Consider the following 56,898-nt stretch of genomic DNA (forward strand, 5'->3'; position numbering starts at 1 on the left):
AAGATGAGATTTCCCATTCCGCAAGGAAGTAAGATCCCTGAAAGATGATCAGGTTGATAGGTCTGAGGTGGAAGTGTGGCGACACATGGAGCTGACAGATACTAATCGATCGAGGACTTAACCAATTTGAATGTATGCTTTCTGTTATCTAGTTTTGAGAGAATTTTTTAAAAAAACTCTTGCTTTTTCTGAAATACATAGTATAATAATACATGTCACTAAAACGTCTGGTGATGATGGCGAAGAGGTCACACCCGTTCCCATGCCGAACACGGAAGTTAAGCTCTTCAGCGCCGATGGTAGTCGGGGGTTTCCCCCTGTGAGAGTAGGACATCGCCAGGCAAACTTCATTCCGCAGTAGCTCAGTGGTAGAGCTATCGGCTGTTAACCGATCGGTCGTAGGTTCGAATCCTACCTGCGGAGCCATTTATGGAGAGCTGTCCGAGTGGCCGAAGGAGCACGATTGGAAATCGTGTAGGCGGTAACCCCGTCTCAAGGGTTCGAATCCCTTGCTCTCCGCCACTAATTATCAATACATAACAAACGAAAAAATACCAGGGCCCGTTGGTCAAGCGGTTAAGACACCGCCCTTTCACGGCGGTAACACGGGTTCGAATCCCGTACGGGTCACTTATATGATGGAGGATTAGCTCAGCTGGGAGAGCATCTGCCTTACAAGCAGAGGGTCGGCGGTTCGAGCCCGTCATCCTCCACCATTATCATCGCGGGGTGGAGCAGTTCGGTAGCTCGTCGGGCTCATAACCCGAAGGTCGCAGGTTCAAATCCTGCCCCCGCAACCAAAAAAAATGGTCCGGTAGTTCAGTTGGTTAGAATGCCTGCCTGTCACGCAGGAGGTCGCGGGTTCGAGTCCCGTCCGGACCGCCATTTATAAAAAGGCTCGGTAGCTCAGTTGGTAGAGCAACGGACTGAAAATCCGTGTGTCGGCGGTTCGATTCCGTCCCGAGCCACCATTTGCCGGTCTAGCTCAATTGGTAGAGCAACTGACTTGTAATCAGTAGGTTGGGGGTTCAAGTCCTCTGGCCGGCACTCTAAATGATGGAGGGGTAGCGAAGTGGCTAAACGCGGCGGACTGTAAATCCGCTCCCTCAGGGTTCGGCAGTTCGAATCTGCCCCCCTCCACCATTTTATAAATAGGGGCATAGTTTAACGGTAGAACAGAGGTCTCCAAAACCTCCGGTGTGGGTTCGATTCCTACTGCCCCTGCCACTATATTATTTATTCATCTTCAGATTATGGCGGTTGTGGCGAAGTGGTTAACGCACCAGATTGTGGCTCTGGCACTCGTGGGTTCGATTCCCATCAATCGCCCCATATTATCATTGGGCTATAGCCAAGCGGTAAGGCAACGGACTTTGACTCCGTCATGCGTTGGTTCGAATCCAGCTAGCCCAGTTGCATTTTTTTAAAAACAACAGCATAAGATGTAATAAGTTCTTTTTACATGTTGCGGAAGTAGTTCAGTGGTAGAACATCACCTTGCCAAGGTGGGGGTCGCGGGTTCGAATCCCGTCTTCCGCTCCAAATTACGGCGGCATAGCCAAGTGGTAAGGCAGAGGTCTGCAAAACCTTTATCCCCGGTTCGAATCCGGGTGTCGCCTTTCTATTGCCGGGGTGGTGGAATTGGCAGACACACAGGACTTAAAATCCTGCGGTAGGTGACTACCGTGCCGGTTCAAGTCCGGCCCTCGGCACCAATTTAACTTTGAGCGAATTATGTTAAATTGGTCATCAATTTTATTATTATAAAACATATATGAGAGTGATTTGCATATTGCAGGTCGCTTTTTTTTATATAATAAAAGCGTGAAGACTATCAATATAAGTTTCTTGCTTGTATCGTATATACTGCATTACCATTTGAAAAAACTTTACTAAAACCATTGACGCTTTATAAAATGCATGTTATATTTATATACGTCGGTTGAACACGACGCATTATATGCCGGTGTGGCGGAATTGGCAGACGCGCACGACTCAAAATCGTGTTCCTTCTGGAGTGCCGGTTCGACCCCGGCCACCGGTATACAAAGGCTTCTACATATTGTAGAAGCCTTTTTTGTTGTATGAAAATATCCTCCAAGGCTTGTGAAAACATGTTACCTGCAGCAGGAGGAGCTGGATTCGGCGCACCGTGCTTATATTAAGGAAACACCGATTCGGCCGTGGAGTTAAATCTTTCCGATCGGGCTGTTTTTGCTATTAACACTGTTTCTCAGCTGGTGGGGCGGCCATTCAAAAGCGCGCATTATTGGCAGCGGTTATTGCAGCATTTGCTCTTTTTATGTTTCAGCGCTTTCCAGCAGGCGAGCTTGTTACCCATTTTATTAAGGACGGAAACGAATTGGTCAACGTTATTATTATGTTATCGCTGATTTGAGCCGTAACAGCAGTAGCTGAAAATCTGGGATTCTCGAAATATGTTACTTCTCATTTAACATCATGGATCCCTCATATGTTTATTGCGCCGTCTCTTTTTATACTGGGGGCTGTTATATCCTATTTTATCGGGTCATCCTGGGGGACTTGGGACGCTGGCGGTTCAGTTACATACCAGCTTATTATTAGCGATCGGGGCCGTGTTTGCGAGCGGAACATTTGGTTTGCTTCTCCCCTCAGTGATAATACGGTGTTGGGGATCAATGTTGTGAAGTATGCCCGTTCGAAGCTTGTTCCGGCGATTATCGCCGCGGGGATCTCCGTTATGTTATACGGTGCGTATTTCAGATAATAAATACTTTTTGAAGGCGTTATCCGAAATTGGGATAACGCCTTTTTAATGAGCTGTTATACTTGAGAAAAAAGAGGTGATGACATTGAAGCAGATTATTACAATGGGCGGCGGGGGGTTTTCAATGGAGCCGGATCATCTTGTGCTGGATCAGTATATTTTAGAGCAGTCGGCGCGGTCAAAGCCGAAAGTTTGTTTTTTGCCGACGGCAAGCGGAGATTCGGAGAATTATATCAGCAGGTTTTATCAGGCCTTTCAAAAGCTGCGGTGTGAGCCGGATCACTTGTCGCTGTTTAAACCGCCGGGTTCTGATCTCAGATCCTTTCTCATGAAGAAAGATATTATATATGTCGGCGGCGGAAATACGCGCAATATGCTTGTCTTATGGAAAGAGTGGGGGCTTGACCTTATTCTTCGTGAAGCTTGGGAAAACAGCATCATCTTGGCGGGTCTCAGCGCCGGCCGGTGTATCACCGCCTGATTTCCGAAAAGAAACTCAGGGCGGGCTATGCCGCTGATGACGGCGCTGCGCTTCATTATAAAGACGGTCAGCTGTTCCGGGCTGTCTCTTCCCGGGAAACCGCAAAGGGTTATCGGGTTTTTAATACCGAAGAAGGCGTTCGGGAAACAGAGCTTATGACCGTCCCGTTATCTGAATTTTGATAATATGCTTTTTTTTGTACACAACTTATGTTACGATGAGAGCGAAATCAATAGTTACTGGGGGTGCCCGTCTGAGCGGGCTGAGAGAGAAGCGGCGGCTTCTTAACCCTTTGGACCTGATCTGGTTCGTACCAGCGTGGGGAAGTAAAGGTTTTATTATTGTTGATGAATGAAAACAATAATAGTTTCTTTCTGACTGCAAAACCGGGTTCTTCTTTGAACCCGGTTTTTTTGTGCTGGTGCTGAGCTTGGTTCTGTTATTCAAATGATAAAGGAGAGATTTGTATGCAAAATCAATCAGTACAGCAAGCGAACATTTCCATTATGTCGAGTTTTTCCGGCAGTAAAAAGGTTTATGCAGAAGGTTCTTCGCCCGACATACGAGTGCCGATGCGGGAAATCAGCCTGAGTGCGACTACGGGGGCATTCGGGGAAGAGGAGAATGCGCCGGTCCGTGTTTATGATACGAGCGGACCGTATACAGACCCGGATGTACAGATTGATATTCATGAAGGTCTGGGGGCGCTCCGCACAAAGTGGATTACCGGGCGCGGAGATGTAGAAGAATATAACGGCCGGACCGTGAGACCTGAAGACAACGGCTATAAAAAAGAGGGCCGTGCCGCCGAATACCCCGGCCTGCAGCGGAAACCGCTTCGGGCCAAGCCGGGGAAAAATGTAACACAATTGCATTATGCGAGAAAAGGCATCATTACGCCGGAAATGGAGTTTATCGCAATTCGCGAGCATGTGTCTCCCGAATTTGTCAGAGACGAGGTAGCCAGCGGCCGGGCGATTATTCCTTCTAACGTCAACCACCCGGAAAGCGAGCCGATGATTATCGGCCGGAATTTTCATGTGAAAATTAATGCCAATATCGGCAACTCGGCTGTTACATCTTCTATCGAAGAAGAAGTCGAAAAAATGACGTGGGCGATTCGCTGGGGCGCCGATACGATGATGGATTTATCCACGGGAAAAGACATTCATACGACGCGTGAATGGATTATCCGCAACTGCCCCGTGCCTGTGGGGACGGTGCCGATTTATCAGGCGCTTGAAAAAGTTAATGGCATTGCCGAGGATTTAACGTGGGACATTTATCGTGACACATTGATTGAGCAGGCGGAGCAGGGCGTGGATTATTTCACCATCCATGCCGGCGTATTGCTTCGTTACGTCCCGTTAACGGCTAAACGCACGACGGGAATCGTATCCCGCGGCGGGGCAATTATGGCGCAATGGTGCCTGGCTCATCATCAGGAAAGCTTTCTGTACACGCATTTTGAAGAAATTTGTGAAATCATGAAGACCTATGATATCGCTTTTTCACTTGGTGACGGGCTTCGTCCCGGTTCGATTGCGGATGCCAATGATGAAGCGCAGTTTGCGGAGTTGGAGACTCTCGGAGAATTGACGGAGATTGCGTGGAAGCACGATGTGCAAGTGATGATCGAAGGGCCGGGTCATGTGCCGATGCATAAAATTAAGGAAAACATGGACAAACAGCTGGAAATTTGTAAAGAGGCGCCTTTTTACACGCTCGGCCCATTAACGACGGATATCGCTCCGGGCTATGACCACATTACTTCAGCGATCGGCGCGGCGATGATCGGCTGGTACGGGACGGCGATGCTTTGCTATGTCACACCGAAGGAGCATTTGGGCCTGCCGAATCGTGATGATGTAAGAGAAGGCGTCATTACGTACAAAATCGCGGCACATGCCGCAGACCTTGCTAAAGGGCATCCGGGTGCACAGATCCGTGACGATGCTCTGTCTAAGGCGCGGTTTGAATTCCGGTGGCGTGATCAATTTCATTTGTCGCTTGATCCTGAAAGAGCAATGGAATATCATGATGAAACACTGCCGGCTGAAGGCGCAAAAACGGCTCACTTCTGTTCGATGTGCGGCCCGAAGTTCTGCAGCATGAGAATTTCTCAGGATATTCGTGATTATGCGAAGGAAAACGGACTTACTGAAGACGAGGCCTTCAATGAAGGGCTGAAAGAAAAAGCAAAAGAGTTTGCAGAGAAGGGAAGCCGCTTATATCAATAAAAGAAAAGATGAAGATGGAGTGTGTCCATCTTCATCTTTTTTAGAAAAACGGTGAACGGCGAAGCGGCGGAATGCTCTGCTCGAAGCGGAATATATTTTCCGGATCATATTTCGTTTTGACTTGACGGAGGCGGTGAACATTTTCTCCGTAATACGTTTGCAGCCAGTTTCTGATTTCTCTATCAGGCCAATTCACATAATCTCCCATCGTTTCTCTTGATAGGGACGTTCTCAGTCCTTCGATCCAGCGGACATTTTGTCTTTCTTCTTCAGCAGATGTCCAAGTTGTAATATATTCTTGGGCAATGATTGCGTTGCGATAGTAGAATGCCGTTTGGTCCGGAGCGATCCGTCCGGCCGCCCCGCCGAGAGATTGCTGCCAGACACTGGCGTTTTCGTTCGGAGCGTGCTCTAAATAGCGCTTTAAAGTGGATATTGCGCGTGTTGATAATGGTTTTTCAATAAAGGATCCTGACCGCTTCATCTTTTGCGGCTGATTGCCTCCCGGGCTGTTAAAAAAGGCTGCCGCTTTAATAAATGGCACTGTCTTGACCATGCCGCTTGTCGGTTTTCCCGCTTTCATTAACGGAGCCAGCAGTTCTTTCAGCTCCTCTTTTGTCCCGGTAAATTGACCGAGCGCTTCTATGCGGTTGACTTCCTTAGGCCAAAACTGAATTGATGAGGTAAGCCGGTTGTCTGTAAATGGAGCCCAGCGCTGCCACGTGTTAAATACTTCCTCGAAATCATCCCAGCCCCAAGTGACAGAAAAAACAGACACGCACGAGATCGGCACGGCTTTAAACATCATGGATGTGACAATGCCGAAGTTGCCTCCCCCTCCGCCCTGAGATGCCCAAAATAGATCAGAGTGCTTTGAGCGGTTGACCGTGATCAAGTCAGCACCCGCTTTTTCGTCCGCTATGATCATTTCGAGCTGGAGGAGACGATCGCAAGTCAGTCCGGCAGTCCTTGTTAAATATCCGATTCCTCCCCCGAGCGTCAGCCCCGTGATTCCCACATTCGCAATGGTTCCCGCAGGAAGGGTCAAGCCGTACCGCCAGAGTGTCCGGTAGACTTCCCCCAATTCGGCTCCCGCTTCAATCGAGACCAGCCGCTTATCCTCATTTACTCTTATTTTCTTCATTTCACTGAGATCAATGACTAGTCCGTCATTTAGCAGAGAAAAATTTTCGTAGCTGTGTCTTCCGCCTCTGATACGGAAAGGCACATTGTTCTCACGCGCCCATCTCACCGCATTGAGGGCGTCATGTTTGTTTTGACAAAACACAATGATGTCTGGATATCTTTGCAGGCTTAAATTGATATTGGTTCTTGCAGCATTATAGTCCGGGTCATCTTTTTTGACGATGCGACCGGTCAATGTTGTCTTTTCCACATTCTCACTCACTTTCACTTGTAATCTGCTATGTTTTCTAGCATATGCGGAAAAATGAGAGAGTGTATGAGGAAAACCCCCGGAAGGACACGATATTTTAAATTATAGTTGACAGGTAGGGATTGTATGAATTAACATAATCATTACATATTTCCAAACGATGGCTGATCGGATCACCGAAGGCTCTTATCTATTAAACAGATAAGGGCCTTTTTTGCGTGAAAGTCATTAAATGAAAAGCGGAGGGATGAAAAGTGGCGTTAAAAAAGGTATCACATGTGCGCAAAAAGAGCAAAAAACGGAAAAAGTACAGAAAACACACATTGAATTTCGAACTGCTTGTAGAGAAAAACAAACGGGAGATTATGAGAAATGAGGAACAGATGGAGCAGATTTATATAAAGATAGATGAAAAGCATGCGGGGGTTCGATAAAGATGAAGGAGAGAAAATGGAGGATAAAAACAACGGTACTCGCGCTGTCGGTATCCATCGTGTTATCAGGGTGCGCGTTAGGGAGTGCCGGGGAAGAACCGTCATCTGCGGCTGATAAAAAGGAAGAAACACGTATCGCCCATGTCAAGACAAAGGAATTTAAAGCTTCTCATCCGGCGGCGATTCCCGCTAAATCGAAAGCCAGAACTGACACTTTTGTTGCTGGGATTTCCGCGCCGGGCGGCGTGTTTCTGCCGTACTTCTACGAAAACGGCTGGGATGGAAATGCGACAGATCCTATTTTTGAACCGTTAGTCAAACTGGATAAAACGGGGAAGCCTGCTCCGGCTCTTGCGGAAAGCTGGAAAATTTCCAAAGATCAGCTTACATACACGTTCCGTTTAAGAAAAAATCTCGTTTTCAGCGACGGTTCACCGCTGACCGCAAAGGATGCCGCATTCACTTTAACACTGCTGCATGATCCTGCATACGCAGGCTATGAAGATATCACCACGGCTTATATTAAAGGCGGTAAGGCTTACAAAGAAGGAAAGGCAAAGACAATAAAGGGCATTCGCGTCCTTGATGACAGAACCATTCAAATCACGACTGAGAAAGTCAGTGCGAAGTCGCTGCTTCTTTTGGGCGGGCAGGTGCTGTCAGAAGCCTACTACGGGAAGAAATATCAATTCGGCAAACTGGATTATTTAAAAGAGCTTTATGCCAAACCTCTCGGAGCGGGACCTTATCAATTTACAGAATACCTTCCGGGACAGGAAATACGCTATCAGGCTAATGAACACTATTATGCCGGAAAACCGAAAACGGAAAAGCTGATTTATAAAATTATCGATCCGTCAACTTCCCTTCAGCTGTTTGAAACGGGTGACCTTGATTACGCTTCTTTCTCACCTGATGATGATACGGTTCAGCATTTAAAAAGTCTCGGTTTTGCCAATATAAGCGTATCTGTCGTGAATGATTACGGGCTTGTATACGTCAATCACAAGCGTCCGCCTTTTCAAGATAAGAAAGTGTCCCAGGCGCTTATTTACGGACTTGACCGTCAAAAAATCGTCGATGTCCGCTTTAAACGCTACGGAGAGGTCGCGAATGTTCCGGTGTCTCCGGTTTCGTGGGCTTATGATGACAAGGGTGTCAATCGGTACGCGTTTAACCCTGAAAAAGCCAAAAAGCTTCTTGATGAAGCAGGCTGGAAAACGGGCAAAGACGGTGTACGTGAAAAAAACGGCAAAAAGCTTGAAATCAGCTATTACACATCTAAAGCGGATGATGATTTCATCCCGATAGCTAAAGAAAATTATGCGGACATCGGAATCTCATTAAAACCGGAAGTGATGGATTTTAATACAGAAGTAGCGAAAATCAATGACAAACAATATGACCTTGCCGCCGTTTCCACCTCGCAGATCCTTGATCCGAATGACACGGTGGAAAAGCTGGCTTCCGGCCATCCCAATAATGTGACGGGGTATTCCAATCCGAAAGCGGACCGGCTGATAGAGAAAGGAGCCGGCACGCTTGATATCAGCGAAAGAAAAGAGATTTATCACCAGCTGTACCGGGAGCTCGGGGAAAACCCGCCTTACATTCTGATTCATTACCGTCAGAGCGCAAGGGCGGTCAGCGGAAAAATAAAAGGGCTTGAACCTGACAATTATTCTGGAATCAGTTCAAGTCTCTCAAATGTCTCAGTTCAATAGATCGGTTGGGCAAAATACCCGATGCATCCTGGGGATTTTGCCCTTTCAGCGGAAAGGAGGGGCTTTTTATGAAACGGTATGCCGCAGAACGATTCATTCAAATGCTTGTGATCTTATTCGGTACGTCCTTTATTATTTATTTCTTATTTGCCATGCTGCCGGGCGACTATATTGATTCCAATGTAAATCTGACTCCGGAAAGAGCGAAGGAGTTAAAAGCGCTTTACGGGCTGGATCAGCCGATTTGGAAGCGTTATGTGACGTGGCTCGGAAATGTGCTCAGCGGAGATTTTGGGTTTTCTTTGAAATATCAGGAGAACGTCCTGTCATTGCTTCGGAAATATGTCTGGAATTCGTTTTTTGTCGCGTTTTTGGCGTTGCTTGTCACATGGTCAGCCGCGATGATAACGGGTGTCATATCCGCTGTCAGGAAATACTCATGGTTTGACGGGATCGTGACGTTTCTTGTTTTTGCTTCCATGGCGTTTCCGTCTTTTTTTATCAGCCTTCTGTTTATTAAGTGGTTTGGGGTGGATTTGAAAATATTTCCTGTCGGCGGAATGATTGATACCGGAAGCACGAGTACAGGTTTTTCGTACGTGCTTGAAGCCGCCAGACATATGATTCTTCCGGTCGTGATTTTATCTATGCTCGGCATCGGCTCGCTGACAAGGTATTTCCGCTCCGGCATGCTGGACGTGATCAGACAGGATTATATCAGAACGGCGAGAGCGAAGGGATTGAAAGAGCGCACCGTCATCTGGAAACATGCGTTGAAAAACGCGCTCATTCCGGCCATCACCCTGCTTGCTTTTGAACTGCCAGGACTGTTTTCCGGAGCCATCATTATTGAACAGATTTTCGGGTGGCCGGGTGTCGGCCGTATTCAGCTTGAATCTGTGCATTATCGTGATTATCCGGTTTTGATGGTGTTTACCTTGTTTTTGTCTTGTTTAACGATTGTAGGGAACTTCTTGGCGGATATCGCTTATGCCGCGGTTGATCCGCGGGTCAGGCTGAAATAGGGGGTGTTCGGAATGAAAAAACAAAAAGGGGTGCCGCCTTCTCTTTGGAAGCAGACGTACCGCCGCCTGCTGCAGCATAAGCTGACGGTCATCAGTCTTCTTTTCTTATGTTTTATGTTTTTATTGTGCTTTATCGGGCCGTCTTTTTCTCCGTACATAACAGATCGGACGGATATTTCAAATGCCAATCAGCAGCCGGGGGTTCATCATTGGCTTGGAACCGACCAGTACGGGAGAGATGTGCTGACGAGGCTGATGCTGGCAGGGCAGATTTCTCTGACCGTGGGGCTTGCTTCAATGGTGCTGTCGCTTGTCATCGGCTCTTTACTCGGGGCTGCGGCCGGGTTTTATCGGGGAGCCGCTGATATGATCATTATGCGCATTGCTGATATGCTCATGTCCATCCCGGGCCTGCCGCTGCTTTTGATTTTGGCTGCGGTGATGTCGGAGTGGAAAGTGCCTTCTGAATACAGAATGTACCTGATTATGATGATGTTAAGTCTGATCGGATGGCCCGGTTTGGCGCGGCTTGTACGCGGACAGATTTTGTCGCTGAAGGAGCAGCCGTTTATGATGGCCGCGGAAGTTTTGGGGCTTAGTGATAAACGGAAAATCCTCTATCATTTGCTTCCCAACACATTGCCGTTATTACTGGTAGCGGCGACTTTGCATGTGGCGGGAGCGATGCTGAGTGAATCTGCGCTGAGTTTTCTCGGGCTTGGCGTTGCTCCGCCGACACCTTCTTGGGGAAACATGATGGAAGCGGCGAATCATTTTATGGATTTTACACTCCGCCCGTGGCTGTGGATTCCGCCGGGAACGGCCATTTTTTTGACCGTTGTGGCGATTCATCTGCTTGGAGACGGTTTAAGAGACGCTTTTGATCCTAAGGTAAAACGGCAGGTGAAAATGAAATGAAAAAACCGCTTTTAGAAGTGAGGCATTTGGAAACGGCTTTTTATACAGAGGAGGGTGCGGTAAAGGCCGTGGACGGTGTCAGCTTTACGATACATGAGGAGGAAACGGTTTGTATTGTAGGAGAGTCCGGCTGCGGGAAAAGCATGGCGTCATTGTCCATTATGCAGCTTATTCCCGAGACGGGGAGAATCGAACGGGGAGCAGTGCATTTTTCCGGACAGAATCTGTTGGAATTGAAATCAAAAGACATGCAGAAAATCCGCGGCAGCGAAATCGGGATGATTTTTCAGGAACCGATGACATCTTTGAATCCGGTATTTACAATCGGTGAGCAGCTGACCGAACCGATTCGCGAACATTTGTTGCTGAGTAAGAAAGAGGCATGGCGGAGGGCCGTTGAACTGATCACGTTAGTGGAGATCCCGAATGCCGAGCAGGTTATGCACCGATATCCTCATGAGCTGAGCGGCGGCATGCTGCAGCGCATCATGACGGCTGTCGCGCTAAGCTGCGATCCGAAACTGATCATTGCCGACGAGCCGACGACAGCGCTTGACGTAACCATTCAGGCGCAGATATTGGATTTATTGCGGGATATGAAAAAGCAATTTCGCACGTCTATTTTATTCATTACTCATGACCTTGGCGTGGTTGCTGAAATGGCTGATTATGTGATTGTCATGTATGCGGGAAAAATTGTGGAGGAAGGACCGGTTGCAGAGCTGTTTTCTGATCCGAAGCATCCGTATACGAAAGGGCTGCTCGCGGCCAAGCCGGTTATCGGTCAAAAAAGGGAGACGCTTTACACCATTCCGGGGCAGGTCCCCGAGCTTGCGGACCTGTCCGGATCGTCTTGTTATTTTGCGGAGCGATGTGAACACAGCACGGAGATATGCCGGAGATCGAGCCCGCATTTTACTGAATTCGGGAAGGGGCATCAGGCGGCGTGCTGGCTTTACAGAGAGGAGAAAGCAGATGAGTGATGTGTTGCTGGAGGTCAAGGGGCTGAAAAAATATTACGAGGAGCATGGGGGGATGAGAAAGACTCATAAAAAACCCGTAAAAGCGGTCGATGGCGTCAGTTTTACGATAGGAAAGGGAGAAGTGTTCGGCTTAGCGGGAGAATCGGGCAGCGGAAAGTCATCAATCGGCAAGACCATTTTGAGGCTTCATGAGAAAACAGGGGGAGAGGTGTTTTTTCAGGGGCGTGATGTGTTTCGGATGAGCCGGCGCGAGCTCAAAACTTTCAGATCGGAAGCGCAGCTCATCTTTCAAGATCCGTTCAGTTCTTTAAACCCCCGGCGCCGGATCGGAGAAGCCATCGGTGAAGCGATGATCGAGCATCAATTGGCGGTGAAGCGGAATGCGCGTGATAAAGCGGCGGAGGTTCTTGAAGCCTGCGGACTTTCCGCAACCTTTATCGACCGATATCCGCATGAATTTTCCGGAGGGCAGCGGCAGCGGATCGTGATTGCAAGAGCGATGGCGCTCAAGCCGCAATTTATCATTATGGATGAACCCGTGGCGGCGTTAGATGTCTCCATCCAGGCGCAGATGATCAATTTGTTCAGCAGCCTTCAAAAACAGCACGGGCTGTCATATTTGTTCATTTCTCATGATTTAAGCGTGGTGGAGCACTTATGTACGAAGGTCGCCATTATGTATTTAGGGACGATTGTGGAATACGCGTCAAAGGAGGAGCTCTTTTCACGGCCGCTTCACCCTTATACGAAAGCGCTGTTATCAGCCGTGCCTGTTCCTGATCCCGGAGCGAAAAGGGAGCGGATAATTTTAAAGGGTGATATACCGAGCCCCTCTGATCCGCCTTCAGGCTGTAAATTCCGAACGAGATGTCCGGAAGCCAAGAAGATATGTGCTGAGAAAAGTCCGGCGCTGTCAGAAAAAGGGCTTCATCATTTTGCGGCATGTCACTTCGTGTAATTGAGAAAAAAACGGTTTTATTGATAATAAACAGGAAAAACCTGCCGGGCAGACCGGCAGGTTTTTTTGATGTTATTTTGGTGACGGCAGTCCGAGTCCTTCGGCAACGCGTCTGCCGTATTCAGGATCAGCCTTGTAGAAGTGGCCGATCTGGCGCAGCTTAATTTCTTCTTTTTCCACAGGTTTCATCGCACTGACGATATTGGCGACAAGGCGCGCGCGTTCTTCCTCGCTCATCAGGCGGTACAGGTCGCCGGCTTGTGTGTAATGATCATGATGATTATAGCTTACACTGTCAGCGAAACCTGATACAGGATATGTTGCCTGTTTATCTTCAGGTGACTCTTTCGGGCCGCCGAAGCTGTTAGGCTCGTAATAGACGGAGCGGCCGCCGTTATCATCAAAACGCATTTGTCCGTCACGCTGATAGTTTTTCACTTCATTGCGGGAACGGTTGATCGGCAGCGCCTGATGGTTCGCGCCGACACGGTAGCGATGCGCGTCATGGTATGCGAACAACCGGCCTTGAAGCATTTTGTCAGGTGAGACGTCGACGCCGGGGACTAATGTGCCGGGAGAGAACGTAGCCTGTTCTACTTCCGCAAAGTAATTTTCCGGATTGCGGTTCAGAACCATGCGGCCGACTTCGATCAGCGGATAGTCTTTTTGAGACCACACTTTTGTGACGTCAAACGGATCAAAGCGATATGTGTTTGCATCTTCTAACGGCATGATTTGAACATATAATTTCCATGCGGGGAAATCGCCGTTTTCAATCGCATTGAACAAATCTTCCGTATGGTAATCGGGATTTTCGCCCGCGATTTTTGCGGCTGTATTAACATCAAGATTTTTCACGCCTTGCTCTGTTTTAAAGTGATATTTAATCCAGACGCCTTCGCCTTTATCATTTGTCCATTTAAATGTATGGCTTCCGAATCCGTGCATATGGCGAAGAGTCGCCGGAATGCCCCGGTCTGACATCAGAATGGTTACCTGGTGCAGGGATTCGGGTGACAAAGACCAGAAATCCCAAACGGCCGTCGGATTTTTCAGATGTGTTCTCGGATCTCTTTTTTGTGTATGGATAAAGTCAGGGAACTTGATGGCATCGCGGATGAAGAACACGGGTGTATTATTTCCGACGATATCGTAGTTTCCTTCTTCTGTATAAAATTTAACGGCAAATCCGCGCGGGTCGCGCACTGTGTCACTAGAGCCCAGTTCGCCCGCAACGGTTGAGAAACGGATGAAAAGCGGCGTGCGTTTACCGACTTCTGACAGAAAAGCGGCTTTCGTATATTTTGTAACGTCATTTGTGACTTCAAAATAACCGTGTGCGCCTGCGCCTTTTGCGTGAACGACACGCTCCGGAACGCGTTCTCTGTTAAAGTGCGCCAATTTCTCAAGCAGATGGACGTCTTGTATTAAAGCAGGACCGCGATCGCCGGCCGTCATTGAGTTTTGGTTATCTCCGACAGGAGCGCCCCAGCTGGTTGTCAATTTATTTGAACTCATGTGATCACCTCTTTAGATTTATAAGAACATAATATCACCTATCAGTAAAAAGTCAATATTATTTTATAATGATTATAAAATAATTATTTTTATTATCGGAAAGAAAGTTTGGGTTTAAAAGACCACTTGACTGACAGGAATAATGGGTTTAATATGAGAAAAAATAGAAACCGCTGACTTGGACACAAGAGGCTCTTATTCTTCACTGGATAAGGGTCTTTTTTTATTGTCAGGCGGTAAGGGAGGCGGCGATTGTATGCTTTTCCGGCAGCATTTTAAACCTGTCGATATTCACGGTCATCTGCCGTACAGCCTTAATTTCGGCAAAAACGATAAGACATTTTCCGATTATAACCGGGAGCGGTCGGAAAGAATGAATCTCACTTGGGATTTTCCTGATCCGCATGAGGCTGATGACGGGGAAATCCCTTTGATGACAAGATGGGAGAAAGAATTAGATAAGTACGGCATTGACGTGCTGAATTTTTTAACAGCAGAGAGCAATGACCGGATGGCGGCGTTTATTCAAGCCAATCCCGCGAGGTTTACCGGATTTGCATATCATCCTTTGGAACAAAAGGATGCGTATGAGGAGCTGAAAAGAGCGGTTGAAGAGCTCGGTCTGAAAGGATATAAACTGTTCGGGCCGCTGACAGACATCGAGTTTCATGATCCGTCGCTGAAAAAGCTGTGGACGTATTTGGCTGACAAAAGACTGCCTGTATTAATTCACTTCGGACTTTTAGGGAGAGCGGGGGGCATTGTCAGCCATCGCAACATCAACCCGCTCTCCATCTATCGCGTCGCGAGAGAGTATGCTGATATACCGTTCATCATTCCGCATTTCGGCGCCGGATATTATCAGGAACTGCTGCAGCTGTGCTGGAGCTGCCCGAATGTGTATATTGACACGTCCGGCTCAAATCAGTGGATGAGGTGGATGCCGTACCCGCTTGATTTGGAAATTCTGTTTCGAAAGACATCTGAATTAATCGGTGCTGATCGGATCATCTTCGGGACGGATTCGAACGGATTTCCGAGAGGATATGTATACAGATATCTTCAGGAGCAGGTGAGGACCTGCCGGGAAATCAATATGCGGGAAGAAGATATAGAAAACATTTTCGGCAACAACGCGCGGACATTATTAAAAATCGCCCGGCAAGAAAAGGAAGTAAATACGTGATACAGCTGATGCGCTCTCTGGCAGGGTTATGCCGGAAGGCGCATTTTTAATTCATACAAAAAAACAGTTGACAAGTCGGAATAATTTGAATTAACATGATATTCAAATTTAAAAACAAACGGGTTGCCGATCGGACCGCCGAAGGCTCCCATCTCTGCAAGCAATCGGAGATGGGGGCCTTTTTGTTTTTCGATCGCATGCGGCAGAAAGAGAGGGGAAGACAGATGGCTGTAACCATCAGCATACAAGAAAAAGCTTTTGAGCATGAAGGCCGGAAAACGCCGGTGCTGAATGATATTGAGCTGTCAATTGCATCGGGAGAATTTTTGACTGTCATCGGACCGAGCGGATGCGGCAAAAGCACGCTTTTAAAATTGATTGCCGGTCTTGATACCGATTATAAAGGCTCTGTCGCAATAAACGGCCGCAATGTGTCGGGACCGGGCATCCGGCAGGGATTTATCTTTCAGGAGCACCGGCTGTTTCCCTGGCTGACGGTAAAACAAAACATCGCTGCCGATCTCAATATGAACGACCCGGCCGTTCGGAAAAAAGTGGATGATCTGATTGAGGTTGTCAGGCTGCAGGGAGCAGAGGACGCTTATCCGCGCGAATTATCCGGCGGCATGTCGCAGCGGGTCGCCATCGCCAGAGCCCTGTTGCGTGAGCCCGAGGTGCTGCTTTTGGATGAACCGTTCGGAGCGCTTGACGCTTTTACGAGAAAACACTTGCAGGATGTGCTGCTTGATATATGGCGCGAGAAAAAAACGACGATGATTCTGGTCACGCATGATATTGACGAATCTGTCTATTTAGGCGATAAGCTGGCAATTCTCAGGGCAAAGCCCGGCCGGCTGCACAGTCTGGTGCCGATTCAGCTTCCGCATCCGCGCAATCGGACGTCAGCTGATTTTCAGGCCGTCCGGCAGAAGGTGCTTGCTGAATTTGAGAAAACGGAAGATCTCCGGTTTGCGGATGGATCAGGGATATAGAAAGGACGAAGCAAAGTGAAAAAAACGATCATTCTTTTAGCCGCAGCAGTCATGATGTTAGCCGGATGCAGTGCCGACGGAGCAGGCGGGAGCGGGAAAACGGTGAAAGAAATCCGGATCGGCATCCAGCAGAGTTTAAGCCCGCTTCTCATTGCCAAGGAAAAAGGCTGGTTTGAAGAGGCCTTCAAAAAAGACGGAATAAAAGTAAAATGGGTCGAATTCCAAAGCGGTCCTCCGCAATTTGAAGGTCTTGCCGCCGATAAGCTTGATTTTTCCCAGGTCGGCAATTCACCGGTCATTTCCGGTCAGGCGGCAGGAATTGATTTTAAAGAGATCGGGCTGTCTCAGGACGGATTAAAGGCAAACGGTATTCTCGTAAACAAGGGCAGCGGGATTCAGAGCCTGAAAGAATTGAAAGGTAAAAAAATCGCCGTAGCCAAAGGCAGCAGCGGCTTTGATTTTCTCTATAAAGCTTTAGATAAAGCGGGGCTTTCCGCCGATGACGTCACCCTCATCCAGCTTCAGCCTGATGAGGCGGTTTCCGCTTTTGAAAACAAATCAGTTGATGCATGGTCGATTTGGGAGCCGTATTTGTCGATTGAAACGCTGCAGCACGGGGCGGAAATATTAGCGAACGGAGAGAGCACGGATTTATATTCTCCCGGTTTCACGTTAGTCAGAACGGGATTTTCCAAAGAACACCCGGATGAGGTTGTCCGTTTTCTGAAAGTGTTCAATAAAGCAGTTACATGGCAAAAGGAACACAAAGATGAAGCCGTCTCCTTATATGCGAAAATCAAACATCTTGATCCGAAAGTCGTCAGAAACGTGCTTAACAATACTGAGCCTCTCAATGAACCGATCAATGATGATATTGTCAAAGCCCAGCAGGAAACCGCTGGTTTTCAATATCGAACAAAAGCGATTCGTAAGAAAATTCATGTAAAAGACGTTGTCGACAATTCATTTATTAAAAAAGCGCGTGAAACGGGGGATGGCAAGTAATGAAAGCAGAAGCACCAACGGCTGCCGGCGCAATAAGCCAATCAGAAAAGAAAGCTCTGGCAAGATCCCGGAAGTATTCATACCAATGGATGAAAGGGATTGTACTCCCGGCTGCGGTCATCGCAGTATGGCAGTTTATCGCAAGTCTGGGCATCGTCTCTGCAACGGTGCTCCCGTCACCTGTCGTCATCTTGCAGACGTTTCAGGAACTTCTTCTTTCAGGTGAGCTGTGGGGTCATTTAGAGATCAGTTTATACCGGGCGGCTGCCGGATTTCTGCTTGGCGCGGGCCTCGGACTTGTTTTCGGGCTGCTGGTCGGTTTCTCAAAGCGGACGGAAGCGTATCTCGATCCGTCTCTGCAAATGCTCAGGACGGTTCCGCACTTGGCGGTGACCCCGCTGTTTATTTTGTGGTTCGGATTTGATGAGACATCAAAAATTCTGCTGATCGCATTGGGGGCTTTTTTCCCTGTATACATTAATACGTTTCTCGGAATCCGCAGCGTGGACGCAAAGCTGTTTGATGTCGCCCGGGTGCTGGAGTTTAACTGGTATCAGCAGATGGCGAAATTGATTCTTCCGGCGTCTCTGCCGAATATCCTGCTCGGCATCCGGCTCTCTCTCGGTATTGCGTGGCTCGGCCTTGTGGTGGCGGAACTGATGGGATCGAGCGCGGGCGTCGGCTATATGATTATGGATGCGAGACAATTTTCACAGACAAATAAGGTGTTTGTCGGCATTATCATTTTTGCGGCTGTCGGCAAGCTGACAGATGCATTGGTCAGAATGCTCGAGCGGAAACTATTAAAATGGCGGAACAGTTATGAAGGGTAACCTATTAAAAAAGGAGAGATTCATATGGAGATTCTTTGGTTTATTCCGACGCATGGTGACGGCCGGTATTTAGGGACGCAAACGGGAGGGAGAACGGCGGATCATCTTTATTTTAAGCAAGTGGCACAGGCGGCGGACAGACTCGGGTATACGGGGGTTCTGCTGCCGACGGGGAGATCATGTGAAGACCCGTGGCTGACGGCTGCCGCTTTAGCGGGGGAAACGAGTGACTTGAAATTTTTAGTGGCGGTCCGGCCGGGACTGATGCAGCCGTCTGTCGCCGCGAGAATGGCGTCGACAATGGACCGGCTGTCAGACGGCCGTTTGCTCGTAAATGTCGTAGCGGGCGGAGATCCTTATGAACTGGCGGGAGACGGCATGTTTATCAGCCACGATGAACGTTATAAGGCGACTGAAGAATTTTTAACCGTCTGGCGCGGACTCATGCGGGGCGAAACGGTGACATATGAAGGGGACCATATCAAGGTGGAAAACAGCAACCTCCTGTTCCCGCCAAAACAGTCTCCGCATCCGCCATTATATTTCGGCGGTTCATCACAGGCGGGAATTGAGGCTGCGGCGAAACATACAGATGTCTATTTAACATGGGGAGAGCCGCCGGAGCAGGTAAAAGAAAAGATTGAAACTGTTAAAAAACAGGCTGCCAAGGAAGGAAGGACGATGCGTTTTGGCATCAGACTTCACGTGATTGTCCGGGAGACTGAGGAAGAGGCATGGGAAGCGGCTGAACGATTAATCAGCCATTTAGACGAAGAGACAATTGCGAAAGCGCAGGCTGCGCTCCGGCGCGCTGATTCATCGGGACAAAAACGGATGGCCGATCTTCATAACGGTGACCGCTCGAAGCTTGAGATCAGCCCGAATCTCTGGGCCGGCATCGGACTGGTCAGAGGCGGAGCGGGCACGGCGCTTGTCGGTGATCCGCAGACTGTCGCTGATCGAATTTTAGAGTATCAAGCACTCGGCATTGAGTCGTTTATCTTTTCAGGCTATCCGCATCTTGAAGAAGCTTATTATCTGGCTGAACTCGTGTTTCCGCTTCTGCCGTTTCAGAATGAGCGGACTAAAAAGCTTGAGCGCAGATTGGGTGAAGCAATGGGAAACGACCATTTTGCAAGAGGAAATAAAGCGACAGTCTGATGACGTCGCAAGGCGGATCATTGACGGCGGGTGCTTTCTGCGGATTCATTTCCGGGGAAATGCCGGCAGTGACGGCGGGTATTCACCCGCCTTTTTAAGCGCTTAGCTTGCACGATGCTCATCTGGATGATATGATACAAAGCGTAATTATTACGATTTGTAAGGGGTGCTGAAATGGCAAAAAAATCAAAAGTGATCAAAGAGCTCAAGCGGCAGAAGCTTGTTGAACAATATGCGGACATCCGAAGAGAATTAAAGGCGAAAGGCGACTGGGAAGCGCTGAGCAAACTGCCGCGTGATTCTGCTCCGGCCAGGCTTCATAACCGCTGTACGGTGACGGGGCGGCCCCGCGGATATATGAGAAAATTTAAACTGTCCAGAATCGCATTCAGGGAGCTGGCCCATAAAGGCCGGGTTCCCGGGGTGAAAAAAGCGAGCTGGTAACATAAAAAACTCCGGATCTGTCATGAACCGGAGTTTTTGCCGTGCTTATGAAAAGTGAAAACATAAGCCAAATGCTGAATCATCATCAGAATGAAAATCAAAAGAATCGGAAAAAAAGGAAGATGCGGCTGAATCAGCGGATAAAACAAAAGCAGAACGGCTGCGGCCGGCAATGAGAAGTAAACGGCGATATAAGAGGAACGGCAAGCTTTAGCCGTCATCATTCGTTCTCTTTCATCCTGTTCCTCAAATTCATCGGGCACAAGCCTGTGCTTTTTGCCGTTTCGTTTTTTCTTTTCGGCATAGATATACAATGCGGCACAAATGATAAACAGCAGAAACGGAGTGATATTCAGCTCAAATGAACTGCTCCCCTCCGTTTGGAAAAACTGAGCGATCCGCGGTGCCGCTTCCATAAAGGAAATAAGCGTCCAGCAGGCCAATCCGTAGAGTGCAAGGTGAAAACACGCTTTTCTTTTCAAACTCATTTTTTCTCCTCCTCCAGCCAGAAAACTTCCTCCATCGGCAGTGAGAAAGCCCGGCAGATGTTAAGAGCCAATAAGAGTGAAGGCACATAATCTCCTTTTTCAATCGCTGCAATCGTCTGTCTGGTGGCTCCGGCTTCTTTTCCGAGCGTTTCCTGAGAATAGCCGAATCTGGCTCTCAGCTCTTTTACTTTATTTTTCATCATCAGGGCGTACCTCAAGTTTTCTTCTTTTTTATATTGTATGAGATTCTTAACAAAATGTAAACCTAACTTAACATGTGGACAAAAAAAGAATTTTTTTCGACAAATTTTTTAACATTCCCTTGACGAAAAAAAAATATACATGTAATATTAGAAACATCAAATCGGTACTGACAAAAAAACTTTGATGCGGGTGTAGTTTAGTGGTAAAACCTCAGCCTTCCAAGCTGATGTCGTGAGTTCGATTCTCATCACCCGCTCCATACATACGTTATTAACGCAGTGTTTCGTTTCTCTGATAAACGAAGTATTGCGTTTTTTTATGTGAAAAAAGACACGAAGGCGTGTCTTTTTATGAAAGCCAAGAGACGGTATGCGTGCCTCCGTGAATTTGTTCAAACATTTTGGTTAAAGATGATAGCAGCTCATCCGCCGCGTCGGCATGAAATGAAGGCGGGAAAAAGATCAGCTGCAGCATTTTCTTTGTGCCGGTTGTTACAGGGCGGGTGTTGATATGTCCGGTAAGGCCGCCGAAAATGCCGCCAGAGTCGGAGAAAGCAAGTACGTGTTCTTTTTCTCCGATTGTAATCGAAATCGGTTCATCTATTTCTGCGGCGTCATACGCCATGATGGGCAATGAATATTTCAAGGAGAAAAAAAGTATGGTATCATGGGCTGAATTCACACTTTCAATGAATCGTTCCCGGGAAATATCGCCGAGCATAAGCTCCATCGGCGTTTTTTGTCCTGAAAAGGCGGGACTGAGCTGTTCCATCATACGCGCCCACTCTTTAACAAAAGGCTGCTCATCTATACCGCCGTCAGCATAATCAAAGTAAAGAGATTCTTGAAATAAACGGAGGCGGCCTTTCAGCATTTGCGGAGCAGGCCCGACTTCGATCTGTTCATATAAGACGGCTGCCGCTTTGATCCCCGGCACCCGTTCAGCAATAAGTGGATCTAAACTGATGTTCAAGTGTGTTCACTCCATTTCGGGATGATAAAACTCTATTATACCCGTGCGGGAGCCTGATCACAAAGAAAGGAGGCTGTGCAAAAAATGAATATTCATAAACTGAAAGAGGAATTAATCGAATACGCCAAAAGCATCGGAGTTGACAAAATCGGGTTTACAACGGCTGATACGTTCGACAGTCTGCGGGACCGGCTGATTCTTCAGGAATCACTCGGCTATTTATCCGGTTTTGAAGAGCCGGATATTGAAAAACGGGTTACTCCGTCTTTGCTTCTCCCGAAAGCCAAATCAATCGTCGCCATCGCCCTTGCTTATCCTTCCAAAATGAAAGATGCGCCGAGGAGCACGAGGGACGGGCGGCGCGGCATTTTTTGCAGAGCTTCCTGGGGGAAGGATTATCATGATGTGCTGCGGGAAAAGCTTGATCTGCTGGAGAATTTTCTCCAAAGTAAACATGAGGATATCCGCACAAAGTCAATGGTGGATACAGGAGAATTGTCCGACAGGGCCGTGGCTGAACGGGCGGGAATCGGCTTCAGCGCCAAAAACTGCATGATCACCACGCCTGAATACGGTTCTTACGTCTATCTGGCTGAAATGATCACCAATCTGCCCTTTGAACCGGATGTGCCGATTGAAGATATGTGCGGTACGTGCACAAAATGTCTAGACGCTTGTCCGACCGGCGCACTCGTCAATCCCGGACAGCTTAACGCCCAGCGCTGTATTTCGTTCCTGACCCAGACAAAGGGATTTTTGCCGGATGAGTTCCGCACGAAAATCGGAAACCGTCTGTATGGCTGTGACACGTGCCAGACGGTCTGTCCGATTAATAAGGGGAAAGATTTTCATCTTCATCCGCAGATGGAGCCTGATCCGGAAATCGCAAAGCCGCTGTTAAAGCCGCTTTTGACCATAAGCAACCGCGAATTCAAAGAAAAATTCGGACATGTATCGGGATCATGGCGCGGCAAGAAGCCGATACAGCGGAATGCGATTTTAGCTTTGGCTCATTTTAAAGATGCCTCGTCTCTTCCGGAATTAACGGCCTTGATGCACCAAGATCCGCGCCCCGTCATCAGGGGTACGGCCGCCTGGGCCATCGGGAAAATCGGTGATCCTGATTATGCGGAGGAATTAGAAAAAGCGCTTCAAAAGGAGCAGGATGAGGACGCCATACGGGAAATTGAAAAGGGACTGGAGCTGTTATCGGTTTCTGAGAAGACTAAAACCGGCCGGTCCTGACATATGTATAGAGAAAAAGCACTTGGCCGGAGTTCAAGTGTTTTTTCTTTATAAAATCGTATGGGGTGGAGCGCTTGAAGCATATTATTGAAGATTTAGCGGAGGCCCGGCTTCATTATTTAATCAACGGAACCGAGATGAGGCAGAATGGGCAGGCCGTCGATCTTGAGGTCCTGACGAGAAAAAAAGAGCTGTTTGAAAAACGGAAAGTTGACATCGTGAAAGCGAAGGCAAAAGCCGTCATTGTCAAAAGCAGTCTTGAGGACGACGGCACGTTATGCGTCATGTACACGATTCATTTCGAATATTTGTGCAAGGAGCATGACGGACACCTTTACTTAGAAGAGCAGATTGAGGAACGGACTGCATTTCTCTATGATGAGCTTTTGATTAAAGACCGGGAAGTAAAGAAAAAACCGGCGGGATTTTCTGACGGAAACAGCGTAATTGAATATGAGCGGAGTGAACGGGAAGATTTCGGGCGGGCGTTTCAATACGACCGTCTGGCTGCCGTGCAGTACGCGGAGAAGTTTTGGAATAAACGAAATCCCGCTTATAAAAATTTCAGCGATAATTGCACCAATTTTATTTCCCAATGTTTACATGCCGGAAAAGCACCGATGCGGGGGCATCCGAACAGAGGCTCAGGCTGGTGGATGAAGGCAAGCTCGTGGAGCTACAGCTGGACGGTCGCGCATTCGATGAAGATGTATCTGGCCCAATCCAAGGCAGGGCTCCGCGCATTGCAAGTATCAAGAGCTGAAGAACTGATGCCCGGAGATATCATTTGCTATGATTTTGAAGGAGACGGCCGTTTTAATCATACGGCGATCGTGGTCGCAAAAGATAAAAGCAATATGCCGCTCGTCAATGCCCAAACGTATGACAGCAGAATGAGATATTGGTCATATGAGGATTCAACGGCGTATACTCCTTCCATCAGATATGCGTTTTTTCATATTACGGATGATACGACAAAAGAGTAATTAATGATATAATGGTGGGCGGAATAAAAAACAGAGGTGAACATCGTGGCATTACATGTCGTTTTATATCAACCCGAAATCCCGGCCAATACGGGAAATATCGCACGTACTTGTGCGGCAACAGACACAACGCTTCATTTGATCCGCCCGCTCGGATTCTCAACCGATGATAAAATGCTGAAGCGAGCCGGACTCGATTATTGGGAGTTCGTCAACGTCGTATATCATGATTCATTGGAAGAATTATTTGAGGCATATGAGAACGGAAAGTTTTTCTTCATTACAAAATTCGGCCAAAAGCCGCACACATCATTTGATTACTCAAATACAGAGGAAGACTTTTTCTTCGTATTCGGCAGAGAAACGAGCGGACTTCCGAAAGAATTGATCGAAAACAATATGGACCGCTGCCTGCGTCTGCCGATGACCGAGCATGTGAGATCATTAAACCTGTCCAACACGGCCGCGATTCTTGTATATGAAGCGCTGCGCCAGCAAAATTACAGAGATTTGACGTGAGAAAAAACGCCCGCATCCGGGCGTTTTTTTATTGAATAAAAAAGACGGGCAGCAGCGGTTCACGGCATTTTTATATTTTCAGGCTTAACAACGTAACAGTGTTATGTTACAATACATTCATCGAAGGAGCTGGATTCATGGAGGAACAACTGATTTCTAAAAAAGAATTGCTGGAAGAAACATCAATTTCATACGGGCAGCTGTACCGGTGGAAACGGAAAAATTTAATTCCTGAAGAATGGTTTATCCGAAAATCGACGTTTACAGGCCAGGAAACATTTTTTCCGAGAGCGGAAATATTAAAACGCATCTCAAAAATACAGAAAATGAAAGAAAATCTGTCTCTGGATGAAATGAGAGAAATGCTGTCTCCGCAAATGACTGATGTCAATATAACGTCTGCGGAACTGCTTCAAAAGGGACTGATTTCAAAAGCCGCGCTGCAAGTTTATGGCGAAGACGGCGTGACATTCACGTCCCGCGCGCTGCTGTCTTTATATGTGCTTGAAGGGCTTTTGCAATCGGGCAATATCAGCCTTGAGGAAGGAAAATTGGCGGCAGGGGTGCTGAAAACGTATGAGGCTACCGAGCTGAAAGCGAATACGGAGCTTGTCATGCTCCGAAAGCTTGGCGTAACGACGTGCTTCATCGCAGACGCGGAACATATTTTATTTGAACCGACTGTCAAAGTGGTTGAACGGGTGGCGCTTGCTGCGGCATCGGAAGAATTAAAAACGAAATGGATGCAGGAGGACCATCAATGGAAGTAACAGATAAATTAGTCATCAACGGTTCGGGAAGTTCAAAAGGAGGCCGTTTTCATACAGTGGAGATCAACGGAAGCGGCACGGTGTCAGGTGATGTGGAGTGCACGAGCCTTTTGTTTAACGGCAGCGGAAAAACAGACGGACATGTCAAGACGCAAACGCTGACGATCAGCGGTTCGGGGAAAATTTCCGGCAGCGCCGAAGCTGAATCCATCCGTATCAACGGAACGGGTGTCATTAAAGGTGATGTCAAAACGGAGCGGCTGAACGTCGCGGGATTTTCATCTTTCGGCGGCGGTGTGAAAGCTGATGATATTTTCATATCCGGGAAAGCCGGGATTGAAGGCGATTGCGAGACAGAGACGTTCCGTTCGGAAGGCAAATGCAAGATCGGCGGCCTGCTGAATGCCGATGAAGTCAGTATTAAGCTGGCGGCGGGAGAAAGCCATGTGAAAGAGATCGGCTGCCGCCATTTGAAAGTGATGAGCAGAAAGAGCGTGCTTACGCGTTTTAAGCTGATGCCGGCCCCGGTGCTGACAGCAGAGCTGATTGAAGGTGACATCATTGAATTGGCGGACACGAACGCGAAGACAGTCCGCGGGAATCATGTGCGGATCGGCGCAGGCTGCACCATTGGGACTGTGGAATACAGCGGCGATTTTACATGTGATCCTTCCGCTTTGGTTAACAAAGTCGTGAAACGATAGGAGGAGCTGCGATGGAAACGACAAAAAAATTGAGTCATTTAAAAATGTACGGAGCCGGACACGCCTCCGGCGGTTCCTACCAAAATGTAAGTATAAAAGGGGAAGGAACTGTCGGCGAAGGACTTCAAAGCGAACGCTGCCGGATATTCGGTACGGGACTTTTTCTCGGAGATGCCGAGATCAGCAGGCTGAAAATTTTCGGAGAGCATGAAGTTGCAGGAGATTTATCAGCACATTCAGCAAATGTGATCGGCACATTGAAAGTCGGCGGCTCCATGCGTTTCGCCAGGATGGGGCTGAAAGGACTTGCTGAAATTGGCGGCGGGGCCGCGGGAGAGCAGTGTCATATAAAAGGCAGTCTCACCGTCAACGGCAATTGCGAGACGGAGCTGCTTCATGTAACAGGATGTATCAATGTGGCGGGATTGTTAAACGCAGGGGACGTAAACATCCATTTGCGTTATGACCGAAGCCGTGTGAAAGAAATCGGCGGCACATCGATCACCGTCAGACGGAAACCCGGTTTTCTTAAACGGAAAGGCGGCATGCTTTCTGCTGAATTGATCGAAGGAGACGCAATTTACCTCGAATACACGGAAGCGGACATTGTCAGAGGGAAGCGTGTGGAAATCGGCCCGGGGTGCAAAATCGGAAAAATCGAGTATCAAACAAGCTGCAAGTCTCATGAAAAATCAACTGTCCAAGAACATATTCAAATATGAAACATTGTTATGTTGTACAGGAAAGGGTGCTCTCCATAAAGAGCACCCTTTTGCCGTTATTTGTTTTCAGGTTTGCTGTCGTAACCCGCCGTAAAAATGGATACTAAAAAAGTGAGAATGACCCCAAGTAAAATGATCGTTTTCATCATGTCTCCTCCTCTTTGCTTTTCCATTTGATGTCCGAGTCTGGATGAAACTGTATTTCTTTCATTATGAACGGTGCACCGGACCCTTGTCAATGACGGCCTTATAACGTCTTTATTTTTAAGAAACGAAAAGCATGTATTATCACGTCACCGCATAGATTGTAACAAAGTACCTTATTTCTAGTGCATTAACCATGATAGAGGAGGTTCTTATGGATATATTAAAGAAAATTGAAAAGTACAGAGAGGAAGAGCAGCGTCTCAAATGGGAAGGGACGTTCGCTGATTATTTGGAGATCATAAAAGAAAATCCATTGGTCGCGCAGTCTGCTCATTCTCGCGTTTTTAATATGATAAAAGACAGCGGAATCGAAGAGGATGACGGGAAAAAGACATACAGCTTTTTCTCGAGGGAGCTGTTCGGCCTTGAGGAATCTCTGGAACGGCTCGTGGAGGAATACTTTCACCCGGCCGCCAAGCGGCTCGATGTAAGAAAAAGGATTTTACTATTGATGGGACCCGTCAGCGGCGGAAAGTCAACTCTTGTCACCATGCTGAAAAAAGGGCTTGAAGCCTACTCATTGACAGACAACGGCGCTGTTTACGCCATTAAAGGCTGCCCGATGCATGAAGATCCTCTCCATCTCATTCCCCATCATCTGCGCGACGACTTCTACAGAGAATACGGCATCAGAATTGAGGGCAGCCTTTCTCCGCTTAATGTCATGCGGCTTGAAGAAGAATACGGCGGCAGAATTGAGGATGTTAAAGTTGAACGTATATTCTTCTCGGAGGATAAACGTACCGGAATCGGAACCTTCAGCCCGTCTGACCCGAAATCACAGGATATCGCCGATTTGACGGGGAGCATTGATTTTTCGACGATTGCCGAATACGGCTCGGAATCAGATCCGCGCGCTTATCGGTTTGACGGTGAATTAAATAAAGCGAACCGCGGAATGATGGAGTTTCAGGAAATGCTGAAATGCGATGAAAAATTTCTTTGGCACCTTCTGTCACTCACGCAGGAAGGGAATTTCAAAGCCGGACGGTTTGCGCTCATCTCCGCTGACGAATTGATTGTTGCGCATACGAACGAAACGGAGTACCGCTCGTTTATCGCCAATAAGAAAAATGAAGCCCTTCACTCCAGAATCATCGTGATGCCTGTTCCTTATAATTTAAAGGTGTCAGAGGAAGAACGGATTTATGAAAAAATGATTTCTGAAAGTGATGTTTCTGACGTACACATCGCCCCCCATACATTAAAAGTGGCCGCGATGTTTTCTATTTTGACCCGGCTGAAGGAACCGAACCGCTCTGATATTGATCTCGTCAAAAAAATGAGGCTCTATGACGGAGAAAGCGTTGAAGGTTACAATTCCGTTGATCTGGAGGATATGAAGAAGGAATTCCATGATGAAGGAATGAGCGGAATTGACCCGCGTTATGTCATCAACCGCATTTCCTCAACGATTATCAGAAAAAATATGGAATCCATCAATTCGCTTGACGTGCTGCGTTCCTTAAAAGAAGGACTCGACCAGCATCCGTCCATCTCCGCCGAGGACAAAGAGCGGTATATGAATTTTATTTCCGCCGCCAGGAAAGAGTACGATGACATCGCCAAAAAGGAAGTGCAGAAGGCGTTCGTCTATTCATATGAAGAATCCGCGAAAACTCTTATGGACAATTATTTAGATAATGTGGAAGCGTACTGCAATAAAAATAAGCTTCGCGATCCGCTGACGGGTGAAGAAATGAATCCTGACGAAAAACTGATGAGATCCATTGAAGAGCAGATCGGCATTTCAGAAAACGCCAAAAAAGCGTTCCGCGAAGAAATCTTAATCCGCATATCCGCCTATGCAAGAAAAGGAAAACGCTTTGACTATAATTCGCACGAAAGACTCCGCGAAGCGATTCAGAAAAAGCTGTTCGCAGACTTAAAAGATGTAGTGAAAATTACGACCTCCACCAAAACGCCGGATGAACAGCAGCTTAAAAAGGTCAATGAGGTAGTGGCAAGGTTAATAGATGAACACGGCTATAATTCGACAAGCGCTAATGAACTGCTGAAGTATGTCGGAAGCTTGTTAAACCGCTGATATTTGATTTCATCGAGAGGCCCGTCTGTAAAAGGACGGGTTCTTTTGTCTGTTTTTCGCAATTGTTTGTCAATTGGAGAGTCCGGCCGGCATAAGATAAAAATAAATCTTTTCGCCGGACTTGTTTCATAAACAGGACCAAGCCGGAATACACATGTAAAACGACCATAACGGTTAAGGAGGGGAATTCATGTCCCGTAATGACAGCGGAAATTTTTTGATTTCAGAGGAAGACTGGTCCCTCCATCGCAAAGGCTTTGACGACCAGCAGCGCCACCAAAAGAAAGTGCAGGAAGCGATAAAAAACAACCTTCCGGATCTTGTCACTGAAGAAAGCATTATTATGTCCAACGGAAAAGATGTCGTGAAAATCCCGATTCGTTCGCTTGATGAATATAAAATCCGTTATAACTATGATAAAAATAAACATGTCGGCCAAGGCGACGGCGACAGCGAAGTCGGCGATGTCGTCGCAAGAGACGGCGCAGATAAAAAGCAGGGTGCCGGAAAAGGCCAGGGAGCAGGCGATCAGGCAGGCGAGGATTATTATGAAGCGGAAGTTTCATTGATGGATCTGGAAGAAGCGCTGTTTCAGGAATTAGAACTGCCGAATCTGCAGCAAAAGGAAAGGGACAATATCGTCCATACCGATATCGAGTTCAATGATATCCGGAAAACCGGGCTGACAGGGAATATCGATAAGAAAAGGACGATGCTGTCGGCCTATAAACGAAACGCTATGACAGGCAAGCCGTCGTTTTACCCTATTTATCCGGAAGATCTGAAATACAAAACATGGAATGATGTGACGAAGCCGGAATCGAAAGCTGTCGTTTTAGCCATGATGGATACAAGCGGTTCGATGGGCGTATGGGAAAAGTATATGGCGAGGAGCTTCTTTTTTTGGATGACACGATTTTTACGGACAAAGTATGAAACGGTTGATATCGAATTTATCGCCCACCATACGGAAGCGAAGGTTGTGTCGGAAGAAGATTTTTTCTCGAAAGGCGAGAGCGGGGGCACCATCTGTTCCTCCGTTTACCGGAAGTCTCTTGAATTAATTGATGAAAAATATGACCCCGCCCGCTACAACATCTATCCGTTTCATTTTTCAGACGGAGATAACCTGACTTCGGATAACGCCCGGTGCGTAAAGCTCGTCAATGACATCATGAAAAAATCGAATCTGTTCTGTTACGGGGAGGTCAATCAATATAACAGGCATTCCACCCTCATGTCCGCCTATAAAAATGTCAAAGATGATAAATTTAAATACTACATCCTGAAACAGAAATCGGACGTATTTCAAGCGCTGAAAAGCTTTTTTAAAAATGAGGAAGCGGGTATAAGCAAAGCATCGTATTAAATATAAAGCCGAGTGAAGAATCGTGCGGCCGCGGTTCTTCACCCGGCTTTTTTAAATTAAAAATAAAGAGAAAAAACGGCATAAAAAAAATCCTTAAAAAATGAAACTTTTCTCTTTACAAACCTTCTTTCATTTATTAATATTTTATCTTGTGAACTATTATTAAGGGAATGAGGTGAAAATACGGTGATTGAATCAGAGCTCGCTTTGCTCAGTTTTGAACAGCTGTTTGATACTTCCAGATCGATTTACAAAAAGCAGAAAATGATTCTGGAGACAGTGCTTGAACCTTTTGATATTACAGTGCTGCAGTATCTGCTGATGTTCAAAATACATAAGAGCAAAAGCACGCAGCTTTCAAGGCTGGCTTTGTCGCTTGATCTGAAACCGGCGTCTGTCACGAGAATGACCGATATTCTGTATAAGCGCCGCCTAATGGTTCGGAGCGACTATCACGACGACCGGCGTGTTGTTATGATTCAGTTAACCGAAGAGGGGGAAGAACTTCTAAAGAAAGCTGCTGTTCAATATGCCGAAAAAGCGGCGGTCTTATACCGGCAGCTCAATACCGCTGAACTGCAGTACCTGCGCAAGCTTGCGGAAAGTTTAACGAAGCTTGCAAACGGCTGTGCAGTGAAAAACGGAAAATAAAAAAATCCCCACATATTTTTATCATCATTCCACAAAATGATAGAGGAAGAAACGAAAGGAGAAAACAAAATGAACAGAGGACGTTTAATTCTGACCAACATTATCGGTTTGATTGTTGTTCTTGCAATTATAGGCGGAGGTGCTTACTACTATTATCAAAGCACACACTATGTAAAAACCGATGAAGCGAAAGTTGCCGGCGACATGGCTGCTATCACAGCTCCTGCTGCGGGTAAAGTAACTGACTGGAACCTTGATGAGGGGAAAGAAGTAAGCAAAAACGACGTTGTTGCAAAAATTAAAGGACAGCAAAATGCTGACGTAAAAGCCATCATGGATGGAACAATCGTGAAAAACGAAGTGAAAAACGGCCAAATGGTGCAAGCCGGTACGACAATTGCCCAGGAAATTGACATGAAACACCTTTACATCACTGCAAACATTAAAGAAACAGACATTAGAGACATTGAAGTAGGAAACAAAGTAGACGTAATTGTTGACGGCGATCCTAATACAACATTTGACGGAACAGTAGAAGAAATCGGTTATGCGACAAATTCAACATTTGATATGCTGCCTTCTTCAAACTCAAGCGGCAACTACACTAAAGTAACGCAAAAAGTTCCTGTTAAAATTTCACTCAGCAACCCATCTGACAAGGTGCTTCCTGGTATGAACGCATCTGTAAAAATCTCTGAATAATACAGATCAGTCATCAAACCATGAAGGGAGGTTGTCTTAGGTGGCTAAATCAGATAATCAAGTAAAAAGTCCTAAAACATTGCTTATTGTGCTTATGGCCGGATTATTCCTGGCGATCTTGAACCAAACGCTTCTTAACGTGGCGATGCCGCACTTAATGACCGAGTTCGGTGTGAGTGCGACGACGATTCAGTGGCTTACGACCGGATACATGCTGGTCAACGGTGTTTTGATTCCGTTATCTGCGTTCTTAATTACCCGGTTCGGACAGAGAAGCCTCTTTCTCGTAGCCATGTTCTGTTTTACAGCGGGAACGTTAGTCTGCGGAATCGCGCCTAACTTCTCAACCATGCTGATCGGCCGGTTAATTCAGGCGGTCGGCGGCGGTATCCTGCAGCCGCTGGTCATGACAACCATTCTGCTTATCTTCCCGCCTGAAAGCAGGGGGAAAGGAATGGGGATTTTCGGTCTTGCGATGATGTTTGCTCCGGCGGTCGGACCGACTCTATCCGGCTGGATCATCGAGCATTACACATGGCGCATTATGTTCTACGGCCTTGTTCCGATCGGGGCAATCGTTATTATCATAGCGTTTTTCCTCTTTAAGAACTTGGTGGAACCGCAAAAAATCAAACTCGACAGCTTGGGTGCGATTCTATCTATTGTCGGATTCGCCTCATTGCTTTACGGAGTCAGTGAAGCGGGCAGCGACGGCTGGGGAGATCCGATCGTGCTGTCTACCGTCATTGTCGGTGTCATCGCGATTGCCGCGTTTGTCATTCAGCAATTGCGCTCTGAAAAACCGATGCTCGACTTCCGGGTATTTAAATATGATATTTTCTCACTTTCCAGTGTCATTAATATCATTATTACCGTTGCGCTTTACACAGGAATGTTCCTGCTTCCGATTTACCTGCAGAACTTAGTCGGCTTTACGGCGCTGCAATCGGGTCTCTTGCTATTGCCGGGCGCGATTGTCATGCTGATCATGTCGCCGATTTCCGGTATTCTGTTTGACAAAATCGGTCCGAGACCGCTTGCGATTATCGGGCTGGTCATCACGGTCGCAACGACATTCCAGTACACAAAATTGACAATTGACACACCTTACACGCACATTATGCTTGTCTATGCCATCCGCGCATTCGGTATGTCACTGTTAATGATGCCTGTTATGACAGCCGGAATGAACCAGCTTCCGGCACGGTTGAACAGCCACGGCACGGCGATGAGCAACACGCTCCGCCAGATCAGCGGATCAATCGGAACAAGTTTGATCACAACGATTTATACGAACCGTACGACAATGCATTATTCGCAGATTGCGGATAAAACAAGCACGGCTGATCCAAGCTTCATGCAGTCGTTCCAAAGCGCGGTTTCTAATTTAATGGTCAACATGAACATGTCGCTTGATGCGGCGAAACAAACCGTTTATTCATATCTCTACAAAACAGCTTCACTTAATTCCAACGTTATGGGGATTAATGACGCGTTTATGTGGGCGACGATCTTTGCGGTTATCGGCGTAGTCCTGAGCCTGTTCTTGCGTGACGTACGGAAAGACAAACAGCGGGCGAAGAAAAAAGAGGAGCTGTCATTGCTTCCGGCCCCTAAAGAAGTGAAGGAATCTTAATCATCTGAATGGGAGGTTTCCTGAATGAAAATTTACGTAGTGTACGATAGTGAAGGCGAACACACAAAACACCTTGCTGAAGCCATTGCCGAAGGAGCACGAGAAAACGCTGAGGCTGAAGTCCTGATCGACCATGTCGATCAAGCAGACATCCGCAAGCTGAAAGACATGGATGCCATTATCTGGGGATGCCCGGGACACTTTGGCACCATCAGTTCAGGCTTAAAAGCGTGGATCGACAGACTCGGCTATCTGTGGGCTGAAGGCGAGCTGATTGATAAAGTCGGCGCTGTATTCTGTACGACGGCGACAACACACGGCGGATTAGAAATGACAATGCACAATCTGATCACTCCTATGTTTCACCAAGGCATGATTGTTGTCGGTCTTCCCGGCAACGTTCCTGAAAACGCGCTGTACGGCTCTTACTACGGCGCGGGCGTCACATGCCCGGTTGACAGCGATGTGCTGATGACGGAAGAAGGCCTTCAATTAGGCCGTGCGCTTGGCAGACGTGTCAGCCAGGTCACTGGTAATCTAACTGCCGGACGACAGTAAGGAGAGGGTTATATGGCCATTATTATAGCGGTTATTGCTGCTGTCATTGTGATTGCACTTCTTATCACATTCAATGTCCGCAGCACTTCTGCAGGACAGGATGTCAAAGAAGAAAAGAGAGAAGCGATCGGCACTACAGCCGAACAGCCGGAAAAGCATGATCCGGCCGAGGAGCGCTCAGCCGAGCATGCTCCCGTCGTTGTAAAATCTGAATCTCCCCGTGAGAAAAAGAATACAATGGGCGATGATGTGTACCGTCAGGCGCTTCAGAAGTTTAAGACTTCTGAGACGGATCAGGAACCAAACGCTCCTGATAGCGGCGGCAAAATGCAGGATAGCAGCTATCGTGATGCGCTGCTCTCCTTAAAAAACAAAAAGAAGTAATTGAAAAGGCAAATCCGCGTAAGAGTGGATTTGTCTTTTTTTTATTGAAGATATTGTAATACATGATGATCTAGTGTACTATGTTACTCATACACTTGATCCGAATGGAGAGAGAAAGAATGACATCGTTTTTAGGTTTGCTGAAAAAAGATGCGAAAGTTTCATGGATTTGGCTCGCGGTGTGGCTTTGCGGCATGATTTGCTGGGCGTTTGCAGCCCACGTCATCGCTGCCCGTCAGAAAGAACCGCTCGTCATTTTCGGCTTTTTTACGGCAATGGGGTTTTTTCAATTTCTTGTAGCGCCGCTTTTTATGTATTATCACCTTCATAAAGAAGGAAAAAACCAGCTGTGGCTTTACAATCCGAATGGGGGATTTTATCTGCTGGCTTCCAAGCTGACGGCCTCACTGCTGTATCAGTTGATCGGGCAGCTGGCGCTGACCGGTTACGGCATTTGGATGTACCGGATGCTTTCTGCAAAAGGAGCGCTGGAACACGCCATTCCCCTGGCCGGCACATTAACCGGGCTGAATGCTTACCTGCTGATCAGTTCAGCGTACTTATCTGTGATCGTGGCCGTATTTTGGACTGTTTTTCACTCATTAAAACATTTTCCCGTCCTCCGTTGGGTGATCTGCATCGTGCTTGCGTTTGTCTGGACCTATATTGACGATAAAATCATTACGCCTTTCACTTCATCTCAACATGATTTATGGCCGGTAAAAGTGTATGCGAATTTTCATTTTCATTATACAAAATTGACCGGATGGACGATGGAGCTGAAAGCCGTCCACATTTCGCTTTTCAGCTTCCTGGCAGTGATCGTGCTTGCAACGCTCTGTCTCGCGCTGGCCTCTATGCTGCTGAATCGAAAGGTTGAGGTGTAATGATGGAGAATGAATTTCAGTCATCCAAGCCGATTTATCTGCAGATTGCCGATCGTATATATTACCGGCTGATCCGAAGTGAGCTTTCACCGGGGGACAAACTGCCGTCCGTAAGGGAGATGGCCGTACAGATGAAAGTGAATCCGAACACGATACAAAGAACGTACAGTGAAATGGAAAGGCTGGGGATCGTGGAGACGAGAAGAGGACAGGGAACCTTTATAGCGGAAAGATCCGATCTGAAAGCAGAGCTGAAAGACAGGCTGACAAAAGACGTTTTCAAACGCTTTATTCAGGAAATGGCGGAGCTGGGGTTATCTCCTGAGGAAATGCTCGACGGGATCAAACAATATGCGGAGGAAGCAAACGATGAATCTTGATTTTGAACGCGTAACAAAAAAATACGGCCGCAGGATCGCGGTCAGCGATGTATCATTTTCATTGTCTCCGGGTAAAATCTACGGAATTTTAGGGCCGAACGGAAGCGGTAAATCAACAACGCTTAAAATGCTTGCCGGGCTTGCGTTCCCGACATCGGGCGCTGTCCGGATGGGAGACTGCGCAGTAAGCAGGAACATGCTGTTTCGTACGGCTTATTTAACCGAACATGATATGTTTTCCGCCCGGACGACTGTCGGTGATATGCTCACATTTTATCATTCGCAATTCTCGGATTTTCAGCTGGAAAAAGCACATAACCTATTAGCGGAAATGAATCTTTCAGCGGAGCAGAAGATAAAAGAGCTGTCCAAAGGCAGCCGGGGCAGGCTGAAAATCGTTTTGGCCCTGTCGAGAAAAGCATCGGTCATTCTGCTGGATGAGCCGTTTTCAGGTCTTGATCCGGCGGTCAGGGAGTCGATTGTCAACAGTCTCGTATCTTATATTGATTTTGACAGCCAGATCGTCGTCATCGCCACGCATGAGATCGGCGAGATTGAGACGCTGTTAGACGAAGTGATGGTTTTCATAAAAGGGAAAATCGCTGAACGGCGCGAGGTCGAAGAAATTCGGGAACAGGAAGGAATGTCTGTGCTGCAATGGTATAGAAGCGTCATGCAGGCGCACGAAATAGAAGGGGGATTCTAATTGGAAACGGTATTAGAACTGCAACAGGTAAAGAAAACGATAAAAGGACGAACGATTATTCATGATCTAAGCTTCTCCGTCCGGGCGGGCGAAGTGTTTGGATTTTTAGGGCCGAACGGAGCGGGGAAAACCACTACGATCAGAATGATGGTCGGATTAATGAAACTGTCTCAGGGAGACATCGTAATCTGCGGGGAATCCATTACGAAAAACTATGCAAAAGCGGTCAGGCACGTCGGAGCCATCGTGGAAAACCCGGAGCTGTACAAATTCCTGAGCGGCTATAAAAATTTACAGCAGTACGCAAGGATGGTAAAAGGCGTTACGAAAGAAAAAATAGATGAGGTCATCGAGCTCGTCGGGTTGCAGGACAGAATACATGACAAAGTAAAAACCTACTCTCTCGGGATGAGACAGCGTCTCGGCCTCGCCCAAAGCCTGCTGCATAATCCTAAGGTGCTGATTCTGGATGAGCCGACAAACGGCCTCGATCCCGCCGGCATCAGAGAAATCAGGGACCATCTGAAAAAGCTGACACGTGAAAAAGGAATGGCTGTCATCGTCTCAAGCCATCTTCTGTCAGAAATGGAGCTAATGTGCGATCGAATCGGCATTCTGCAAAAAGGAGAGCTTGTCGATATTCAAAAAGTAAGGGATGAAGAAAAAGAGGATAAAGATACATACTTCTTCCATATTGAACAAAGAGAAGAGGCTCTTGCCGTTTTGAGTCAGTTTGACTGTGTGAAGAAGACAAACGGCATTGAGATCCAGCTGTCCAAACAGGAAGTGCCTGATGTGATATCACTGCTCGTCCGTGAAAACATCCGCTTATATGAAGTGAAAATCATGACAAAATCTTTGGAAGACCGTTTCTTGGAGATTACCGGCGGGACGAAAGAGGAGGTTCAATATGTTTAAGCTGATCTATAATGAATGGATAAAAATTTTCAGCCGCGTCGGCACGTGGGCTATGATTGTGATTTTAGGCGTTTCGATGATCGGTTTTGCGCTTCTGTCAAACCATTTCACCTCGAGCGAAGCCAATCCGAATTGGAAACAGGAGCTCCAGGCTGAAAACAAAGAAATGAAACAGCAGATGAAGGAAACCGGAAATCAGACGCTCATTGATAACCTGAAACAGAATGTCGCGATAAATCAATACCGTATGGATCATAACATCCCCGAGGATACAGGGTACACAGTGTGGTCATACGTAGCTGATTCTTCGATGATGACTGTTTTGACCGGGCTGTTTACGATTATCATTGCCGCAGGCATCGTGGCGAATGAGTTCAACTGGGGGACGATCAAGCTGCTGGCCATCCGTCCGCTCAGCCGTTTTCAGATTTTGCTATCTAAATATATGACGGTGCTGCTGTTCGGACTGCTGATGCTTGTGATTTTATTTGCCGGCTCCGCTCTGTTGGGATTGGTCTTTTTCGGTACAGGCGGAGATACTGCGGCTGATGTTCATCTCGTATACAAAGACGGCCATGTTTTTGAGCAAAATATCATCGCTTTCCTCGCTAAAACATATGTCTATGAATCTGTCTCCGCTTTTATGCTTGCGACGATGGCGTTTATGCTGTCTGCGGTATTCCGGAACAGCTCATTAGCGGTCGGATTTTCTATTTTTTTATTGGTTATGGGGAACACCGCGACGGTATTTCTTGCTGCGAAATTTGAATGGACCAAATATATTTTATTTGCGAACACGGATTTGTCGCAATATATGAACGGGACTCCTTTAGTAGAGGGGATGAAGATGACATTTTCGGTTGTGATGCTTGTGATTTACTTCGTTATTTTTCTGGCGCTCGCATTCGGCGTCTTCTTAAAACGGGATATTGCCACCTGATATAAAAAAGCTGTTTTGCCTTTGCAAAACAGCTTTTCGTTTTAGATGAAAAAAACCTGCCGGCGTACACCGGCAGGTTTTTTAAAACAATTTATGCTTTTGTTACGTTAGCAGCTTGTGGTCCGCGGTTTCCTTCAACGATTTCGAAAGAAACAGATTGGCCTTCTTCTAAAGTTTTGAAGCCTTCGCCTTGAATAGCAGAGAAGTGAACGAATACATCGTCTTGACCTTCTACTTCGATGAATCCGAATCCTTTTTCAGAGTTGAACCATTTTACTTTACCTTCTAACATGAAATTTCCTCCTAAAGCGACATAACGCTTAAATTCACTATTCTTGCTCTAAAACAAACTTCCAAGACGAAAACTCTTACAAAACTTTCTTCTTAAAGATAGTTCGAACAAAAATAATTACCTTTACTCTACCAGCAATCCGAAGAAAAAACAACTGCTAAATGTAACTTTTTTCGAAATAACATGTTTTAAGAGGAAAATGCTCTGATACGGAAATCTGATTTGAGACCAGAACGGCCCATTTTCAGCTGATAAAAACCGCATTGCAGCCTCTTAAGGAAGCAATTGACAACCCTTTTTTTAATCGGTATTGTATGTAATCATGAGCCCGAATACCATGGTGCAGCTTCTGTACATAAAAATAGATAGGGAGTAGGTCAACTTGAATCTGCGGCTTATAAACAGTCTGTTTCTTTTCATTTTGATCATGTCACTTACTTCATGCCATTATCCTGATGGGAACCGGACCATTACTATCGGAATCAATGAATCTGATCAATCGATCTGGGAGTTTGTCGCGAAAAAAGCCGGTGAGGAAGGATTGCAGCTTTCTTTGGTAACGTTTTCGGATTATGCCGAGGCCGATTTGGCACTTGCCGGCGGGGATCTCCACGCCAATGCGTTTCAATCCGTTACTAATTTTAAATCTTTGCCGCCTCATGTGAAAAAGAAGCTGGCTCCTTTAGGAACGACATATGCGGCATCGCTGGGGGTGTATTCCAAGCAACATAAACGGCTGAAGGATATACCGGACGGAGCGGTCATTGCCGTGCCTGATGAAGCGGCGGCCTTCGGCAGGGCGCTTTTTCTCATGCAGGAGGCCGGACTGATTACATTGAAAAAGGGATTCAGCGGTACGGGGTCAACGGATATGATCAAGGACAACCCGAAGCATCTGACCTTAAAAACGGAAACAAAAAAGAACGCCTATCAGGCGGCGGAACATGCTGACGCAGCAGTTCTCAGTCAAAGCGAGGCGAAAAAAGCAGGATTTCATGCGGAGAAGGACGCGCTGATCCGATCGGCGCAAATGAAGGAAGCGTATATTCATCTGATCGCCGTCAGAGCTGAGGATAAAGATGATGAACGGATGCAAAAACTCCTGTCTTTGTATCAATCAGACGATACCGCGGCGTTGATTGAAAAAGAATATGAGGGCAGCCTGATTCCCGTTTTCCTGAGGGGCGGCTTTCTCACTGAAAAGAAAGAATGATTTCCTCTTCGGGCGATCATTCTTTTTTTTCAGTGCTGCACACTTGATTGCGCCCTGATGTTTTCGCTTTGTACAGCATCCGGTCCGCGATCAGGGGCAATGTCTGAGGATCCGGTGTATTTGTCGGATAATGCGCGATGCCGAGGGAAACGGTCACGGGAATTGTATCTCCGCTCGTCAGCAGAATCGGGTTCGCGTCAATCGTGTGCCTGATTTCCTCTGCGAGGTGAAGCCCTTTTGTATAGGTGCAATTGGGCATAAGCACGGCAAATTCTTCCCCGCCGATGCGGGCTGACGTATGAGAACTGCTGAGTAAGAACCTCAGGCGCGCGCCCAGTTCCTTCAGCACTTGGTCCCCTTCATAATGGCCGTATTGATCATTGATCTGCTTAAAGTGATCAATATCCAAATAAATAAGCGCGAGCTGAGACGAGGGGGATTGAGACGCCCGATCGTACAGAACGCGCGAGACGTCCTCGAATTTTCTCTTATTAAAAATCCCCGTCAGAAAATCATAATTCGCTTGAAACTTGTATTGCTTGAACAAAACGCGGGCATCGGCTTCGTGTTTGATGATATACAGTGACAGCATTCCGCCCAAGATGGAAATGAGCCAATAATAAACGAGGGCCCCGGCAGGCTGTTCAGGCATAAGAAACAGCAGCGTCAAGGTGAAAATAACATTTGAAAAAAGCAGCATAACGAACGCCTTTTTGTGATCCGGCTTTTTTCCTCTGAGGACGGCTGCCGAAAGTATCGCAATAACCCCGACTGCGGCGATGGAAAAAATGGCGCTTGCATTGAAATTGATCAGGATACGGCCTGCGACGATAATCGCAAAGGCGGATGCTGTAGACACCCAGCCTCCGTAAAGAGCGGCGATGATAATGGGGATATTTCTGAGATCAATGATGGAATCGGAGTAAGAAAAGCCGAAAACAATCAGAAAAACCCCTAAAAGCCCGCAGACCGTTCCCTTCAGTAATTGAAACATCGGACGGTCTTCTTTATACGAAAGCGACTCTTTAAAAAGAAGGGTGAACAGATAATTAAATGTGATTAAAATCGTTAAATTAAGAAACAGTTCCTTCAGCATAACAATCACCCTTATATAAGTTACTAGAGAAAGGGTGGAAAGAAAAGAGAAAAATCAATAAAAATACATATATTGTCAATCCTTACTTGACCGATCGGAATTGATATAATATAGTGTTAAAGGATAATGAGCAAGGGAGTGTTTACCTGTTTTGGAGAATTTATTTGTAGTCTTACATGTTTTTATTATGCTTTTGCTTATAGCAGGTCTGTTTGTCATGCAAAAAAAACACGTTTCCTTTTCTAAACGTGTCTTTACCGCGCTCGGACTAGGCATTGTATTCGGTTTTGCACTGCAATTGATTTACGGGCCGGCTTCACATATCGTGACACAAACGGCTGATTGGTTTAATATCGCCGGCGGCGGTTATGTCAAATTGCTTCAGATGATCGTCATGCCGCTAGTCTTTATTTCTATTCTCGGCGCATTTACGAAGCTGAAACTGACCCATAACATCGGGAAAATCAGCGGACTGATCATCGGAATTTTGATCGCCACGACAGCAATTGCCGCGGCAGTCGGAATTGTTTCGGCGCTTTCCTTTGATTTGAAAGCCGTTCATATCGACCAGGGAAGCACCGAGTTATCAAGAGGCCAGGAGCTGCAGCAAAAATCTGAGGATATGACGGCCAAAACGCTGCCTCAGCAAATTGTTGAGCTTCTGCCGGGAAATCCGTTTCTTGATTTCACGGGAGCCAGACCGACTTCCACCATCGGAGTCGTTATTTTTGCCGCTTTCCTCGGCATCGCTTTTCTGGGCGTGAAACGGAAGCAGCCGGAGCACGCTGCGACATTCAGCGGAATTGTCGATGCGGTATACGCGATTATTATGCGCGTCGTGACATTAATTTTAAGACTGACGCCTTACGGGGTATTGGCGATTATGACAAAGACGATCGCGACAAGCGACATCGACAGCATTGCGAAACTGGGGATGTTTGTGATCGCTTCATACGCCGCGCTTATCGTCATGTTTATCATTCACTTGCTGCTGATTACGTTCAGCGGTTTAAATCCGATCACATACGTGAAAAAAGCATTTCCTGTCATGGTGTTTGCGTTTACGTCCCGTTCAAGCGCAGGGGCTTTGCCGCTTAATATTAAAACGCAAAAAAGCTTGGGCGTCCCGGAAGGAATTGCGAACTTCGCCGGTTCATTCGGTTTATCGATCGGTCAAAACGGCTGTGCCGGCATTTACCCGGCGATGCTCGCGATGATGATTGCGCCGACAGTAGGGCAAAACCCGTTTGAACCGGGATTTATCATCTCCGTCATCGCCATCGTGGCAATCAGTTCATTCGGTGTAGCAGGCGTGGGGGGCGGCGCGACATTTGCGGCTCTGCTCGTCCTATCCGCTTTGAACATGCCTGTCGCGCTTGCCGGGCTGCTCATTTCAATTGAGCCGTTAATTGACATGGGGCGCACCGCCTTAAATGTGAGCGGCAGTATGACCGCAGGGCTGTTAACAAGTAAAATGACGAAGGAAACCGATACCGCGGTGTACAATGATTCCTCAATCGTCATTGAAGCTGAAGAAGCTTAAGTAGCGCTAAAACGAAAAAATCCTTCATCGTTGAACGAATGAAGGATTTTTTTGTTTCTAATGATTTCCGGGTTCAATTTCTTCCAGCATATTCATCACGGTGCTGTCATTTAAAACATTCACCGCGCTTTCTTCGAAGTGAATCGGCTCGGTATAGTGAGGCTTCGGCGAAGTTTTTTTACTGCGGTCTGCCTGTCCGTCCGTATGGGATGAGCCGGAGCCGGAGTGGTTGCGGGAAGTCTGCTCATGCTGCTGTCCGCCGGATTCCCCGCCGAAAGCCTGTTTGATCAGCTCGGCAGGCTGCACGGAGCCGGTTTGTGAATGCCGTGCTTTGTCCGTGTGCTGCTGTCCGCCGGATTCCCCGCCGAAAGCCTGTTTGATCAGCTCAGCAGGCTGCATGGAGCCGGTTTGTGAATGCCGTGCTTTGTCCGTGTGCTGCTGTCCGCCGGATTCCCCGCCGAAAGCCTGTTGAATCAGGTCAGCAGGCTGCATGGAGTGTGTACCATCTTTATGCTGCATTCGGCCTGAAACCATTCCGGAGATTTTCCGGCGGAATTCGGGTGATAAAGCTGCAATCAGAATCGATGATCCGATCAGCAGCGCTGTCGGGCTGATGCCGCTTTTTTGTCTGAACAAGTTAAATCCCTCCTCATTCAATTGATTACGCTTACCTTTCCCTATCCTTCTGATATTTATCCAAACCGCTCAGAATGCAAACGGCGTGCATAAATCCCGCCGAATAGAAAAACCTATATGTAAAGTGAGAAAGGAGGAATTCACATGATAAAAAAACAAGCAGTTATTTCTGCCCTTCTTCTGCCGATGCTGATTACCGCAGGGTGCAGCATGGGGAACCAGGGAGAAGGAAAACGAAATGACAACCGCACCCAGAATGTAAATTATCGCAACACGCCTAACGACGGTGCGACAAATATGAATACAGTGAACCGTCATAACCAAAACACCGATCACAATGACAACCGTAACCTGAGAGTGGCTGATAAAGCCGCCGACAAGGTGACTGATTTAAAAGAAGTTAAAAATGCGACTGTGATCGTTGCCGGAAACAGCGCTTATGTAGCCGTTGTTCTGACAAACGGACAAAAAGGCGCCATCGCCAACCATTTGAAAAATAAGATTACCGATAAGGTGAAATCAGCCGATAAACATGTCCGGACTGTATATGTATCAGCAAACCCGGACTTCGTTGAACGTATGCAAGGCTACGGAAAACGAATCCAAAACGGCCACCCGGTATCCGGACTGTTTGATGAATTCGGCCAAATGGTGCAGCGTGTATTCCCAAACCCCAATAAATAAATGAATGGAAAAGCCGCATTTGCTGCGGCTTTTTTATTTTATCTGCCGTCACGACCCAGCGCTCCTGAGCATAAAGTAAAGAATGAGATGAAAATTAAAGGATCGGGGAGGGGAGCTTGTTTGCGTGACGGCATGGGGAAACGGGCGGCATTCACTCTGATCCTGTGCGGAGTCCTTGTCATATTGGCTGTCAGTTCAGCCGTTTCAGTAAGTATGATGTACGTCCTGTCAGGCCAAAACAGCCGCTCTGTTCCGACGAAGGAACAAGTGACTGAACACATGAATAAAGAAATTTACAAACATACAGCGATTTATTATACGGCGGATGAAAAGCCGCTCTTGGATCTGACCAAGCTTACGCTGGACCACGCAAAGCGTATCAACCAAATCATTGTCGGCTATAAAGGAGCGGCGCCTCTGGAACTCATTTTCTTTTCGGATGAAGCTGAAATGGAGCAATACTCAGGATTGAAAAATGTAGTCGGTTTTTATTCAGAGCAGGAGCAGATGATGGGGCTTTTGCCAGAAGAGAAAAAACAGCTTTTGAAAAAAGATGAGCTGGCCGTTTTCATGTATAAGCAATTGATTATACATGAATATACACACTACGCGTTTCATCAAAAAACACGGCAATTGGGGACGGATACGTCTGTATTTCCGCTTTGGTTTCATGAGGGGCTGAGCGAGTGGGTTGCGCATTATGATGTGGTCATTGATCCGATTGCATTTTCCGTCGTGCCGTTTGATCAATTAACGACCGACCGAAAATGGCAGAAATCGCGTATGGAATATGAAACGGATGTCTATTTGCAAAGCTTCTATATGATAAAGGATTTAACCGAAACATTCGGAGAAGGCATTATCTTAACCATTATCAATAAAACCGCCGAAACACAGGATTTTGAAAAAGGCTTTGAAGCGGCTACGAAAGAAAGCCTGAAACGATTTGAACATGATTTCACAAAAGCATATGAAAAAAAGAAAACGGCATTGGAGAGTCAGGATTCCAACGCCGTTTTTTTCATTAATGGAGGTTTTGCTGCTGTTGTCCCATTTGTCCTTTAATCGGAGGCATTTGCGGCTGTCCCTGCGCCGGTGCAAATGAATTCAGCATGGTCTGCATATCTTGTGCATTGAGCTGAGGAACCTGATAATAACCGTGTTTGTTTTGGTATAAGAAGATTTCATACGCCATTTCGACATATTGCTGAATTTGGGCGGAGAGCACTCTTCTTGTGACGGGATTGGTCATTTCAAGCGAACTCATCGTCAAGAGAGAAGCTTGAGCTTTAATCAGGCCGAGCATATGGCCGCTTATTCCGAGATCTTTGACATCATTTAATGATTGATTCGGTTTTTTCGGCTGAGTCGGTTTTATACCGTAGACGGCCTGGTTCTGTTCCTCCATCATATATGTCGACGTTTCCTGAGAAGGCTTTTGGCCGGTCTTAAAGCATTCTGCCGTCAGATTATAGAGTCCGAGAATGAATTGATATTGGCGGTCAAGAATGTCGGCCAGCTGCTGATCCTGTATAAACTGTCTGAGCATCATAAATTGATCCAAAACGCCGACTGTTCCGGCCAGCACTTCATGCATATCGAAAAGCTCATGTCCTCCGTGATTCACTTGCGGTGAACCCGGAATCCCCTGATTTACTGGCGGCTGCTGCTGATTCTGCTGCTGTTCCACTGGTTGTTTTCCTCCTTCATGTCAAATCACATTTAAGATGTGAAAAAAGCCGATCCGTTATACATCAAGACATATTTCGTTACATGGGGATTATTTACTATTTTGCGCCAGCGAAGACAATCTTTACAAAAAAGTGATGTGATTCTTAAGAAAATAAGCTAACGTATTTCTTAGAAGACAAGGGGGGAAATGAATGAAGAAAAAAAGGGGTTTGCGTCTTTCGTGCTGTTTGCTGACGGTTTGTTTTATGATGTTCAGCGTGAAAGATGCGGAAGCAATCGGGCAAGCCGGATCACTGAATGAAGCTGGAACGGATAAAGCGTATAAAGAACGGCAGACTGAAGACTCAGGCCGTGTCCCGCTCAGAATCATCAGCATGAATGATCTGCACGGAAAAATTGACCAGCAATATGAGCTTGACCTTAACGGAGACGGTAAACCGGATGGCACTTTCGGACGGATGGACTACGCCGCCGCGTACATTAAAAAGGCGAAAGCCGAGAAAGAACACGCCTTTGTCGTGCATGCGGGCGATATGATCGGGGGCAGCTCTCCCGTGTCAGCCCTTTTTCAGGATGAACCGACAGTAGAACTGATGGAAGACATCGGTTTTGATGTCGGAACTGTCGGCAATCACGAATTAGATGAAGGAACGAATGAGCTTAAACGGATCATCAATGGAGGAGATCATCCGGACGGTAAGGGGACAAGCGGTTATGACGGCCAAAATTTCCCGCTCGTCTGCGCCAACTGTAAATTGAAGTCAGGGGAGTCCTTTCTGCCGCCGTATGAAATCAAATACGTTTCCGGAATTCCGGTCGCATTTATCGGGGTTGTAACCAGATCGGCCGCGGGCATGGTCATTCCGGACGGAATTAAAAATATTACGTTTACGGATGAGGTAAAGGCCGTCAATGACGCCGCCGCTGACCTGAAGAAAAAAGGAATTAAAGCAATCGCCGTGCTCGCCCATATGTCTGCTGAACAAAATGGCTCAGCCATCACGGGAGAATCCGCAAAGCTTGCAAGCGGAACAGACTCAGAGATTGACGTGATTTTCGCCGCGCACAATCATAAAGTCGTAAACGGAGAAATCAACGGCAAGCTGATCGTGCAGGCATTTGAATACGGAAAAGCAATCGGAATCGCCGATCTCGAACTAGATAAAGAATCGAAGGATATCGTGAAAAAATCAGCGGAAATCCAATATATCGATCAAAGTAAAATCAAGCCTGATCCGGATGCGGCAGGCATATTAAGCAAATATGAAGAGAAAGTGAAACCGATTATCAGCGAAACGGTCGGGGAAGCGGCCAATGATATAACGGGCGGGTATTCAAATGACGGCGACACGGCGCTCGGAAATCTGATTGCCGACGGTATGAAAGCGAAGATGAAATCCGATTTTGCGCTTATGAATGGGGGAGGCATCCGGGACGGCTTAAAAAAGGGCCGATTACATGGGGAGATCTTTATAATGTACAGCCGTTCGGCAATGTGCTGACGAAGCTTGAAATCAAAGGAAAAGATTTGCGGGAGATCATCAACGCGCAAATTTCTCCGGTGTACGGACCGGATTACAGCATCAGCGGATTTTCCTATACATGGAACCCGGAAACCGGACAAGCGGTGGATATGAAGATGGCGGACGGCACAGACATACAGCCTGAAAAAGGATATACAGTAACAGTCAATCAATTTATGGCGACAGCGGCGGGGGCAAAATACGGTCCGATCGGGAAACTCGGCAAGAATCCGGTGACGGGGCCTGAGGATTTGGAAGCGACAGTAGACTATGTCAAAAGCTTTTCCGCACCGATTTCTTATCAAACCGACGGCCGCATCCGCACGGCATCAGCCGCCGAAACACCTGATGACACCGGCAATCAGCCGGGAAGCGGGGAAACACCGGGCGGCACCGGGCCTGATAAAGGAGAAAAACCTCAAGCGGAAAAACCCGCTAAAAAACCGGATGCAGCAGAACAGCCTGATCAAGCCAAAAAACTTGAACGTCCTGTCGCAGAAGAAACAGCATCCGATACAGTGCAGTCAATTCCCGAATCCCGTCCGGCGTCTGCTGCAAATTCGGAACAAAGCACAGAACAGACTGAAAGCGGCACACAAAAAGGCCGCCCATTGCCTGATACTTCAGCGGGCAGCCATCAGACGGCATTGGCCGGCCTGGTGATCACGGGTGCCGGCGTATATTGGCTTTTCAGAAAGAAAAGGGGAGCCCGCACACGATGAACAAACTGAAACATATTCCGCTTCTCGTCATCATCGCAGGTGTTATCATCACATGTTACGGAAGCTGGAAGATCATTGATTCACATATGAAAACGAACCAATCGCTTGAAGAAGCAAAAAAAGCAACAGAACCTGTCTTGGAAAAGAAAGAAACAAAAAGCGCTGTGCTGACACAGCGCAAAAAAGAATTTCACCCCAAAACGGGTGAGGCAAGCGGCATTTTAGAAATCCCTGAAATCGACGCTGAGCTCCCTATCGTCGAAGGGACTGACGCAGATGATTTAGCAAAAGGCGTCGGACATTATAAGGACAGCTATTATCCTGGCGATCACGGCCAAATTGTGTTATCCGGCCACAGGGACACGGTGTTCCGCCGGACCGGCGAACTGAAAAAAGGAGACAGACTGAACGTGATTTTGTCTTACGGCACGTTTTCTTATAAAATCAGCCGCACAAAAATCGTCAGCCGGGATGATACGTCTGTCATCACCCTTCAACACGAGAGGGAGGAACTGATCCTGACCACTTGCTATCCGTTTTCTTACATTGGAAATGCGCCGAAACGATATATTATATATGCCGACCCGGTTTAAGAAAAATACGTTTCGGTAAAATGAGCCAGATCAGCCGGCATCGGCGCCTCGGCAACGATTTCTTCTCCTGAGATCGGATGGACGACACTGACTTTTCTGGCGTGAAGCGCCTGCCTGTGAAACAGCGCCCTGCTTCCGCCGTACAGGTCATCGCCCGCCAACGGATGGCCGATGCTTGCCATATGCACCCTGATTTGATGTGTTCTCCCGGTTTCCAGTTCAAGCTCTGCCAATGTAAGCTGCGCACCGGGATGATAGCCTTTCACTTTGTAATGGGTGACGGCGGCTTGTCCGCCGGGTGAGACGCGCCGTCTGACGGAATGTGACCTGTCGCGGCCGATCGGCGAGTCAACCGTGCCTTTTTTCGGCGTGACTTTTCCTTCCGCCGCGGCGATATAGGTGCGTTTTAATGTTTTGGTTTCGAGCTGACGGTCAAGGATTGCATGGGCCAGGCGGTGTTTCGCAAAAACGACCGCGCCTGACGTGTCACGGTCAAGACGGTGAACGTGGCGCACTTTCGCCTGTTCGCCGTTGATTTGAAAATGGTAAGCGATCAGGTTGCTGAGGGTTCCCGTCTGACCCTCTTCATTTGGATGAGTCGGCATTCCCGCCGGCTTATTTGCAATCAGCATATGACTGTCCTCAAATAAAATGTCCGGCTCTCCGTATTCAGGAATCACCGAAGAACCCGTTTTTTCCTGAAGATCAATGAATAAGCGGTCTCCGGTTTTCAGTATGATGTTGTTTTTCGTGGATGTCCGATTCACCTGAATGCTTTTTTGGTTCATCCATTCCGTTATCACGGGTTTTGACGCCTGGAATTCAGATTTCAGGACTGAAAACAGCCATTGTCCGGCGTGTTTTTCCGTAATCAGGAGTTCCAGACCGCGGTCATTTTGTTTCATATCATAAAGCTCCTTTTCAAGCGGAAAGCGGCTGTTTCAATAGGAAACACTTACCTTAGCTTTCGCGTTTTTTTCTATGCTATTCTTGATAAAGATTAAGGATATTCACATGGCAAGAAAGGTGATTGATGTGAGAATTGTGAACGCAGCGACTGACGGACAAGAAAGCGCGATACAAGAGCTTTCCTCTGAATTGTTTCAAAATGTCTTTCCTCTTTATTTCTCCGAACTGGAAATTCAGCGCTTTAAAAAAAGGGGCGTATTGTCTTTACAAAACCAACGTTACCAAGGAACTTTAAAAGAAGCGTTTCAAATTATGGCTTGTCTGCAAACGGTACATATCATGCTGTCAAAGCCGCACCCCGTATATGACGTCAAAGAGCGGGCGCTGTTTGATAAAAATTGCGCTTTGCTGAATGAATGCGGAATGAATTTTCCCTTTACCTATGATGATTTCGAGACAGGGGCCGGATCAGAAGCCTGCGGTCACAGAAGGCTGATCTGACGGGTATAAAGAGCCTTTTGACAGGCTCTTTTTTGCTTCCTTGACATGATACCACAATTTCTTTCCTCTAACTCCCTTTATAATGAGTCAAACCCCCGAGCATAATAAATGGCGAAAGGGGTGCTTTACAATGAGTTCAATCAAACAATCAATGACTACCCACGTGGCTACCGTTTCTCCCAACCAAACGATCCAGGAAGCGGCTGAGCTGATGCACCAGCATAATGTCGGAGCAATTCCCGTCGTTGACGGAGGGGAATTAAAAGGAATGCTGACAGACCGTGATATCGCATTGAGAACAACGGCTCAAGGCCGCGACGGCCAAACACCTGTTTCACACGTGATGTCTTCTCAAGTTGTATCCGGAAACCCGGAAATGAGTCTTGAAGAGGCGTCACATCTGATGGCCCAACACCAAATCCGCCGCCTTCCCATTGTCGATCAAAATCATCTGGTGGGGATCGTTGCGCTTGGAGACTTAGCGGTCGATCAGCGTTCAAATGAGTCTGCGGGAGCGGCTCTTTCTAATATTTCCAGTCAAAACACACAGTAACGGATGAAGAGAGCTTGCACTCATGCAGGCTCTTCTTTCCGTGAGAATGTTACATTTTGAATGCAAAAGAAATTCACGGTATAGTGTATACATAGGTCAGTACGTTTAGCTAAAGGAGCTGTAACCATTGATAAAAGCATTAATCTTTGATTTTGACGGGTTAATTTTAGATACAGAAACCCATGAATATGAAGTGTTGCAGGAAATGTTTGAGGAACACGGTTCAACATTGCCTTTATCCGTCTGGGGAAAGGTGATAGGAACGGCGGCGGGGTTTAAGCCATTCGCATATTTAGAGGAGCAGCTGGGAAGAAAGCTCGATCATGATGAACTGACGGCGATCAGGCGCGGGCGCTTCGAACAGCGGATGAAGACGGAAACGGCGCGCCCCGGGGTGGAGGCTTATTTAGCCGCGGCAAAAGAATTAGGATTGAAGGTGGGGCTCGCTTCCAGCTCAGATTTTAAATGGGTGTCGGGCCATCTGAAGGAATTAGGCCTGTTTGATGAATTTGAAGTGATTCAGACGGCTGACGACGTAGAAGAAGTGAAGCCCAATCCGGAACTCTATCTGAAAGCTGCGGAACATTTAGGCGTTGAACCTTCTGAATGTCTTGCCTTTGAGGATTCGGTCAACGGCTCAATCGCAGCCAAACGCGCCGGCATGAAATGTGTCATCGTGCCGAATAAGGTAACGAGCGCCCTGTTATTTGAAGAATACGATCACAGACTGGAATCGATGGCGGAAATGGAACTTGAATTACTCTTACAGCGATTGAACGATCAAAACGAACCGGCAGGGGGAAGCAGCATTGTCTGAGAAACTTGATCTGACCCGTTTTGAAAAGAAAATGGTCATACGGAATATGGAAGAGAAAGATATCAACAAAATTATTGAGCTGCAAAAGGATTGTTTTCCGGGGATGGAGCCGTGGGAGCCTGAGCATTTAATCAGCCATCTCGCGCACTTTCCGGAAGGTCAGTTTTGCGCCGAGTATGAAGGGGAAATTATCGGTTCATGCTCAAGCCTGATCATCAATTTCGATGAATATGATGACCGCCACACGTGGCAGGATATTACAGACGACGGTTATATCACGAACCACAACCCGGACGGATTGAATCTGTACGGGATTGAGGTAATGGTTCACCCGGAATACAGACGGATGAAAATCGGACACCGGCTGTATGAGGCGAGAAAAGACTTGGCGAGACGATTGAATCTGAAAAGCATCATTATCGGCGGGCGGATTCCGAATTATCATAAGTATGCGGAAGAAATGACGGCGAGAGCCTATGTCGAACAGGTGACGCGCCATCAGATTTATGATCCGGTGCTTTCTTTCCAGCTGATGAACGGATTTACGCTCATGCGGATCAATCCGAATTATCTCCCGGATGACACCGCGTCCATTAAATATGCGACATTAATGGAATGGAACAATGTCGATTACCTGCCGCAATCGAAGCGCTATTACAAATCGGCATTTCCGGTGCGCATCTGCGTCATTCAATATGAAATGAAGAAGATTTATTCCTTCGAGGAATTTGCCAATCAGGTTGAATATTATGTCGATGTGGCTTCAGATGCGAGATCTGATTTCGCGGTATTCCCGGAGATTTTCACGACGCAGCTCATGTCATTTCTCGAAGAGCGTTCTCCGAGTCTGGCCATTCAGAGGATTACCGAATATACCGAGGACTATATCAGCCTCTTTACAGATCTCGCGGTGAAATATAATGTGAACATTATCGGCGGCTCCCACTTCGTTGAAGAAGAGGGGAAAATTTATAACATCGCCTACTTATTCAGACGTGACGGCACGATTGAAAAACAATATAAGCTTCACATTACGCCGAATGAGCGGAAATGGTGGGGCATCAGCGCCGGAGACAGGGTGCGCGTATTTGATACGGACTGCGGAAAGATCGCCATTCAGATCTGTTACGATATCGAATTTCCGGAGCTTGCGAGAATTGCCGCGGATCAAGGGGCGAAAATTATCTTTACGCCGTTCTGCACTGAAGACCGCCAAGGTTATTTGCGCGTAAGGTACTGCTCTCAGGCGAGAGCGGTTGAAAACCAAATTTACACCGTCATCTCAGGTACGGTCGGAAACCTGCCGCAAACAGAAAATATGGATATTCAATACGCGCAGTCAGCCATTTTTGCTCCGTCTGATTTTGAATTCGCCAGAGACGGAATCGTCGGTGAAACGAATCCGAATATCGAAATGGTCGTGATCGGGGATGTGGACCTTGAAATCTTAAGAAGGCAGCGTGAAAACGGAACCGTGCGCCAGCTGAAAGACCGGCGCAAAGACATTTACCGGATTACGCATCTGAAATAAAAAAACGCCCGCTCCGCTTAAGGGCGGGTTTTTTTATAAAAACACTTGCACCGGCCCCGGTTTCGGGATATGCTCTTGTAGCCCTTTCGCTTTCTGGGAGAAAGCGTTTTTTTAATTGCCGCCGCTTTATTGACTCGCCCATGCCGCGCCTTTATATTCTTATTAAGAGGAAAACTTCACCATGAGAATCGGCGTCAGAAGCCGGGCAGCTTTCGATACAGTGCAATGATATTGAAAGGGAGATGAGCGGTGTGGAACATGTACAAAAAAATCAGTCACTCAAACAAAAGGATAAAGAGCTGATTTGGCACGCGATGAAAGGGGCGGAGCCGGATGACAGCATAATCGTCCAAAAAGGGGAAGGCGCCTGGGTTACGGACATTGACGGCAGACGGTATTTGGACGGCATGTCAGGACTGTGGTGCGTCAATATCGGATACGGGAGAAAGGAGCTTGCCGATGCGGCTTACAGCCAATTGAAGGAGCTTCCTTATTATCCGCTGACCCAAAGCCATCAACCCGCGATTGAGCTTGCGGAAAAACTGAATGAATGGCTCGGCGGCGATTATGTAATCTTCTTTTCCAACAGCGGATCGGAAGCAAATGAAACCGCGTTCAAAATTGCCCGCCAATACCACATTGAAAACGGCGATCACAGCCGCTTCAAATTCATCTCCCGGTACAGAGGCTATCACGGCAATACGATGGGGGCGCTCGCCGCTACCGGCCAGGCGCAGAGAAAATATAAATATGAGCCGCTCTCACAAGGTTTTTTGCACGCGGCGCCGCCTGATCTCTATCGGAATCCCGGCGATGCCGTCACATTGGAAAGCGCGCATGAAATCGACCGGATCATGACGTGGGAGTTAAGCGAAACGATTGCCGGCGTTATTATGGAACCGATTATTACAGGCGGAGGGATACTGATGCCCCCGGACGGGTATATGGCAAAGGTAGAGGACATTTGCCGCCGCCACGGCGCGCTTCTGATCAGTGATGAAGTCATTTGCGGTTTCGGCCGCACGGGAGAGCCGTTCGGATTTCAGCATTACGGCGTTTCACCGGACATCGTCACAATGGCAAAAGGCATTACGAGCGCTTACCTGCCGCTGTCGGCAACGGCAGTGAAACGGGAGATTTTTGAGGCGTATTCGGGCGCTGAGCCGTACGGCCGCTTCCGGCACGTGAATACATTCGGAGGCAATCCGGCAGCCTGCGCCCTTGCTTTGAAAAACCTGCAATTGATGGAGGACGAAAATCTGATCGCCCGTTCCCGGGAGCTTGGAGAACGGCTGCTCCGTGAGCTTGAGCCGCTCAAAGAACATCCGGCGGTCGGCGATGTACGGGGCAAAGGCCTTCTTGCCGGCATTGAGCTCGTCAAGGACAAAATCACGAAGGAACCCGCTGATGCCGCTCTTGTGCAGCACGTCATCACCGCCTGCAGAGAAAAAGGCCTGCTTGTCGGGAAAAATGGTGATACTGTAGCGGGATATAATAATGTCATTCAGCTGTCTCCGCCTTTTTGCCTGTCCGACGAGGAGCTCTCTTTCATCATTTCGACCGTCAAGGAAAGCGTGCTGAGCATTGATTTTTAATGTAAAGGAGTAAAACATGAGTTTTCACAACCAGAAGATTCTACCGGCTATCCGGAACATGAAGCAATTCGATGCATTTTTAGAGAGTCCGTTCTTATACGGCGTCATTTTAGATATCCACCTCGGTCAATTAAAAGGTGTCGTGAATGAAGCAAAAAAACACGGAAAACTTCTGATGGTTCACGTCGATTTAATTCACGGCATTAAGCATGACGAATACGGTGCGGAGTTTATTTGTCAGGATATCCGGCCCGCGGGCATCATTTCGACGAGATCATCAGTCATCGTCAAAGCGAAACAAAAGAAAATATACGCGATCCAGCGTCTGTTTCTCTTGGATACGAGCGCCATGGAGAAAAGCATGGAATTCGTCGGAAAGCATAAGCCTGACTTTATCGAGGTTCTCCCGGGCATCGTTCCGACTTTAATCAGAGAAATTAAAGAAATGACGGGGATTCCGATTTTTGCCGGCGGCTTTATCCGCACGGAGCAGGACGTTGAAAACGCCTTGCAGGCAGGAGCCACGGCCGTGACGACTTCAGACATCGAACTATGGGCTAAATATGAACATTCTATGACAAAAAAAGATTGACACCGCTTACACCCATTGTTACAATAGACCTAGGTTAATACTATGTGATGGAGATCCGGAGACCCACAACAGCTCTTTACGGAAGCAATAAAGCGTAAAGCGGTTTGTTGTGGGTTTTTTATTCTCTATAACTCTGTCAAACCTGCTATTTTGTCATTTAGGAGGAATGGTGATGACAGCATTTTGGGGAGAAGTAATCGGTACAATGCTGCTTGTTATTTTCGGCGGCGGCGTTTGTGCGGGAGTCAATTTAAAGAAATCGCTTTCATACCAATCCGGATGGATTGTTATTGTATTCGGCTGGGGATTGGGAGTAGCCATGGCGGCATATGCCGTCGGCAGCATCAGCGGCGCCCACTTGAATCCGGCTTTAACGATAGGCCTTGCGCTTGAAGGCAGCTTTCCTTGGAAAGACGTCCCTGTTTATATTACGGGACAGATGATCGGAGCAATGATCGGTGCGGTTGTTGTGTACCTTCATTATCTGCCGCATTGGAAAGCGACGGATGATCCGGCCGCTAAACTGGGCGTTTTCTCGACCGGCCCGAGTATTCCTCATACATTTGGGAATATGATAAGTGAAGTCATTGGTACGTTTGTGCTTGTGCTCGGCATTTTGGCAATCGGAGCGAATGAATTTACAAAAGGGCTGAACCCGCTGATTGTCGGATTCCTCATCGTTGCCATCGGGATTTCTCTTGGAGGGACGACCGGATATGCGATCAACCCTGCGCGGGATTTGGGGCCGAGAATCGCTCACGCCTTTCTGCCGATCCCGAAAAAAGGGCCGTCAAATTGGAAATATGCCTGGATTCCCGTAATCGGTCCGATCATGGGCGGTGCGTTCGGCGGCGTATTTTACAATGCCGCGTTTAAAGGAAATGTGACACCTAGCTTTTGGTTTGTAAGCGTTATAATGGTTGTAGTGCTTTTCATACTCTATATTTATACCAAGAAATCTCAATCACGGAAAACATTATCAAATTCTGAATATATTTAAAAAGGAGAGCGGCATCATGGAGACCTATATTTTATCAATTGACCAAGGCACAACAAGTTCAAGAGCGATTCTTTTTAATAAAGAAGGAAAAATCGTGCATTCCGCTCAAAAGGAATTCACACAGCATTTCCCTCAGCCGGGCTGGGTGGAGCACAATGCGAACGAAATCTGGGGATCGGTGCTCGCCGTTATCGCGACTGTGATCTCCGAGTCCGGAATCAGCGCTGATCAAATTGCCGGCATCGGCATCACGAACCAAAGGGAAACGACGGTCGTATGGGATAAAGATACCGGAAAGCCGGTATACAATGCGATTGTGTGGCAATCGAGACAAACATCCGGCATTTGCGAAGAGCTTCGTGAAAAAGGATATAATGATACATTCAGAGAAAAAACGGGACTTTTGATCGACCCTTATTTCTCAGGAACGAAAGTCAAATGGATTCTTGACAATGTAGAAGGCGCGCGGGAAAAAGCGGAAAACGGAAATCTTCTGTTCGGAACGATTGATTCATGGCTCATCTGGAAAATGTCCGGAGGCGCGGCGCACGTAACGGATTATTCAAACGCTTCAAGAACGCTGATGTTTAATATCCATGAATTAAAATGGGATGACGAGCTTCTTGATATTTTAGGCGTGCCGAAATCAATGCTGCCGGAAGTGAAACCGTCTTCTCATGTGTACGCGAAAACGGTTGATTATCATTTCTTCGGTAAGAACATTCCGATTGCGGGAGCGGCCGGAGACCAGCAGTCTGCGCTGTTCGGTCAGGCGTGCTTTGAAGAAGGCATGGGGAAAAACACATACGGCACAGGCTGCTTTATGCTGATGAATACCGGAGAAAAAGCCATCACTTCTGATCACGGCCTTCTGACGACAATCGCCTGGGGATTAGACGGAAAAGTCGAGTATGCATTGGAAGGAAGCATCTTTGTCGCAGGTTCTGCCATCCAATGGCTGAGAGACGGCATGCGGATGTTCCAGGATTCGAAAGAAAGCGAGACATACGCAGAGCGTGTGGATTCCGCTGACGGTGTTTATGTCGTGCCCGCTTTCGTCGGATTGGGCACGCCGTACTGGGACAGTGACGTGCGCGGCTCAGTTTTCGGCCTGACACGCGGAACGACGAAGGAGCATTTTATCCGTGCCACGCTTGAATCTCTCGCATATCAGGCGAAAGATGTGCTTGATGCCATGGAGGCTGATTCAGGCATCTCTTTAAAAACATTGCGTGTAGACGGCGGAGCGGTAAAAAATAACTTCCTCATGCAGTTCCAGAGCGACTTGCTTGATGTGCCGGTCGAACGTCCGGAAATTAATGAAACGACGGCGCTCGGTGCCGCGTATTTGGCCGGAATCGCTG

55 protein-coding genes, 17 tRNA genes, 2 rRNA genes, 2 pseudogenes and 1 riboswitch (1 of these 77 only partly in view) are annotated in these 56,898 nt (G+C 47.3%); of the genes and pseudogenes, 66 read left to right on the forward strand and 10 right to left on the reverse strand.

Features of this window, described 5'->3' with window-relative positions; all coding sequences use genetic code 11:
• The 21 genes and pseudogenes from ACWJJX_RS00005 to thiC all read left to right on the forward strand — a co-directional run.
• Positions 1-125, forward strand: a 23S ribosomal RNA gene (locus ACWJJX_RS00005); the annotation flags it as partial.
• A 101-nt stretch (positions 126-226) separates the two neighbouring features.
• A 5S ribosomal RNA gene (gene rrf, locus ACWJJX_RS00010) occupies positions 227-342 on the forward strand.
• A 9-nt stretch (positions 343-351) separates the two neighbouring features.
• Positions 352-426: transfer RNA gene (locus tag ACWJJX_RS00015), tRNA-Asn, on the forward strand.
• A gap of 5 nt (positions 427-431) precedes the next feature.
• Positions 432-522 (forward strand) — tRNA-Ser (locus ACWJJX_RS00020).
• A gap of 36 nt (positions 523-558) precedes the next feature.
• Positions 559-630: transfer RNA gene (locus tag ACWJJX_RS00025), tRNA-Glu, on the forward strand.
• 10 nt (positions 631-640) lie between these two features.
• Positions 641-716, forward strand: a tRNA-Val gene (locus tag ACWJJX_RS00030).
• 7 nt (positions 717-723) lie between these two features.
• Positions 724-800: transfer RNA gene (locus tag ACWJJX_RS00035), tRNA-Met, on the forward strand.
• An 8-nt stretch (positions 801-808) separates the two neighbouring features.
• Positions 809-885 (forward strand) — tRNA-Asp (locus ACWJJX_RS00040).
• A gap of 10 nt (positions 886-895) precedes the next feature.
• A tRNA-Phe gene (locus tag ACWJJX_RS00045) sits at positions 896-971 on the forward strand.
• Between the two features lie 3 nt (positions 972-974).
• Positions 975-1,047: transfer RNA gene (locus ACWJJX_RS00050), tRNA-Thr, on the forward strand.
• 11 nt (positions 1,048-1,058) lie between these two features.
• Positions 1,059-1,143 (forward strand) — tRNA-Tyr (locus tag ACWJJX_RS00055).
• Between the two features lie 10 nt (positions 1,144-1,153).
• Positions 1,154-1,227: transfer RNA gene (locus ACWJJX_RS00060), tRNA-Trp, on the forward strand.
• Between the two features lie 29 nt (positions 1,228-1,256).
• Positions 1,257-1,332, forward strand: a tRNA-His gene (locus ACWJJX_RS00065).
• Positions 1,333-1,341: 9 nt separating this feature from the next.
• Positions 1,342-1,413, forward strand: a tRNA-Gln gene (locus ACWJJX_RS00070).
• 54 nt (positions 1,414-1,467) lie between these two features.
• Positions 1,468-1,542, forward strand: a tRNA-Gly gene (locus tag ACWJJX_RS00075).
• 6 nt (positions 1,543-1,548) lie between these two features.
• Positions 1,549-1,619, forward strand: a tRNA-Cys gene (locus tag ACWJJX_RS00080).
• A gap of 7 nt (positions 1,620-1,626) precedes the next feature.
• Positions 1,627-1,715: transfer RNA gene (locus tag ACWJJX_RS00085), tRNA-Leu, on the forward strand.
• Between the two features lie 247 nt (positions 1,716-1,962).
• Positions 1,963-2,044, forward strand: a tRNA-Leu gene (locus ACWJJX_RS00090).
• A 420-nt stretch (positions 2,045-2,464) separates the two neighbouring features.
• Positions 2,465-2,749: a hypothetical protein gene (locus ACWJJX_RS00095; RefSeq protein WP_230014526.1), complete on the forward strand. Its 285-nt coding sequence runs from the start codon at positions 2,465-2,467 to the stop codon at positions 2,747-2,749.
• 85 nt (positions 2,750-2,834) lie between these two features.
• Positions 2,835-3,412: pseudogene (locus tag ACWJJX_RS00100) on the forward strand (Type 1 glutamine amidotransferase-like domain-containing protein).
• 49 nt (positions 3,413-3,461) lie between these two features.
• A riboswitch (TPP riboswitch) is annotated at positions 3,462-3,572 on the forward strand.
• Between the two features lie 125 nt (positions 3,573-3,697).
• Positions 3,698-5,470 (forward strand): phosphomethylpyrimidine synthase ThiC, encoded by a 1,773-nt coding sequence (thiC, locus tag ACWJJX_RS00105; RefSeq protein ID WP_173612590.1) that lies wholly within the window; start codon positions 3,698-3,700, stop codon positions 5,468-5,470.
• 40 nt (positions 5,471-5,510) lie between these two features.
• Here the strand turns inward: thiC and ACWJJX_RS00110 are convergent, their stop codons facing one another.
• The gene (locus tag ACWJJX_RS00110; protein ID WP_069473670.1) at positions 5,511-6,866 is read right to left on the reverse strand and encodes an FAD-binding oxidoreductase; all 1,356 of its coding nucleotides are present in this window, start codon (positions 6,864-6,866) and stop codon (positions 5,511-5,513) included.
• Between the two features lie 254 nt (positions 6,867-7,120).
• Here ACWJJX_RS00110 and ACWJJX_RS00115 point away from each other — a divergent pair, with 254 nt between their 5' ends.
• The 6 genes from ACWJJX_RS00115 to ACWJJX_RS00140 all read left to right on the forward strand — a co-directional run bounded on the left by ACWJJX_RS00115 (position 7,121) and on the right by ACWJJX_RS00140 (position 12,908).
• The gene (locus ACWJJX_RS00115) at positions 7,121-7,300 is read left to right on the forward strand and encodes an FbpB family small basic protein (protein ID WP_003155431.1); all 180 of its coding nucleotides are present in this window, start codon (positions 7,121-7,123) and stop codon (positions 7,298-7,300) included.
• Positions 7,301-7,302: 2 nt separating this feature from the next.
• A complete protein-coding gene (locus ACWJJX_RS00120) occupies positions 7,303-9,024 on the forward strand; it encodes an ABC transporter substrate-binding protein (RefSeq protein WP_353574832.1) in 1,722 nt (573 codons plus the stop codon).
• 68 nt (positions 9,025-9,092) lie between these two features.
• The gene (locus ACWJJX_RS00125; protein ID WP_454022635.1) at positions 9,093-10,049 is read left to right on the forward strand and encodes an ABC transporter permease; all 957 of its coding nucleotides are present in this window, start codon (positions 9,093-9,095) and stop codon (positions 10,047-10,049) included.
• Between the two features lie 12 nt (positions 10,050-10,061).
• On the forward strand, positions 10,062-10,967 hold the full coding sequence (opp4C, locus tag ACWJJX_RS00130) for an oligopeptide ABC transporter permease (protein ID WP_058906657.1): 906 nt from the start codon (positions 10,062-10,064) through the stop codon (positions 10,965-10,967).
• Positions 10,964-11,950, forward strand: a complete 987-nt coding sequence (locus ACWJJX_RS00135) for an ABC transporter ATP-binding protein (protein ID WP_176283208.1) — start codon at positions 10,964-10,966, stop codon at positions 11,948-11,950. Before opp4C ends, ACWJJX_RS00135 begins: the two co-directional genes overlap by 4 nt.
• Entirely contained in the window at positions 11,943-12,908 is a 966-nt protein-coding gene (locus ACWJJX_RS00140; protein ID WP_176283209.1) for an ABC transporter ATP-binding protein, read from the forward strand. Before ACWJJX_RS00135 ends, ACWJJX_RS00140 begins: the two co-directional genes overlap by 8 nt.
• 72 nt (positions 12,909-12,980) lie before the next feature.
• On the opposite strand, the gene katA is transcribed toward ACWJJX_RS00140, so the two are convergent.
• Positions 12,981-14,426 (reverse strand): catalase KatA, encoded by a 1,446-nt coding sequence (gene katA / locus ACWJJX_RS00145; RefSeq protein WP_454022636.1) that lies wholly within the window; start codon positions 14,424-14,426, stop codon positions 12,981-12,983.
• A gap of 256 nt (positions 14,427-14,682) precedes the next feature.
• On the opposite strand from katA, the gene ACWJJX_RS00150 reads away from it, so the two are divergent.
• The 6 genes from ACWJJX_RS00150 (at position 14,683) to rpsN (ending at position 20,047) form a co-directional block, all read left to right on the forward strand.
• Positions 14,683-15,612, forward strand: a complete 930-nt coding sequence (locus tag ACWJJX_RS00150; protein WP_070081536.1) for an amidohydrolase family protein — start codon at positions 14,683-14,685, stop codon at positions 15,610-15,612.
• Positions 15,613-15,836: 224 nt separating this feature from the next.
• On the forward strand, positions 15,837-16,604 hold the full coding sequence (locus ACWJJX_RS00155) for an ABC transporter ATP-binding protein (RefSeq protein WP_454022637.1): 768 nt from the start codon (positions 15,837-15,839) through the stop codon (positions 16,602-16,604).
• A gap of 15 nt (positions 16,605-16,619) precedes the next feature.
• Positions 16,620-17,609: an aliphatic sulfonate ABC transporter substrate-binding protein gene (locus ACWJJX_RS00160; protein ID WP_454022638.1), complete on the forward strand. Its 990-nt coding sequence runs from the start codon at positions 16,620-16,622 to the stop codon at positions 17,607-17,609.
• Positions 17,609-18,442: an ABC transporter permease gene (locus ACWJJX_RS00165; RefSeq protein WP_146276391.1), complete on the forward strand. Its 834-nt coding sequence runs from the start codon at positions 17,609-17,611 to the stop codon at positions 18,440-18,442. The genes ACWJJX_RS00160 and ACWJJX_RS00165 overlap by 1 nt, the downstream gene beginning before the upstream one ends.
• Before the next feature lie 24 nt (positions 18,443-18,466).
• A complete protein-coding gene (gene ssuD, locus ACWJJX_RS00170) occupies positions 18,467-19,603 on the forward strand; it encodes an FMNH2-dependent alkanesulfonate monooxygenase (RefSeq protein ID WP_048368061.1) in 1,137 nt (378 codons plus the stop codon).
• Positions 19,604-19,777: 174 nt separating this feature from the next.
• The gene (gene rpsN / locus ACWJJX_RS00175; RefSeq protein ID WP_014417259.1) at positions 19,778-20,047 is read left to right on the forward strand and encodes a 30S ribosomal protein S14; all 270 of its coding nucleotides are present in this window, start codon (positions 19,778-19,780) and stop codon (positions 20,045-20,047) included.
• Between the two features lie 20 nt (positions 20,048-20,067).
• On the opposite strand, the gene ACWJJX_RS00180 is transcribed toward rpsN, so the two are convergent.
• Both ACWJJX_RS00180 and ACWJJX_RS00185 read right to left on the reverse strand, forming a co-directional pair.
• Positions 20,068-20,535 carry a hypothetical protein gene (locus ACWJJX_RS00180; protein ID WP_172614547.1) on the reverse strand — a complete coding sequence of 156 codons (468 nt, stop codon included), beginning with the start codon at positions 20,533-20,535 and terminating at the stop codon, positions 20,068-20,070.
• Entirely contained in the window at positions 20,532-20,735 is a 204-nt protein-coding gene (locus tag ACWJJX_RS00185) for a helix-turn-helix transcriptional regulator (protein ID WP_003155407.1), read from the reverse strand. Before ACWJJX_RS00185 ends, ACWJJX_RS00180 begins: the two co-directional genes overlap by 4 nt.
• A 189-nt stretch (positions 20,736-20,924) precedes the next feature.
• Between ACWJJX_RS00185 and ACWJJX_RS00190 the strand changes: the two genes are divergently transcribed.
• A tRNA-Gly gene (locus tag ACWJJX_RS00190) sits at positions 20,925-20,998 on the forward strand.
• Positions 20,999-21,087: 89 nt separating this feature from the next.
• Here the strand turns inward: ACWJJX_RS00190 and ACWJJX_RS00195 are convergent.
• Positions 21,088-21,711 carry a hypothetical protein gene (locus ACWJJX_RS00195; RefSeq protein ID WP_022552809.1) on the reverse strand — a complete coding sequence of 208 codons (624 nt, stop codon included), beginning with the start codon at positions 21,709-21,711 and terminating at the stop codon, positions 21,088-21,090.
• Positions 21,712-21,795: 84 nt separating this feature from the next.
• On the opposite strand from ACWJJX_RS00195, the gene queG reads away from it, so the two are divergent.
• The 18 genes from queG (at position 21,796) to ACWJJX_RS00285 (ending at position 38,042) form a co-directional block, all read left to right on the forward strand.
• Positions 21,796-22,956 carry a tRNA epoxyqueuosine(34) reductase QueG gene (queG, locus tag ACWJJX_RS00200; protein ID WP_003155403.1) on the forward strand — a complete coding sequence of 387 codons (1,161 nt, stop codon included), beginning with the start codon at positions 21,796-21,798 and terminating at the stop codon, positions 22,954-22,956.
• Positions 22,957-23,030: 74 nt separating this feature from the next.
• Positions 23,031-23,942 (forward strand): amidase domain-containing protein, encoded by a 912-nt coding sequence (locus ACWJJX_RS00205; protein WP_454022639.1) that lies wholly within the window; start codon positions 23,031-23,033, stop codon positions 23,940-23,942.
• A gap of 36 nt (positions 23,943-23,978) precedes the next feature.
• On the forward strand, positions 23,979-24,461 hold the full coding sequence (gene trmL / locus ACWJJX_RS00210) for a tRNA (uridine(34)/cytosine(34)/5-carboxymethylaminomethyluridine(34)-2'-O)-methyltransferase TrmL (RefSeq protein ID WP_007610253.1): 483 nt from the start codon (positions 23,979-23,981) through the stop codon (positions 24,459-24,461).
• A gap of 137 nt (positions 24,462-24,598) precedes the next feature.
• Positions 24,599-25,231, forward strand: coding sequence for a YhbD family protein (locus tag ACWJJX_RS00215; RefSeq protein WP_070081540.1), 633 nt, complete (start codon positions 24,599-24,601; stop codon positions 25,229-25,231).
• Positions 25,222-25,935 carry a polymer-forming cytoskeletal protein gene (locus ACWJJX_RS00220; protein ID WP_070081541.1) on the forward strand — a complete coding sequence of 238 codons (714 nt, stop codon included), beginning with the start codon at positions 25,222-25,224 and terminating at the stop codon, positions 25,933-25,935. The genes ACWJJX_RS00215 and ACWJJX_RS00220 overlap by 10 nt, the downstream gene beginning before the upstream one ends.
• 11 nt (positions 25,936-25,946) lie before the next feature.
• Complete coding sequence (locus tag ACWJJX_RS00225) at positions 25,947-26,657, forward strand: hypothetical protein (RefSeq protein ID WP_454022640.1); 711 nt, start codon at positions 25,947-25,949, stop codon at positions 26,655-26,657.
• A 358-nt stretch (positions 26,658-27,015) separates the two neighbouring features.
• Entirely contained in the window at positions 27,016-28,911 is a 1,896-nt protein-coding gene (gene prkA / locus ACWJJX_RS00230; protein WP_069473222.1) for a serine/threonine protein kinase PrkA, read from the forward strand.
• 190 nt (positions 28,912-29,101) lie between these two features.
• A complete protein-coding gene (yhbH, locus tag ACWJJX_RS00235) occupies positions 29,102-30,280 on the forward strand; it encodes a sporulation protein YhbH (RefSeq protein ID WP_014417268.1) in 1,179 nt (392 codons plus the stop codon).
• Between the two features lie 186 nt (positions 30,281-30,466).
• A complete protein-coding gene (locus tag ACWJJX_RS00240) occupies positions 30,467-30,931 on the forward strand; it encodes a MarR family transcriptional regulator (RefSeq protein ID WP_003155389.1) in 465 nt (154 codons plus the stop codon).
• Positions 30,932-30,967: 36 nt separating this feature from the next.
• Positions 30,968-31,633: an HlyD family secretion protein gene (locus ACWJJX_RS00245; protein WP_007610259.1), complete on the forward strand. Its 666-nt coding sequence runs from the start codon at positions 30,968-30,970 to the stop codon at positions 31,631-31,633.
• Between the two features lie 40 nt (positions 31,634-31,673).
• Complete coding sequence (locus ACWJJX_RS00250; RefSeq protein ID WP_003155387.1) at positions 31,674-33,269, forward strand: MFS transporter; 1,596 nt, start codon at positions 31,674-31,676, stop codon at positions 33,267-33,269.
• Positions 33,270-33,293: 24 nt separating this feature from the next.
• Positions 33,294-33,827, forward strand: a complete 534-nt coding sequence (locus tag ACWJJX_RS00255; RefSeq protein ID WP_003155386.1) for an NAD(P)H-dependent oxidoreductase — start codon at positions 33,294-33,296, stop codon at positions 33,825-33,827.
• A gap of 12 nt (positions 33,828-33,839) precedes the next feature.
• Positions 33,840-34,211 carry a hypothetical protein gene (locus ACWJJX_RS00260; RefSeq protein ID WP_128574737.1) on the forward strand — a complete coding sequence of 124 codons (372 nt, stop codon included), beginning with the start codon at positions 33,840-33,842 and terminating at the stop codon, positions 34,209-34,211.
• A gap of 119 nt (positions 34,212-34,330) precedes the next feature.
• Positions 34,331-35,098 carry a hypothetical protein gene (locus ACWJJX_RS00265; RefSeq protein WP_094247121.1) on the forward strand — a complete coding sequence of 256 codons (768 nt, stop codon included), beginning with the start codon at positions 34,331-34,333 and terminating at the stop codon, positions 35,096-35,098.
• A 2-nt stretch (positions 35,099-35,100) separates the two neighbouring features.
• Positions 35,101-35,478, forward strand: a complete 378-nt coding sequence (locus ACWJJX_RS00270; protein WP_071392067.1) for a GntR family transcriptional regulator — start codon at positions 35,101-35,103, stop codon at positions 35,476-35,478.
• Positions 35,468-36,184: an ATP-binding cassette domain-containing protein gene (locus tag ACWJJX_RS00275; RefSeq protein WP_069473225.1), complete on the forward strand. Its 717-nt coding sequence runs from the start codon at positions 35,468-35,470 to the stop codon at positions 36,182-36,184. The genes ACWJJX_RS00270 and ACWJJX_RS00275 overlap by 11 nt, the downstream gene beginning before the upstream one ends.
• Positions 36,185-37,102 carry an ABC transporter ATP-binding protein gene (locus tag ACWJJX_RS00280; protein ID WP_069473226.1) on the forward strand — a complete coding sequence of 306 codons (918 nt, stop codon included), beginning with the start codon at positions 36,185-36,187 and terminating at the stop codon, positions 37,100-37,102.
• A complete protein-coding gene (locus ACWJJX_RS00285) occupies positions 37,095-38,042 on the forward strand; it encodes an ABC transporter permease (RefSeq protein WP_454022641.1) in 948 nt (315 codons plus the stop codon). Before ACWJJX_RS00280 ends, ACWJJX_RS00285 begins: the two co-directional genes overlap by 8 nt.
• Before the next feature lie 91 nt (positions 38,043-38,133).
• On the opposite strand, the gene cspB is transcribed toward ACWJJX_RS00285, so the two are convergent.
• The gene (cspB, locus tag ACWJJX_RS00290) at positions 38,134-38,334 is read right to left on the reverse strand and encodes a cold shock-like protein CspB (protein WP_003155376.1); all 201 of its coding nucleotides are present in this window, start codon (positions 38,332-38,334) and stop codon (positions 38,134-38,136) included.
• Positions 38,335-38,716: 382 nt separating this feature from the next.
• Here cspB and ACWJJX_RS00295 point away from each other — a divergent pair, with 382 nt between their 5' ends.
• On the forward strand, positions 38,717-39,547 hold the full coding sequence (locus ACWJJX_RS00295) for a MetQ/NlpA family ABC transporter substrate-binding protein (protein ID WP_454022642.1): 831 nt from the start codon (positions 38,717-38,719) through the stop codon (positions 39,545-39,547).
• Positions 39,548-39,563: 16 nt separating this feature from the next.
• Here ACWJJX_RS00295 and ACWJJX_RS00300 read toward each other — a convergent pair whose 3' ends face one another.
• On the reverse strand, positions 39,564-40,643 hold the full coding sequence (locus tag ACWJJX_RS00300) for a GGDEF domain-containing protein (RefSeq protein WP_102422636.1): 1,080 nt from the start codon (positions 40,641-40,643) through the stop codon (positions 39,564-39,566).
• Between the two features lie 151 nt (positions 40,644-40,794).
• Here ACWJJX_RS00300 and ACWJJX_RS00305 point away from each other — a divergent pair, with 151 nt between their 5' ends.
• Positions 40,795-42,186, forward strand: a complete 1,392-nt coding sequence (locus tag ACWJJX_RS00305) for an L-cystine transporter (RefSeq protein WP_079898187.1) — start codon at positions 40,795-40,797, stop codon at positions 42,184-42,186.
• A gap of 57 nt (positions 42,187-42,243) precedes the next feature.
• Here the strand turns inward: ACWJJX_RS00305 and ACWJJX_RS00310 are convergent, their stop codons facing one another.
• Positions 42,244-42,822: a hypothetical protein gene (locus tag ACWJJX_RS00310; RefSeq protein ID WP_454022643.1), complete on the reverse strand. Its 579-nt coding sequence runs from the start codon at positions 42,820-42,822 to the stop codon at positions 42,244-42,246.
• Between the two features lie 144 nt (positions 42,823-42,966).
• On the opposite strand from ACWJJX_RS00310, the gene ACWJJX_RS00315 reads away from it, so the two are divergent.
• Both ACWJJX_RS00315 and ACWJJX_RS00320 read left to right on the forward strand, forming a co-directional pair.
• A complete protein-coding gene (locus ACWJJX_RS00315) occupies positions 42,967-43,506 on the forward strand; it encodes a YhcN/YlaJ family sporulation lipoprotein (protein ID WP_003155362.1) in 540 nt (179 codons plus the stop codon).
• Between the two features lie 120 nt (positions 43,507-43,626).
• Positions 43,627-44,571, forward strand: coding sequence for a hypothetical protein (locus ACWJJX_RS00320; protein WP_071392062.1), 945 nt, complete (start codon positions 43,627-43,629; stop codon positions 44,569-44,571).
• Here ACWJJX_RS00320 and ACWJJX_RS00325 read toward each other — a convergent pair.
• Positions 44,531-45,196, reverse strand: a complete 666-nt coding sequence (locus ACWJJX_RS00325; RefSeq protein WP_014304688.1) for a spore coat protein — start codon at positions 45,194-45,196, stop codon at positions 44,531-44,533. The two genes, ACWJJX_RS00320 and ACWJJX_RS00325, sit on opposite strands and share 41 nt — an antisense overlap.
• A 193-nt stretch (positions 45,197-45,389) precedes the next feature.
• On the opposite strand from ACWJJX_RS00325, the pseudogene ACWJJX_RS00330 reads away from it, so the two are divergent.
• Together ACWJJX_RS00330 and ACWJJX_RS00335 are read left to right on the forward strand one after the other, a co-directional pair.
• Positions 45,390-47,443 (forward strand): annotated as a pseudogene (locus ACWJJX_RS00330) (5'-nucleotidase C-terminal domain-containing protein).
• A complete protein-coding gene (locus ACWJJX_RS00335; protein ID WP_102422640.1) occupies positions 47,440-48,036 on the forward strand; it encodes a class D sortase in 597 nt (198 codons plus the stop codon). The pseudogene ACWJJX_RS00330 and the gene ACWJJX_RS00335 overlap by 4 nt, the downstream one beginning before the upstream one ends.
• On the opposite strand, the gene ACWJJX_RS00340 is transcribed toward ACWJJX_RS00335, so the two are convergent.
• Complete coding sequence (locus ACWJJX_RS00340; RefSeq protein ID WP_146276416.1) at positions 48,033-48,941, reverse strand: RluA family pseudouridine synthase; 909 nt, start codon at positions 48,939-48,941, stop codon at positions 48,033-48,035. The two genes, ACWJJX_RS00335 and ACWJJX_RS00340, sit on opposite strands and share 4 nt — an antisense overlap.
• A gap of 109 nt (positions 48,942-49,050) precedes the next feature.
• Here ACWJJX_RS00340 and ACWJJX_RS00345 point away from each other — a divergent pair, with 109 nt between their 5' ends.
• From ACWJJX_RS00345 to glpK, 8 genes are all read left to right on the forward strand, one after another.
• Positions 49,051-49,446, forward strand: coding sequence for a DUF5365 family protein (locus tag ACWJJX_RS00345; RefSeq protein ID WP_007408448.1), 396 nt, complete (start codon positions 49,051-49,053; stop codon positions 49,444-49,446).
• A gap of 130 nt (positions 49,447-49,576) precedes the next feature.
• Positions 49,577-49,999, forward strand: coding sequence for a CBS domain-containing protein (locus ACWJJX_RS00350; RefSeq protein WP_063174151.1), 423 nt, complete (start codon positions 49,577-49,579; stop codon positions 49,997-49,999).
• 127 nt (positions 50,000-50,126) lie between these two features.
• A complete protein-coding gene (locus ACWJJX_RS00355) occupies positions 50,127-50,816 on the forward strand; it encodes an HAD family hydrolase (RefSeq protein ID WP_003155347.1) in 690 nt (229 codons plus the stop codon).
• Entirely contained in the window at positions 50,809-52,347 is a 1,539-nt protein-coding gene (locus ACWJJX_RS00360) for a bifunctional GNAT family N-acetyltransferase/carbon-nitrogen hydrolase family protein (protein WP_003155346.1), read from the forward strand. The genes ACWJJX_RS00355 and ACWJJX_RS00360 overlap by 8 nt, the downstream gene beginning before the upstream one ends.
• 242 nt (positions 52,348-52,589) lie before the next feature.
• A complete protein-coding gene (locus tag ACWJJX_RS00365) occupies positions 52,590-53,942 on the forward strand; it encodes an aspartate aminotransferase family protein (RefSeq protein ID WP_230014213.1) in 1,353 nt (450 codons plus the stop codon).
• Positions 53,943-53,958: 16 nt separating this feature from the next.
• Positions 53,959-54,534: a glycerol-3-phosphate responsive antiterminator gene (locus ACWJJX_RS00370; protein ID WP_454022644.1), complete on the forward strand. Its 576-nt coding sequence runs from the start codon at positions 53,959-53,961 to the stop codon at positions 54,532-54,534.
• 172 nt (positions 54,535-54,706) lie between these two features.
• Positions 54,707-55,534, forward strand: coding sequence for an MIP/aquaporin family protein (locus tag ACWJJX_RS00375; RefSeq protein WP_454022645.1), 828 nt, complete (start codon positions 54,707-54,709; stop codon positions 55,532-55,534).
• Positions 55,535-55,550: 16 nt separating this feature from the next.
• On the forward strand, positions 55,551-56,898 hold the 5' portion of the coding sequence (glpK, locus tag ACWJJX_RS00380) for a glycerol kinase GlpK (protein WP_007610291.1). The gene runs 143 nt beyond the window's last position; the window shows 1,348 of its 1,491 coding nt (coding positions 1-1,348); it begins with the start codon at positions 55,551-55,553; the stop codon falls past the right edge of the window.

The sequence above is a fragment of the Bacillus sp. YH3-2-B2 genome (genome assembly GCF_053663335.1).

What these genes read in the sequence shown, in the direction of transcription:
- cspB (WP_003155376.1), bottom strand. Translation starts at nt 38,334, where the DNA reads ATGTTAGAAGGTAAAGTAAAATGGTTCAACTCTGAAAAAGGATTCGGA.
- ACWJJX_RS00365 (WP_230014213.1), top strand. Translation starts at nt 52,590, where the DNA reads ATGAGCGGTGTGGAACATGTACAAAAAAATCAGTCACTCAAACAAAAG.
- ACWJJX_RS00155 (WP_454022637.1), top strand. Translation starts at nt 15,837, where the DNA reads ATGGCTGTAACCATCAGCATACAAGAAAAAGCTTTTGAGCATGAAGGC.
- ACWJJX_RS00315 (WP_003155362.1), top strand. Translation starts at nt 42,967, where the DNA reads ATGATAAAAAAACAAGCAGTTATTTCTGCCCTTCTTCTGCCGATGCTG.
- ACWJJX_RS00350 (WP_063174151.1), top strand. Translation starts at nt 49,577, where the DNA reads ATGAGTTCAATCAAACAATCAATGACTACCCACGTGGCTACCGTTTCT.
- ACWJJX_RS00300 (WP_102422636.1), bottom strand. Translation starts at nt 40,643, where the DNA reads ATGCTGAAGGAACTGTTTCTTAATTTAACGATTTTAATCACATTTAAT.
- ACWJJX_RS00185 (WP_003155407.1), bottom strand. Translation starts at nt 20,735, where the DNA reads ATGAAAAATAAAGTAAAAGAGCTGAGAGCCAGATTCGGCTATTCTCAG.
- ACWJJX_RS00255 (WP_003155386.1), top strand. Translation starts at nt 33,294, where the DNA reads ATGAAAATTTACGTAGTGTACGATAGTGAAGGCGAACACACAAAACAC.
- ACWJJX_RS00335 (WP_102422640.1), top strand. Translation starts at nt 47,440, where the DNA reads ATGAACAAACTGAAACATATTCCGCTTCTCGTCATCATCGCAGGTGTT.
- thiC (WP_173612590.1), top strand. Translation starts at nt 3,698, where the DNA reads ATGCAAAATCAATCAGTACAGCAAGCGAACATTTCCATTATGTCGAGT.
- ACWJJX_RS00225 (WP_454022640.1), top strand. Translation starts at nt 25,947, where the DNA reads ATGGAAACGACAAAAAAATTGAGTCATTTAAAAATGTACGGAGCCGGA.
- ACWJJX_RS00215 (WP_070081540.1), top strand. Translation starts at nt 24,599, where the DNA reads ATGGAGGAACAACTGATTTCTAAAAAAGAATTGCTGGAAGAAACATCA.
- ACWJJX_RS00370 (WP_454022644.1), top strand. Translation starts at nt 53,959, where the DNA reads ATGAGTTTTCACAACCAGAAGATTCTACCGGCTATCCGGAACATGAAG.
- ACWJJX_RS00285 (WP_454022641.1), top strand. Translation starts at nt 37,095, where the DNA reads ATGTTTAAGCTGATCTATAATGAATGGATAAAAATTTTCAGCCGCGTC.
- ACWJJX_RS00345 (WP_007408448.1), top strand. Translation starts at nt 49,051, where the DNA reads ATGGCAAGAAAGGTGATTGATGTGAGAATTGTGAACGCAGCGACTGAC.
- ACWJJX_RS00180 (WP_172614547.1), bottom strand. Translation starts at nt 20,535, where the DNA reads ATGAGTTTGAAAAGAAAAGCGTGTTTTCACCTTGCACTCTACGGATTG.
- ACWJJX_RS00270 (WP_071392067.1), top strand. Translation starts at nt 35,101, where the DNA reads ATGGAGAATGAATTTCAGTCATCCAAGCCGATTTATCTGCAGATTGCC.
- ACWJJX_RS00120 (WP_353574832.1), top strand. Translation starts at nt 7,303, where the DNA reads ATGAAGGAGAGAAAATGGAGGATAAAAACAACGGTACTCGCGCTGTCG.
- ACWJJX_RS00125 (WP_454022635.1), top strand. Translation starts at nt 9,093, where the DNA reads ATGAAACGGTATGCCGCAGAACGATTCATTCAAATGCTTGTGATCTTA.
- prkA (WP_069473222.1), top strand. Translation starts at nt 27,016, where the DNA reads ATGGATATATTAAAGAAAATTGAAAAGTACAGAGAGGAAGAGCAGCGT.
- ACWJJX_RS00260 (WP_128574737.1), top strand. Translation starts at nt 33,840, where the DNA reads ATGGCCATTATTATAGCGGTTATTGCTGCTGTCATTGTGATTGCACTT.
- ACWJJX_RS00275 (WP_069473225.1), top strand. Translation starts at nt 35,468, where the DNA reads ATGAATCTTGATTTTGAACGCGTAACAAAAAAATACGGCCGCAGGATC.
- queG (WP_003155403.1), top strand. Translation starts at nt 21,796, where the DNA reads ATGAATATTCATAAACTGAAAGAGGAATTAATCGAATACGCCAAAAGC.
- ACWJJX_RS00220 (WP_070081541.1), top strand. Translation starts at nt 25,222, where the DNA reads ATGGAAGTAACAGATAAATTAGTCATCAACGGTTCGGGAAGTTCAAAA.
- ACWJJX_RS00150 (WP_070081536.1), top strand. Translation starts at nt 14,683, where the DNA reads ATGCTTTTCCGGCAGCATTTTAAACCTGTCGATATTCACGGTCATCTG.
- ACWJJX_RS00340 (WP_146276416.1), bottom strand. Translation starts at nt 48,941, where the DNA reads ATGAAACAAAATGACCGCGGTCTGGAACTCCTGATTACGGAAAAACAC.
- ACWJJX_RS00140 (WP_176283209.1), top strand. Translation starts at nt 11,943, where the DNA reads ATGAGTGATGTGTTGCTGGAGGTCAAGGGGCTGAAAAAATATTACGAG.
- yhbH (WP_014417268.1), top strand. Translation starts at nt 29,102, where the DNA reads ATGTCCCGTAATGACAGCGGAAATTTTTTGATTTCAGAGGAAGACTGG.
- katA (WP_454022636.1), bottom strand. Translation starts at nt 14,426, where the DNA reads ATGAGTTCAAATAAATTGACAACCAGCTGGGGCGCTCCTGTCGGAGAT.
- ACWJJX_RS00245 (WP_007610259.1), top strand. Translation starts at nt 30,968, where the DNA reads ATGATAGAGGAAGAAACGAAAGGAGAAAACAAAATGAACAGAGGACGT.
- ACWJJX_RS00165 (WP_146276391.1), top strand. Translation starts at nt 17,609, where the DNA reads ATGAAAGCAGAAGCACCAACGGCTGCCGGCGCAATAAGCCAATCAGAA.
- opp4C (WP_058906657.1), top strand. Translation starts at nt 10,062, where the DNA reads ATGAAAAAACAAAAAGGGGTGCCGCCTTCTCTTTGGAAGCAGACGTAC.
- ACWJJX_RS00265 (WP_094247121.1), top strand. Translation starts at nt 34,331, where the DNA reads ATGACATCGTTTTTAGGTTTGCTGAAAAAAGATGCGAAAGTTTCATGG.
- ssuD (WP_048368061.1), top strand. Translation starts at nt 18,467, where the DNA reads ATGGAGATTCTTTGGTTTATTCCGACGCATGGTGACGGCCGGTATTTA.
- rpsN (WP_014417259.1), top strand. Translation starts at nt 19,778, where the DNA reads ATGGCAAAAAAATCAAAAGTGATCAAAGAGCTCAAGCGGCAGAAGCTT.
- ACWJJX_RS00375 (WP_454022645.1), top strand. Translation starts at nt 54,707, where the DNA reads ATGACAGCATTTTGGGGAGAAGTAATCGGTACAATGCTGCTTGTTATT.
- ACWJJX_RS00135 (WP_176283208.1), top strand. Translation starts at nt 10,964, where the DNA reads ATGAAAAAACCGCTTTTAGAAGTGAGGCATTTGGAAACGGCTTTTTAT.